Source organism: Saccharothrix sp. S26 (assembly GCF_021390395.1).
In the GTDB taxonomy this organism is placed as follows: Bacteria; Actinomycetota; Actinomycetes; order Mycobacteriales; family Pseudonocardiaceae; genus Actinosynnema.
Map to the genome: position 1 here is coordinate 1 of NZ_JAJUWT010000034.1, position 57,671 is coordinate 57,671.

Here is a 57,671-nt window from a genome sequence, read left to right on the forward strand (position 1 = left end):
GGGTGCAAGTCGGGGGTGCGGGTGCAGGTTGGGCGGGTTCGGGTTCGGGTTGGGCGCGGGCGCAGGTTGGAGGCGCGGGTGCAAGTCGGGGGTGCGGGCGGAGGTTGGGCGGGTTCAGGTCGGGCGCGGGCGCAGGCTGGGCGCGGGGCACAAGCTGAGGGCGCGCGTGCAGGTTGGGGGCGCGCGCAGGTCGAGGGTGCGGGCGCAGGTTGGGGGCGCGCAGGTCGAGGGTGCGGGCGCAGGTTGAAGAAGGCCGCTGCGGCGGGCGGTGTGGGCACGTGTGCCTTGGTGCTCGGGGGAGCGCGCAGTGGCGCGGGCCGCCTGGCGGTTCGGTGTGGCTGGGTGGTGGCGGGGCTGTCGAGCGGAGGTCGGGGTGTGGGCTCTGGGGTCTGCCGCCTCGGAGGTGTGGCGGGGTGGTCAGGGGTTGGGTGGGGTGGCCAGGTGGGTCAGCCATTCGGTCAGGAGGGCGAACTCGGCTGGGCTGAACTGGCCCGGTCGGTTGGAGCGCAGCAGCGCGCCCAGGGTGGTGGCGGCTTGGGCCACGGTCGGTGAGGTGGTGGTCGGGTCGATGTCGGGGTCTGGGGTCAGGATGCCCGGCAGGACGATCTCCCGGACTCGGGTCGACAGGTCGGGGTCCCGGTCGGTTTCCGGGCGGTTCAGCAGGGAGAGGGCGACGCCGGTGTTGGCGGCCATGACGATGTCGGCGGCGCGGTCCGGGTCGGCGGTCAGGCGGCCGATGCGGGCGATGCGTTCGAGGACACCGCGCAGCAGGTCGTGCGCCTCGCGGACGGCCCGCGGTGGCGAGGTCAGCCGAGGGGTGTACATCAGGCGGTAGACGTTGGGGTGGGCCAGGGCGAACGCCGTGTGGCCGTCCCAGCCCCGCCGCAGGTCGGCGACCGGGTCGTCGGTCGGCGTGGCGGCGCGCTTGGCCGCGAGGTACTGCGCGAAGCCGTGGTCGACGACGGCGGCGAGCAGGCTGTCCTTGTCGCCGAACAGGCGGTAGATCACCGGCTGCTGCACGCCGGCTCGCTCCCCGACGGCCCGCGTGGAGATGTCGCCGTTCGGCGAGGCCTCCAGCAGTTCGGCGGCTGCCGCCAGGATCGCTGATCTGTTGTCCATGTTAGCAACGATAACACAGGGATGGATCGGTGCCAACACTTTCCTGTTAGCGACGATACGCGAGCCACGTGCGCAGCGCCCACCAGTGCCGCAACGTGACCAGCACGGTCGGCGGGTCGGTAGCGCTGTCGTCCCACGGCGTGCCCGTGAGCTCGGCGAGCCGGTCGAGCCGGTACCGCACGGTGTTGGGGTGCACGTGCAGCGCGGCGGCGGCGTGGCCGAGGCGTTGGCCGTGGTCGAGGTAGACCAGGGCGGTGGCGACCAGTTCGCGGTGGAAGTCGTCGTCGTGGTCCAGGCCCGCGAGCGTGCCGCGCAGCAGGTCGGCGAGCACGGGTTGGGCGGCCAGCGCGACCTCGCCGGCCAGGTCGGTGAGGTCGCGCACGCCGCGCAGCCCCGCCCGCCCGGCGATCCGGAGCGCCGCCACGCACAACGGGTGGACGTCGCGCATCACCGCGAGCCCGGTCGCCGGTGCGACCACCAGCAGCACGTCCGGCGCGAGGTCGGGCGGGCGGCGCGCGGACAGCCCGGTCAGTCGCCCCTCGACCAGCCCGTACACGCCACCGGAGCCCAGCAGGCGTTGTTCCAGCACCCTCGCCTCGTCGGGTCGCGTCACGTCCGAGACGAGGCAGTGGTACCGCCGGTCGGGCGACAGGCCCGCGCGCCGCAGCTCGGCCGCCTCGGGTGGCGTGCCGTCGCCGTGCAGCAGCAACCGTCGCAGCAGGTGGGTGTTCGCGTCCCGGTTCGTGCGGGACAGCTCCAGCTCGGCCGTGTGGTAGCCGTTGATCACGTGCCGTTCCAGCGCGCCGGTGTAGCGGTCGAGGTCGACCAGTCCCGCGAGCAGCACCGCGTCGGGCACGCCCGCGGCCCGGCTGCGCGCGATGGCGATCGTCATCGCCTTGGTGCGCCCGGCCTGCACGCCGCGCAGCAGCCCGTCGATCGAGATGCCCTGGGCCGCGCGGTCCGCGCCCAACGCCTCGGCGGCCTGGAAGTCCTGCGCCTCGGGCTCGTCGGACCGCTCGAAGAAGTCGAGCCCGGTGGCCAGCAGGACCGCGATGTGCCGACGGTTCTCGGCCTCCGGCAGCCGTGCCACTTCCGGCGACTGCTCGCGCGCGGCCCGGACCAGCTCCTCCACGACACCGCGATCGGTCGCCATGCCCCGCAAGACCCGCCCGAGCAGGTGATCGCGCGCTGCCGGCACCGGCCCACCCTCCCGCCGCGACGTTGTGGCAGTGGCATAACGAGCAAGCGGCTCGTTGGGCATCGGCCCCTACCGCGGGCGCGCCGCGAGCCGGTATCCATTACCTACTGAACGGTAACAGTGCGGCGGTGCCCGCGGGTCACGGGTTCGCCGACACGGTCTGGACGAATCGAAACCCTGCACGGATGTGACAACCGCGCATCCGGTTTGGAGCTGTCGTGGACAACAATTCCGGGTCGAAAGGCCGCGCGCGCCCGCGGCTGCTCGGCGCGCTGGCCGCCTGCGTGCTGACCGCTGCCGCCGTACCTGCCACCGCCGCACCTGCCACCGCCGCCCCCTCTCCCGGCGGCACGGCGCTGCGCGAGGTGATGTTCGTCGGGAACAACTGGGACGGCACCGCCGACGTGATCGCTTCCCGCGGTGACTTCGCCCGGATCGGCCGGGTGAACATCATCCCCGACCGCCAGGAGCGGCTGTGGGAGATCTACCTCAACCCGATCAAGCTCGCGTTCTTCCTCGGCATCCGGTCCGGCCCGGGCGAAGGCCACGACCAGTTCGTCGATGACATGTACACCACTCCCGACGGCCGTGCGGTGGTCGCGTCACGGCCGAGCTTCGCCGACGTGGTGTCCATCGACCTGGCCACGGGCCGGGTCAACTGGCGGTTCCCGGTGTCGGGCTTCCGCTCCGACCACATGGCCGTCTCCCCGGACGGCCGCCGCGTCGCGGTGTCCGCCTCGACGTCCAACACCGTGCACGTGCTCGACATCGAGACCGGCCGCCAGGTCGGCTCGTTCGCCACGGGCGACAAGCCGCACGAGAACGTGTTCACCGCCGACGGCCGCCTGTGGAACATGTCGATCGGCGAGGTCAACACCGCCCTGGACGACCCGGCGTTCGACTTCACCAAGGGCGACCGGCGCATCACGGTGGTGGACGCGACGACGTTCCAGCAGGTCGAGGTGATCGACATGCGGCCGAGGCTGGACGCGTTCGGCCGTGCGGACCTGTCGGACTCGGTGCGCCCGGTGGCGTTCACGCCCGACGGGTCGAAGCTGTACTTCCAGGTGTCGTTCTTCAACGGCTTCCTCGAGTACGACGTCGCCACCGACCGCATCACGCGGTTGAAGGAGCTGCCCAAGAACCCGAACACCAGCGAGGACCGCACCACCTGGGTCAACGACTCCCGCCACCACGGCATGTCGATGAGCCCGGCGGGGGACAAGCTGTGCATCGCCGGGACCATGGACGACTACGCCGTGATCGTCGACCGGGCGACCCTGCGCGAGGGTGCGCTGGTGCCCGCGGCCAAGCCCTATTGGGCGACGGTGAGCGGTGACGGGCGCAGCTGCGTGATCTCGGAGAGCGGGGCCGACCAGGTGACCGCGATCGACTTCGCCACGGGCCGCAAGCTGGTCTCGGTGTCGGTGGGCGACCACCCGCAGCGGGTGCGCGTCGGGCACGTCCCGGCGGGCTGGACCGGTCCTTCCCAGCGCTGACGCGGTCGGTGCGGCGGTGGTCGGCGCCACGTCGGCCACCGCTTCCGCGCGTCCGGACCGCCGCGATAGGTTATAACCTATAAGCGAGGAGGTCTCGGGTGGCCGAACCGGTCGAGCCGTTCACGACGAAGAGCGACTACGCGTACACGACCGTGCGCGAGAAGATCCTGTCCGGGGAGTTCACGCCCGGGCAGGTGCTCAACCAGGCGACGTTGGCGCGCGCCATCGGCATCAGCACGACGCCGTTGCGCGAAGGGCTGCGCCGGCTCAAGTCCGAGGGGCTGGTGGAGCTCGACGCCCACCGCGACGCCCGCGTCACCGAGCTGACCGCCGAGGAGGCCCGCGACCTGCTGGAGCTGCGCGGGGCGCTGGACCCCCTCGCGGTCGCGCTGGCCGCGCGGCGGCGCACCGAGGACGACGTCCGGCACCTGCGCGCGGCCCTGCGCGGTCTGCGCCCGTTGCGGCGCGACCCCGGTGTGGAGGACCTGGTCGCCCACCGCCGGTTCCACGCCGCGCTCTACCGCGCCTCGCACAACGCCCTGCTCATCGCCACGCTGGACGGTCTGTGGGACAAGACCGACCGCTACCGCAGGTTCGGCCTGGAGGCCGGTCGGCCCGACGACGAGCGCGAGCGGACCGCCGCCGAGCACCGCGAGCTGGTGGAGCACGTCGTCGCCGGTGACGCCGACGCGGCGGCGGACGTCATGCGCCGGCACGTCTCCGGCAGCCTGGGTGCGAAGGCCGCGTCACGCCTCGGCGGTGTCGATCCCCGTGCTGAATAGGGCGGCGGTGGCGCTGCTGGTCCACACCGTCCTGGTCCAGCTCGTCACGTTCGTGCTGCGGCCCACCTCCACGTACCGCGCCCTGGAGCTGGGCGTGCCGACGGGCTGGCTCGGCGTCCTCTCGGCGGGCTTCGCGGTCGCGCCGCTGGTGCTGGCGATCCCGTCCGGGCAGGCCGTGGACCGGCTCGGCGAACGGCGGGTGATGGCGGCGGGCGCGGTCCTGATGTGCGCCGCCGCCGTGACGTTCGCGTTCGTCGGCGGCGGGGTGGCCGGGCTGGTGGTCGGCAGCGTGCTGCTCGGCACCGGGCACCTGTGCTCGGTGGTGGCGCAGCAGGCGATGGTGGCGAACACGACCGAGACCGCGCGGTACGACGCGGCGTTCGGGCACTACACGTTCGCCGCGTCGTTGGGGCAGGCGGTGGGGCCGGGCCTGATCCTGCTGGCCGGCGGCGATCGGACGATCCCGCGCACGGACACCGTGTTCCTGGTGGCGGTCGCGATCACGGTGGTGCTGATCGGCGTCACCCTGGCGGTGCGCGCGCCGGCTGCCCGCCGTGCGGCCACAGTGGACGGTGGGCCGGAGGGTGTGCGCGACCTGCTGCGCCGACCCGGCCTGGTGCGGACGTTGGCGGTCAGCTGCGTGGTCATCGCGGCGGTCGACATCACGCTGGTGTACCTGCCCGCGCTGGGTGCGGAGCGCGGCATCCCGTCCGGTGTGGTGGGTGTGCTGCTCGCGGTGCGCGCGGCGGCGTCGATGACGTCGCGGCTGTTCCTCGGCCGACTGGCCGCGTGGCTGGGTCGACATCGGCTGCTGCTGGGCAGCGTCGCGTTGGCGGCGGCGGGGCTCGCCGCGGCGGCCGTGCCGATGCCGGTGTGGTTGCTCGGCGCGGTCGTGCTCGTGGTGGGGCTCGGGCTGGGCGTCGGCCAGCCGTTGACCATGTCGTGGCTGGCGGAGGCGACGCCGCCGGGGCTGCGCGGGCGGGCGATGTCGTTGCGCCTCACCGGCAACCGCCTCGGCCAGGTGGTGGTTCCCAGCGCGGCGGGGCTGCTCGCGGCGGGCACGGGGGCCGCCGGCGTGCTGGTGCTGACCGCCGCGGGCCTGGCCGCCGCCGGCGTCACGGCCGGTCGACGCCCGCCGGCCTGACCGCCGTCACGGGTCGGCCAGGCCGGCCTCGTAGCCCGCGATCACCAACTGGGCCCGATCGCGGGCGGCCAGCTTCGCCATCAGGTGCCCGATGTGGGTCTTCACGGTGTGGCGGCTCAGGTGCAGGGCCTGCTGGATCTCGGTGTTCGACAGGCCGCGGGTGATCAGCTCCAGCACCTCCCGCTCCCGCGGGGTCACGCGGTCGAGCGGCCGTCGGGCGCGGCGCGGGGCGGGACCACCGAGGACCTCGGTGATGAGCCTGCGGGTGACGGTCGGCGCGAGCAGCGCCTCGCCCGCCGCGACGGTCCGGATGGCGTCCAGCAGCCGGTGCGGCGGCACGTCCTTGAGCAGGAACCCGCTCGCTCCCGCGCGCAGCGCGTCGTACACCACCGCGTCGAGGTCGAACGTGGTGAGGACGAGCACCTTCGGCGCGTCGGGCAGCGCGGTGATGGCCCGGGTGGCGGCGACACCGTCCAGGTCCGGCATCCGGACGTCGACCACGGCGACGTCCGGCCGGTGCCGCGCGGCCAGCTCGCACGCCTCCCGGCCGGTGCGCGCCCGGGCGACCACCTCCGCGCCGGGGTCGGCGTCCACCAGCAGCCCGACGGTGTCGAGGAACATCGGCTCGTCGTCGGCGAGCAGCACGCGGATCGGCTCAGCCGTCATGGCGGGCGGCGGTGTCGAAGGGGAGCGTGGCGCGGACCGCGAACCCGCCCCCTGGCAGCGGGCCCGCGTGCAGCGTGCCGCCGTGCAGCGCGACCCGTTCGCGCATGCCGAGCAGCCCTTGCCCATCACCGGACCCCGTCACCGTCGTGCCCTCGTCCACGACGGAGACCACCAGCCGGCCGGGCTCCACGGCCGTGACCAGGTGGCAGCGCGGCGGGTGGCCGTGCCGCCGCACGTTGGTCAACGCCTCCTGCACGATCCGGTACGCCGAGACCCGCACCGCCGCCGGTGTGCCGGCCAGGTCGGCCTGCTCGGTGGTCACCGCCACGCCGGCCGAGCGCGCGTCGGCCACCAACCGGTCCAGCCCGGCCGTGCTCGCCGGGTCGGCCGACGCCTCCCTCACCCCGCCCAGCACGGTCCGGACGTCCGCCAGGGCCGCGCGGCTGACCTGCTCGATGCCCCGCAGCGCCGCTTCCCGCTCGTCGGGGCGGGTGTCCGCGACGTGGTTGGCGACCGCAGCCCTCATCGCGATCAGGCTCAGGTTGTGCCCGACCACGTCGTGGATGTCGCGGGCGATGCGCAAGCGCTCTTCGGCCACCGCCCGCGCGGTGCGCGACTCGACCAGCTCGGCGTGGTGCCGCCTGCGGGTGCGCACGGTCGCCGCGACCGCCCAGGCGCCGATCAGGACCACCGCGCTGAACAGCGACGTCGTGACCGGGTGCGTGGCGAACGACTCCGCGCCCGCGCGCGGCGGGACGAGCGGCAGCCCCGGCACGGTCGCCACCGCGATGCCCGCCGCCAGCACGCACCCCAGCGCCGCCGCCGGCGCGTCCAGGCGGGGTGAGTCGAGCACGACCGGGTGGAGCGCGAGCACCACGGCCGCCAGCACGGACTCGTTGCCGACACCGACGACGATGGCCGTCGCACCCACCGACAGCACCGCGCACAACACCGCGACGGGCCGCCGCCTGCGGACCGCGAGCGGGGCACCCAGCGCCACGGCCAGGACGACGGCGGGCACGTCGACCGCGGGGGCACGCAGGACCGTCCACACCACGACCGCGGCCGCCGCCACCGCGTCCACCACCAGCAGCGCTCGCGGGCCGAGCCTCGCCTGAACCATGCGGGGCACGGTATCCGGCCGACGCCCGGCCGAACTCGGACCACGGTCCGATGGCAGGCGACCGCGGCGCTCCGAGACTGCCGGTGTGCTCACCCCGATCCTGCCCGCCCTGATCGTCTCCGCCGTCTCCCTCGGCCCCACCACCGCCGCGCCGCCCGTGGTCGACGCCGCCGCCGTCGACGCGGTCGTGCGCGAGTACCGGGAGCAGACCGCGCTGCCGGGCATCGCCGTGGCCGTCACCCGTGACACCACCGTCGTGCACACCGCCGGGTACGGCCACACCCCCGACGGCGAGCCCGTCACGGCGCGCACCGTGATGGCCGCGGCGTCGCTGAGCAAGTCGTTCACCGCGCTGGCGGTGCTGCGGCTCGTGGAGGACGGCCGGGTCCGGCTCGACGACCCGGTGCGCGCGCACCTGCCCGAGTTCACCCTGGCCGACCCCCGTGCCGCCGACATCACGGTGCGGCAGCTGCTCGACCAGACCTCGGGCCTGTCCGACACGACGAACCGGTCGTTCACCGGCCCGCCCGTGCACACCCTGGCGGAGGCCGTGGCGGCGATGCGCGAGTCACGCCTGGCCGCCGCCCCCGGCACCCGCTGGGCGTACCACAACCCGAACTTCCAGGTCGCCGCACGGCTGGTCGAGGTCGTCGGCGGCACGCCGTTCGCCGAGCACCTGCGCCGGGAGGTCTTCGAGCCGCTGGGCATGGACGACAGCCGCACCGCCGACACCGAACGCGACCTGCCGGCGAGCGCCCGGGGCCACATCAAGGTCCTCGGCGTGCCCGTGGCGCTGCCCGAACCGGCCGCCTTCGGCAACGGTTCCGGCGGCGTCCTCACCTCCGCGCACGACCTGGCGTCGTGGCTCGTCGCGCAGAACGACGAGGGCCGCGGGCCCGACGGCACGGCGGTCGCGAGCCCCGCGAGCATCGCCGCGACCCACACCCCGTCCGCCGTGTCGGGGTCGTACGGCCTGGGCTGGTTCGTCGGCGTCACCCCGTCCGGCGCGAGGTTGGTCGACCACGGCGGCGACCTGTTCACCTCGACCGCCTACCAGGCGCTGCTGCCCGACTCGGGATACGGCATCGCGGTCCTGGCCAACACGGGCTTGGCGCACGGTGACGCCCAGGCGCTCGGCGACCGCCTCGTCGCCCTGGTCGAGGGCAGGCGGCTCCCGCCCGTCGGCGACCCGTCCATCGCCGTGGACGCGGTGCTGCTCGCCCTCGCACCGGCCGTCGCGGCGGTGGCGGTCCGGGGCGTGCTGCGGTCGCGGCGGTGGGCCGACCGGCGGCGGTCGGCGGCACGCCTGGTCCCGCTGGTGCTGCCGCTGCTGCTCCTGGCCACCGTGCACCGGGTGGTCGGCCGGCTCTACCGGGGCCGCGACGTGGCGTGGCGACAAGTGCCGTACCTGTACCCGACGTTCACGGTGCTGCTGGCGGTGGCCGCGGTGGGCGGTGTCGCCGTCCTCGTGGCGCGGCTGGTCGCGATCTCCGCGCGCCGGGCGGACGCCGGGTGACGAGGTGTGACCCGGGCACGGTGGGCAGCGCCCGGGTCCACGTCGTCATCGGTCCCCGTCGTCCGGTTCGTCGTCCGGTTCGTCCCGCGGCTCGTCGTCGGGGGACCGGCCCACCCAGGCGATCGTGTCCGGCTCGGGCCACCACCCGGTGGGCACCGGCAGCTCCGGTACCGGGGTGTCAGCGCCCGGTTCGCACTCCACTCATCACCTCCCGACGTCGAGCACGTGCGCCCGACGCTAGGGACGAGCCGCGCCGCGCGCAGCGGTCGGCTCCGGCCAACGGCCGGTCCAGGCCACCGACCACCGCGCTGACCTATTGCGGACGGTGGCCGGACCCGCCACTGCCGCCGGCGGCCACCGGCCGCCAGGATTTGCCCATCGCCGGTCGGGGGACCCGCAGCCACCAGGAGGAGAACATGTCCAAGCGCATCGCGGCAGCCGTGCTCGCCGCGGTCCTCGCCGCCGCGACGGTCGGCGTCACGACCTTCGCCACCGCCGCGGCGAACACCGCCGCGGTGGCCTCGGGCGACCCGACCGACCCGCCCACCCCCTGCGGCGACCCCGAGCTGGAGTGCGGCGACGACGACTACGGCTGGACCCACCCGGGCACCTGACCGGTCAGTTCAACCACCCCAACCGGGTGGCCGCGTACACCGCGGCCACCCGGTTGTCGGCTTGCAGCGCCTCCAACAGCCCCGAGACGTAACGGCGCACCGTCCGCTCGCTGATCTTCATGTGCCGGGCGATCGCGCCGTCGGTCATGCCCGTCGCCAGGAGGTCCAGCACCTTGGCCTGGGTCGGCGTCAACCCGTTGCGCGAGCCGGCCTCCCGCGCGCCCACCGGCACCGCCTGGCTCCACACCAGCTCGAACAGCATCCGCAGGGCGGCGATGATCGTCGGCGTCCGCACCAGCAGCGCGCCCTCCATGCCGGTCGGGTCCAGCGGCACCAGCGCCGAGTGCCGGTCGGCGATCACCATCTTCATCGGCAGCTCCGGCACCGCGCGCATCTGCCAGCCCGCCTTGAGGTTGCCCTCGACCATGTCGCGCGAGCTCTCGAACTCCAGCACGGCCCGTTCGCACACGTTGCGCAGCACCACCCCGCGCTCGGCCACGACCGCGGGCAGCGTCATCACCGTCTGCGCGCTCGGCGCCTTGCGGAAGTGCCGGGTGGAGAACGTCACGAACTCCTCCCGCGCGGACAGGCACAGCTCGAACGAGACCTGGCCGATGCGCTGCGGGTCGGTGATGATCTCGATGTCCGCGGTGTCGCCCGAGGAGTTCGCCATCCGGTAGGCCGCCTGCAACGCGTCGAGCTGGTGCCGTGCCGCCACGATCGCCCGCTGCTGGTCGAGCACCTGCTGCTGCGCGACGAGGATGGCGTGGTCGACCGCGCGCACCGGCTCGACCGGCGCGATGGTCGGCTCGCCGCGGTAGTCGCGGCGCACGAACCCCTTCTCGAACAGCTCCGCCATGTCCGCGCTCTCGGCCCTCGGGTCGTCCACCGCGACCGGTCCGCTGCGCACCAACGAGTCGTACAGGGCTCCCGCGCCCATGGAAAGCAGCCCTTCGAGCATCGCCCACCCCCCCGGGTTCTCCCCAAACCGGTGACCCAGCGTACGGGCGTGTCCAGTGGCGGCCAATGGCCGATCTGCCCCCTACGTGACGTCCCGCCCCGGCCCCAGGCTCGTGGTCGAGGACGCCACGACGGGAAGGCACGACGATGAGACTCGACAAGCGAGCGGCCCGGTCACTGCTCTCGGCGGTGATCGCCGCGGCGGTGCTCGGTGGCGGCGTCGCCACCGCCGCGCCGTCGGCGGGCACGACCGGCCCGGGGCACCACGCCACCAGCCACCAAGCCGCCCCGGACACCCCGACCACCACCGTCACGTCGACCGACGGGTCCGGCGCGACCGTGACCGCCGAGGTCGCCACACCGGCCGTGACCAGGTCGGAGATCATCACCCGCGCCCGCACGTGGGTGACCGCCGCCGTGCCGTACAGCCAGACCGACTACTACGGCGGGTACCGCACCGACTGCTCCGGCTTCGTGTCGATGGCGTGGCGGCTCGGCGAGTCCCTGACCACCCGCAGCCTGGACCAGGTCGCGCACCGCATCGACAAGGACGACCTCAAGCCCGGCGACATCCTGCTCAGCTACGACAACCACGTCGTGATCTTCGAGAAGTGGGCCGACGCCGCCCGCACCGAGTACTACGAGTTCGAGCAGACCCCGCCCAAAGCCACCTACCGCAAGATCCCCTACCCGTACTACAGCGGCACCTACCTGCCCTACCGCTACGACCACGTCATCGAGGACGACGGCCAGACCACCTCGCTGCCCGGCCTGTCGACCATCTCCCGCTCGGCCGGCGACCTCGACGTCTTCGCCACCACCTCCGACGGCCACCTCAAGCACCGCAACATGAACGACGGCGTGTGGGGCTGCTGGGCGACCCTGCCGTACAACGCGAAGATCAAGGGTGATCCGGCCGCGATCTACGGCGAAGGCCGGATCGACGTGTTCGCGCAGGGGATCGACAACCGGCTGAAGAAGATCACCTGGACCTCCGGGTACGGCTGGTACCCGTGGGCCGACATGGGGGAGTACGTCGTCACGTCCTCCCCGGCCGTGACGAGCCGTCACGCGACGGGGATCGACGTGTTCGCCAAGAACGGCGAGAACAAGATCGTCTACCGGCACTACGACACCGTGCAGGGGTGGACCACCAACTGGTCCAACATCGGCCTGAACGCCTCGACCGTCACCGCCTCCGGTGCACCCGCGGCGGTCGCCAACGCGGACGGTTCGCGCATGAACGTCTTCGCCCGTGCGACGGACGGCAGTTTGTTGTCGTTGATGTGGACGCGTGACGCGGGGTGGTACAGCTGGGCCGACCGGGGCGGCAACTTCACCGGTCGTCCCACGGCGTCGACCCGTGGCGGTGACAGCGTGGACATCTTCCTCCGTGACCACGACAACAGCTTCATCCACCGCTACAGCCCCAACGGCGCGGACTGGACGACGTACCCGGCCAGCGACTTCGGCGGCTACATCCTCACCAGCCCGACCTCCGTCTCCATGAGCGCCCAGCGGATCGACGTGTTCACCCGCAACAGCAACGCCGACCTGATCCGCAAGACCTGGACCAGCGCGAACGGCTGGTACGAGTGGGCAGGGCACGGCGCGGTCGGCGCACCCGCCTGCTGAACCCGCGCGGGGCGGCCGGACCTGCACCGGCCGCCCCCACCTCCTCTCGGCCCCATCCCGCGGTACCGCCTTGCCTGAACCAGGAGCACCCCAGTGACACTCGCACCGAGCCGGACGCTGACCGCAGCCCTCGCCGCCGCGGCCCTGAGCACGGGCCTGACCGTGCTCGGCCCGATCGCGCCCGCGGCGACCGCCGACGACATCCGGGCCTGCGACCCCGGCGGCACGACCACGCAGGACGTCACGATCGGCCAACAGCTCAACGCGCAGCTCGACTCCGACATGAGAGGCAACATGGACGCCTACGAGACGTCCTGCGCACGGGTCGTCGTCCAGACGGTCAAGGCGCGCGGCCTGTCGTCGAGAGCCGCGGCGATCGCCATCGCGACCGTGATCGTCGAATCGCACCTGCGCAACGTCAACTACGGCGACCGCGACAGCCTGGGCCTCTACCAGCAGCGGGACGGCTGGGGCACGGCCGCCCAGCGCCTGCACCCGCCGACCGCGACCCACAGCTTCCTGGACGTGATGCAGCAGTTCTACCCCAACGGCTCGTGGGCGGCCGAACCGATCGGCGAGGTCGCGGCGGACGTGCAGCGGCCGGCCGCCGAGTACCGGTACCGGTACGGCGTGCAGGCCGCCGACGCCCAGCTGATCGTCGCCGCCCTGTGGGACGCGGCCCCGGGCACCTCGACCACGTTGCCCGGCCTGTCGACGATCTCGCGGGTCAACGGCGGGCTGGACGTGTTCGCCACGACGTCGGACGGCCACCTCAAGCACCGGAACATGTCCGCCGGCGTGTGGGGGTGTTGGGCGACCTTGCCGTACAACGCGAAGATCAAGGGTGACCCGGCGGCGATCTACACGGATGGTCGGATCGACGTGTTCGCGCAGGGGATCGACAACCGGCTGAAGAAGATCACGTGGGTGTCGGGGTACGGCTGGTACCCGTGGGCCGACATGGGGGAGTACGTGGTGACCTCGTCGCCCGCGGTGACGAGTCGTCACGCGACGGGGGTCGACGTGTTCGCCAAGAACGGCGAGAACAAGATCGTCTACCGGCACTACGACACCGTGCAGGGCTGGACCACCAACTGGTCCAACATCGGCCTGAACGCCTCGACCGTCACCGCCTCCGGTGCACCCGCGGCGGTCGCCAACGCGGACGGTTCGCGCATGAACGTCTTCGCCCGTGCGGCGGACGGCAGTTTGTTGTCGTTGATGTGGACGCGTGATGCGGGGTGGTACAGCTGGGCCGACCGGGGTGGCAACTTCACCGGTCGTCCGACTGCGTCGACCCGTGGTGGTGACAGCGTGGACATCTTCCTGCGCGATCACGACAACAGCTTCATCCACCGCTACAGCCCCAACGGCGCGGACTGGACGACGTACCCGGCCAGCGACTTCGGCGGCTACCTCCTCACCAGTCCCACGGCGGTGGCGATGAGCGGCCAGCGGATCGACGTGTTCAGCCGCAACAGCAACGCCGACCTGATCCGCAAGACCTGGACCAGCGCGAACGGTTGGTACGAGTGGGCAGGGCACGGCGCGGTCGGCGCACCCGCCTGCTAGCCGTCCGGCGCGCGAACCGGTCCCGTCCGCCACCCCGGCGGGCGGGACCACGCGCTGTGGCAGCCGGCGCCCCGGCACGCGAAGATCTTGGCGTGACGGAGAGCCTGTGGGACGTGACCCTGGCCGAGCTGCGCGCGCGGACCGCCGGGCCCGACCCGACGCCCGGCGGCGGGTCGGTGGCCGCGGTGACGGCTGCGCTCGGCTGCGCGCTGGTGCTCATGGCGCTGGAGATCACCGCGAAGCGCGACCCCTCGGTCGGTGACGCCATCGCGGCCGGCCAGGCGCTGCTCGACCGGCTCGGCCCGGCCGCCGACCGGGACGTCGAGCTGTTCCAGGACTACCTGCGGGCACGTCGGCTGCCCCGCTCCACCGAGGAGGAACGCGCCGCCCGGCAGGCCGCGGTGGCGGCGGCTTCGGTGGCGGCGACGGAAGGCCCGCTGGCCGCCGCGGCCGACGCCGTGCGGGCGCTGGAGTGGGCGTCGTCGGTGCTGCCCCTGGTCGCCGGCACGGTCGTGAGCGACGTCCGCGCGGGCGCGGACCTGCTGCTCGGGTCCGTGCTGGCCACCCTGCGCGGCGCCGAGGCCAACCTGGCACAGCCGGGCGACGGGGCGGCGGCCCTCACCGCACGGCTGGACGACGTGCGCCGCGCCGCCGTGGCCGCGCACGCCCGCATCGAGAGCACCCCGGAGGAGTCCCGATGACCGCCCGCACCATCGACCCGGCCGACCTCGCCGAGTCCATCCGCGCCGAGATCCGCGCCGACCTGGCCACGATCCCCGAACGGCTCACCGTCGTCGGCTTCCTGGTCGACGGCGACCGGCCCGCGCGGACCTACGCGGAGTACACCCGGCGGGCGTGCGCCGAGGTCGGCATCGACTTCGACCTGCGCACACCCCGCGCCGACGACATCGAGGACGCCGTCCGCGACGCCAGTGCCGACGACGGCGTGCACGGCGTGTTCGTCTACTACCCGGTCCGCGACCCCGAGCGCGACCGGTGGCTGCGAGAGCTGGTCGACCCGCGCAAGGACGTCGAGGGCCTGCACTCGTTCTGGAGCCGCTGCCTCTACGAGAACCGGCGGTTCATCGACGACGCGGGCACCCGGCGCGCCGTGCTGCCGTGCACGCCGCTGGCGGTGATGAAGCTGCTGGGCGAGGCGGGCGCGTTCCGCGGCGACGGCGAGACCCCGCTGGCGTCGGTGAAGGCGTGCGTGTTCAACCGCAGCGAGATCGTCGGACGCCCGCTGGCCGCCATGCTGGCCAACGACGGCGCGGAGGTGACGTCGTTCGACGTCACCGGCTCGCTGGTGTTCCGGCACGCGGCCGGCATCCAGGGCCACCACGTCGACGCCGCGGCCGTCGACCGCGCCACCGCGCTGGCCGAGGCCGACGTCGTCGTCACCGGCGTCCCGTCCCGCGACTTCCCGCTGGTGCGGGCCGAGGAGATCAAGCCCGGCGCGGTGTGCCTGAACTTCTCCACCATGAAGAACTTCGCCGACGACGTGCTGGACCGCGCCTCGGTCTTCGTGCCCCGCGTGGGCTCGATGACCGTCACCATGGCGATGCGCAACGCCGTGCGCCTCTACCGCAACGCCCGCTCGACCTGAGCGCTCGCCGCCGGCACCCAGAGCACCGGCCTGTTGGTGCTGTCCGTGCCGGTCGTGTGGCCGACGACCACGCCGTGGTCGTTGATCGCGATCGGCCGGCTGAAGTGGCCGGTCGGCGGGTCGAGGTAGGTGATCCGGCCGTCGCGCCACAGGAACCCGCGTGGTGACGACCACTCGTTGGCCGACGTCCACCCCACCACGTCGCCGCGTTCGTTGATCGCCACCGCCTCGGCGGGACCGGGCACGCCGAGGTCGACCTGCTTGCCGCCGGCGGGCCACAGCACCGCACGGCGCACACCGTCCGCGCCGGACGACCAGCCGACCGCGTCACCTCGTTCGTTGAGCGCCTGCGCGCCGTGCGCGACCCGGCCGTTCTCGGACAGCACCGTCGCCTCGTCGCCCTCCCAGCGCAACGCCACCGTGGCGCGGTTGCCGACGACGACGCCGGCCTCGTTGATCGCCTCCGGGATGTACGGTCCGTACCCGGGACCGGTGCCCAGCCGCGTGCACGCGCCGTCGACGCAGCGGACGGCGGCGAAGTCCTGGGTGGCGGAAACCGCGTAGCTGCCCGCCACCGCACCGGCTCCGTTGATCGCGTACACCCACAGGTCAGGGCCCGACAGCGACAGCTCGACGTGCCGACCGGCCTTCCAGACGGCCGCGCGGTTGTGCTCCTGGCGCATCAGGGACGTCGAGTAGTTCACCGGCACAACGGCGTCGTCGTTGAACGCCGGCGCGTACGCCCACGCCGCGTAGGCCTGCATCACCTGGGTCCGCGTGCCGCCGGACCAGATCCACGGCTTGTGCTGGTACGGCGGGGCGGCGGCGCGGATCTCCAACCCGAGCACCTGGCCGCGCTGGTTGATCCCCACCGCCAGGCCGGGACCGAGGTCGCTCGCGCCCCCGCGCGGGGACCACAGCACCGCGCGCGGCGGCACCCCGTCGCCCTGCGCGCTGCCGACCACCTGGCCCAGGTCGTTGATCCCGGTGACGTAGTGGCCGGGATAGCCGGGCAGGCGGCCCAGTTCGAGGACGGCCATCTCGGGCTCGGCGACCGCCGAGGGCGCGGCGACCAACGGCAGGGCGGTCGCCAGCGCCAGAGCGGCCAGCGACGCACGTAAATCGGGCATGATCGCTCCGTTGCGAGGATGTCCTGCTGGATCGATCAAACGGTAACGCCGCCCGACCCGGCCCGGCGTCGGCCGGACAGCGCAACCACCCGCGGAACCCGCGGACCGGAAAGGGGAACGCCTCGACTTCCCCGGTGAATCCCGCCGGCGAAGGCGGCCCGGCCGGAGGCGTTCGTGGTGTTCGTGGACTCGTTTCGCGGATCGGCGCACGGGTAAACCGGTGCCATGAGCGAACGAGAAGACGTGGTCGAGCTGCTTGTCCGCCAGCACGGTGAACTCCGCGAGCTGTTCACCGAGGTCGAGACCGCCAAGGGCAGTGAGCGGGTGGACGCGTTCCACCGGTTGGTGCGGTTGCTCGCGGTGCACGAAACCGCCGAGGAGGAAATCGTGCACCCGGCGGCGCGGCGCGGCGAAGGCGGTGACGCGATCGTGGACGCGCGGGTCGCCGAGGAGCGCCGGGCCAAGGAGCTCCTGGTCACCATGGACAAGATCGGCGTGGAGGCCGAGGGGTTCGACACCCTGCTCGCGCAGCTGCGCGACGACGTGCTGGCCCACGCCGAGCACGAGGAGCGCGACGAGTTCCCACGGCTGCGCGAGCAGTACGACGACGACCGCCTGCGCGCGATGGCGAAGGCCGTGCGGGCCGCGGAGGCCGTCGCGCCCACCCGTCCGCACCCCGGCATCGAGTCGCCCGGCGCGGCCATGCTGCTGGGCCCGCCGATCGCGTTGTTCGACCGGGCCCGCGACCTGGTCCGGGACGTGCTGCGGCGGTGAGGGTCAGCCGAACGTGGCGTTGACCCACGCGGTCAGCTCGGCGCGGGCGGCGGCCACCGACCCGGCCGCCGCGCCGTCGGCCACGAGGGCGAAGTGCACCCGAGAGTCCGAAGTGGACAGCAGGAGTCGGTGCACACCGGACGCTCCGGGTTCCGGCGCGACGGCCACCGGCTCGACGCCGGTGTAGGCCGGAAGCCCGGTGGTGGCACCGAGATCACTCACCACCGCGGTGGACGCGGGTGAGAACGACGACGGCAGGTGCAGTTCCGTCGGCGCGGCCACCCCGTTGCCCTGCCACACCAGCACGCCGAACCGGCCCGTGCCCACCAGGGCCCGCACGGCGGGCATCGTGTCCGGCACCCGGTTCCACGACAACACCGCGGCACCGTCCCGGGCGCGGTCCTCGTAGGTGAACGCCATCGTGCGGCCCGCCACGGCACGCGGGAACAGCCGGTCGACGACCCGGCCCTCCACCGTGAGCACCGGGTCGCCGCCGTCGTCAAGCCGCACGGCCGAGAAGTGCTCGTCGTTCATCGCGTCACCCTCGGTGCGGACCTTGTCCGGGTTGTCGTTCATCAGCTCGTGGTGGCGGCCGTAGTTGACGTCCCAGTGCCACTGGCTGCCCGACAGCACCGGCCCCGACCCCGCCGCGCCCGACCACCACCGCGCACCGGGCAGCCGCGAGTCCAGCGCCTGGTACATCGCCTTGAGCACGGACGGGTTCTTGTCCGAGGTGAAGCCCGCGACCGGGTGCCCGAATTCCGACACGATCGCCGCCGTGCCGAGCGCGCCCGCCCGGTCGCGGATCCGGTTGAAGTCCGCGGTGTACTCGCCGTCGCCCGCCTTGCCCGGCTTGAGCAACCCCGACTGCGCCTTGCCGTCGTAGAAGTGCGAGTTGAACACGTAACGGTCGCCGAGCGTCGGCACCGCCGGGAACCCGCCGGGCTCGGCGAAGAAATCGACGTTCTGGTTCCAGAACACCAGCGGTTCCACGAACGCCGGCTTGTCCGCCCAGCCCGCCTCGTCCATCCGCTGCCGGAACTGCCGGTAGAACGGCATCAGCAGATCACGTTCCCAGGCGACGCCGTCCTGGCCCTGGTCGTAACGGCCCGCGTAGGGCTCGTTGAGCGGGTTCACGCCCAGCACGAGCCGGAACGCCCGGGCCGACAGCGACGACTTCAGCCGCCGCATGGCCTCGCCCGCCTGCCACAGGAACTCGTCGCGGATCCGGATCGGCCCGGCGGAGGTGGCGACCTCGTGGTTGTGCCAGAAGTCGTGCACCGCGGCGGTGACCGCGACATTGTTCTTCATGTTCTGGCCCCAGTGCACGCAGAGCCCGCACGACTCCTTGGGGTAGCCGCCCGCGCGCACGACCCACTCCGGCGCGCCGTCGCCGGTGTACCAGCTGTCGCGGTTGAACAGGTACCGCGAGTACAGGTCCTGGTGGAAGTCCAGGTAGACCCGGATGCCCTGGTCGGTGAACGCGGTGACCTGCTCGGCGACCGCGTCCAGGTACCCCTGGTCGATCCGGCGCGGCTGCGGCTCCACCCACGCCCACGTGACCAGGAAGCGCACCGCGTTCGCGCCGGTCAGCCGCCGCATCGCCACGGCGGAGGCGCGCGCGTCCGCCGTGCTCGCGAACGGCAACCCCCGGTGTTCGGCCAGCTTGGCCGTGCCGGAGACGTTGAACCCGCGCAGCACCACCTCGCGGCCGTGCCGGTCGCGGAACGCGCCGTCGGCCACGGTGATCGTGGAGTCGTCGAACCACAGGCCGTCCGCCGCGGCTACGCCCGGCGTCGTCGACATGGCCAGCACCAGCACCAGCAGGAGCGCGATCCGCCGCACCGCGACCGCCCTTCACTCGACTGAAAATGAAGGCGTTTCACGTCTGAGGGTAGCGGATCGGCCGGGTCGCACAAGGGCGTCGACCCGGGGTTAGGCTCGGGCGGTGATCCCGCACGTCGACCCGCAGGCCCGTGAGCAGGAGACATCGGTCCGGCCGCAGTCGTTGATGCTCAGCTTCCTCGGCATCCACGTGCTCAACCGGGGCGTCGCGGTCTTCTCCGGCAGCGTCATCGACGTGTTCGCCCGGGTCGGCGTGTCCGAGGAGGCGGTGCGCTCGACGTTGACCCGCATGGTCAAGCGCGACCTGCTGGCACGGCACCGCGACGGCAGGCGCATGTACTTCGGGCTCACCGCGCGCTCGGCGGCCGTGCTGGAGGACGGCGAGCACCGCGTCTGGCGCAGCGGCGCGATCAACGACGACTGGGACGGCACCTGGACGATGGTGGGCTTCTCCCTGCCCGAGTCCTGGCGCAGCCAGCGGCACGACCTGCGCTCCCGCCTGATCTGGGGCGGGTTCGGGCCGTTGCAGAACGGCCTGTGGATCGCGCCCGGCGTGGTGGACGTGCCCGCCCTCGTCGAGGACCTCGACCTGACCGACTACCTGAAGGTGTTCACCGCGCACACGGCCAAGCCGACCGAGGCCGAGCAGATCGCCCACACGGCGTTCGACGTGCCCGCCATCGCCGAGCGCTACCAGGCGTTCCTGCGCCGCTGGGACCACGACCGGCCGCTCGCCGACGCGCCGGACGACCTGGCCAGGCAACTGCTGCTGCACACCGAGTGGCTGCAACTCGTCCGCCAGGACCCCCGGCTGCCCGCCGAGCACCTGCCCGACGACTGGCCCGCCATCCGCGCCGAGCAGGTCTTCCACACCCTCGCCGAGTCCTACGCCCGCCCGGCCCGAGCGATCGCCGCCTCCGTCCTGGACACCATCCCGGTCGACGGCCCGACCCCCGGCTAGACCGCGGTCGGCGACGCCCGGCGGTGGGATGTCCGAGACTGACGCGATCGTGCGATCAGTGGTCGGAACGGGTGCGCCCGCATTGACGTCCCGGAAATGAAGCCCTACCTTCGCGACAAGGATTCCCAGCACTTCCGAGAGCATGCCGCCAACCGCCGCCTCCGTTTGTCGGCAGCCGTCGCCCCACCGCGTGCGCACCGGCGTTCACCAGCGTGAACGCCTTCACCACCGTGAACGCCCGGGGTCGGCGGAATCGGGCGGACAACGCCCGGTCCAGCAGGGAGGCTCCCTTTGAGCAAGCACGGAAGATTAACGTCGCTCGCCGCCGTGGCGAGCGCTTTCCTGGTCGCGATGGCGGTTCTGCTGGTGCCCTCGGCATCGGCCGCCACGCTGTTCACCGAGGATTTCGAGGACGGCGACTCGACCGGTTGGAGCGCCAGCGGCGGCAGTTGGTCGGTGGTCGCCGACGGGTCGCGGGCGTGGCGGCAGTCGGGCACCAGCTCGGACGCCAGGGCCTCGGCGGGCACGACGTGGGCCGACCAGTCGGTGCAGGCCCGGGTCAGGCCGACCGGGTTCAACGGCTCGAACCGGCACGTCGCCGTCACGGCCCGGGTCCAGAACACCGGCAACTACTACTACCTCGCCCTGACCAACGCCGGGACCGCCGTGCTGGGCAAGCGGGTCGGCGGCGGGCACACCGCCCTGGCCACCGCGCCCGCCGCGGTGGCGGTCGGCTCCTGGCACACCGTGCGGCTGGAGGCGTTCGGCAGCTCGCTGCGCGGGTTCGTCGACGGCACGCAGGTCGTGACGGCGACCGACACCGCGTTCGGCGGCGGCCGGGTCGGCGTGGCCACCTACTACGCGTCGGCGTCGTTCGACGACGTGCTGGTGACCGACGTGGCGGGGCCCGGCGGGCCGACGAGCACCACCACGACGACCACCACCCCGCAGCAACCCGGCACCTGCGCCACCTCCGACCGGCCGATCGGGTTCGCCTCGGTCACCGCGTGGGGCCAGAGCGGCACGACCGGCGGCGCGGGCGGACCCACCGTCGAGGTCGACACGGCCGCGGAGTTCCTGACCGCCATCGGCCGGACCGGGCCGTTGACCATCTGCGTGCGCGGCATGATCGCCCTGCCCGGACCCATGCACGACGTCACGTCGGACAAGACGATCATCGGCATCGGGTCGGCCTCCGGGTTCACCGGCGGCGGGCTCAACATCGGCCTGCCGGTCTCCGCGATCACCTCGCCGCCCGCCGACGCGGTGCACAACGTCATCGTCCGCAACCTGGTGTTCCGCGACTGGGCCGACGACGCGATCAACGTGCAGATGTTCTCCCACCACGTGTGGATCGACCACAACGACCTGTCCCGCGGCTACGACGGCGCGATCGACATCAAGCGCGGCTCCAGCTACGTCACCGTCTCGTGGAACCACACCCACGACCACACCAAGAACATGTTGCTGGGCCACGACGACGGCAACGGCGCGCAGGACGTCGGCCGGCTCAAGGTGACCTACCACCACAACTGGTTCGACCGGACACCGCAGCGCAACCCGCGCGTCCGGTTCGGCGAGCCGGTGCACGTGTTCAACAACTACTACCTCTACAACACCGACGTCGGCGTGGCCTGCCAGGCCGACTCCGGCTGCGTCGTCGAGGGCAACTACTTCGAGGACGTCGAGGAGCCGGTGAGCAACAGCTACGCCGGTCCGGGCGGGCGGTGCGTGGCGCGTGACAACGTGTTCGTCGGCGAGTCGGGCCAACCCGACTGCGGCGGCAGCGTGCAGGAGCCGCGCGACTACTACGCCTACACGCTCGACGACCCGAACACCGTGAAGGCCACCGTGATGGCCGGGGCGGGCGTCGGCAAGGTCGGCTGACCCCTTCCGCGGCGTGGCCGGCCTCCGCGTCGGCCACGCCGTCCTTTTTGGTCGAACCCTTACTCAGCGTTGTCTTTCTCCTGGGCTGTTGCTTCCACGTGTCACACGAAAGTGGAACTCGACACCCGCACCACCCGCAGGAGATGACAATGAGCAACGTCGGACGTGTTCGTGCCGGAGCGATCGCCGCGGTGACCCTGGTCGTCGCGCTCACCGCGTGCGGCACCGCCGTCGGCACCGAGCAGTCGACCACCGCCACCACGACCGCGACGACCGGCACCACCGCCGTCGCCGAGCCGTCCGCGCAGGAGGTCCAGGCGTTGTTCGGCGACTGGAACCGGGCGCTGGCCACCGGCGACCCGGAGCGCGTCGCCGACCACTACGCCCCCGACGGCGTGCTGCTGCCGACGCTGTCGGACAACGTCCGCTCCGACCGCGCCGAGATCGTGGACTACTTCGAGCACTTCCTGGCCAACAAGCCGTCCGGCGAGATCCTCGAGTCCCACGTGGCCGTCCTCGGCCCGGACGCCGCCATCGACGCGGGCGTCTACCGCTTCACGTTCGCCGCCGACGGCACGCAGGTCGACGCCCGCTACACGTTCGCCTACGAGCGGGTCGACGGCAAGTGGCTGATCGTCAACCACCACTCGTCGGCCATGCCCGGCAAGCCGTGACCCTCACGCGGCCCGCAGCACGATCCGGACGCACAACCCGCCGTCCTCGTGCTCGTGCAGGCTCGCCGCACCGCCGTCGTCGGCCACGAGCTGCTTGACGATCGCGAGCCCCAGGCCCGAGCCGGAACGGCCCGTCAGCGCCGGACCGCGCCAGAACCGGTCGAACGCCCGCTGCCGGTCGGCGGCGGCCAGACCAGGACCCCGGTCGACCACCTCGACCACCGCCTTGCCGGCCTCGCGCCGGCTGCGCACGGTGATCGTGGCGTGGTCCGGCGACACGCCGAGCGCGTTGGACAGCACGTTGTCCAGCACCTGCTCCAGGTGCCCGTGCCCGGCCAGGGCGCGCAGGCCGGGATCCGCGGCGTCGTGCCGGAGCCGGATGCCACGCTCATCGGCCGCGGCCCGCCAGGCGTCGAACCGGTCGGCCACCACGTCGGCGACCCGCACCGGCTCCGGCGCGGCCACGGTCGACTCGGCCCTGGCGAGCACCAGCAGGCCGTTGACCAGCCTGCTCATCCGCACCACCTCGGCGGTGGCGTGGTCGACGTCCTCGCGCACGTACGGGTCGGCCACGCCGTCGGCGATGTTGTCCAACGACAGGCGCAGCGCGGTCAGCGGCGTGCGGAGCTGGTGGGAGGCGTCGCCGATGAACGCCCGCTGCGAGCCGACGAGCGTGCCGATGGTCTCCGTCGCGGTGTTGAGGGTGCCCGCCAGCGTCCGGGTCTCCGGCGGGCCCGTCTCCTCGACCCGCGCGGTGAGGTCGCCGTCGCGCAGCCTGCCCGCCATCCGGTTGAGCTCGCGCAGCGGGCGGGTCAGCCGCCGGGCCAGCAGCACGCCCACCACCGCCGCCGCGATCAGCACCGTGACCGCCAGGGCCGCGCGGAAACCCCAGATCTGCCACAGCCGGGTGCTCAGCGGCGCGGACGGGTAGCTGATCCGGACCGCGCCGACGACCGTGCCGTCCGGCGACCGCGCGGGCACGGCCAGTACCAGGCCGTCCGCGCCCAACGCCTCCGCGTGACCCCACCGCGTCGACTCGCGACCGTGCAACGCCTCGGTGAACGCCGGGTCGTCCACGGCGGCGGGCAGCGGCAGCGGGTCGACGGCGGTGCGCGCGGCGGACAGCACGTCCAACCGGCCCGGCGTCTGCTGCCGGTAGGCGTCCACCAGGCGGGCCAGCGCCTGGCGCGACGGCGCGTCGCCGGGTGACAGCAGCAGCGCGGCCGTCTCCGCCTCCCGGCGCGCGGAGTTCTCCGCGTCGCGGTAGAGCTGGTCGGTGAGCGTGAACGCCACCGGCACGGTGAACGCGGCGATCGCCACCAGCACCAGCAGCACGTAGCTCGCCACGAGCTGGCGGATCACGTCAGCGCCAACCGGAAGCCGACCCCGCGCACGGTCTCCACGGCGACCGCGTCACCGAGCTTGCGGCGCAACGCGCCGACGTGCACGTCCAGGGTCTTGGTCGGGCCGAACCAGTTGGCGTCCCACACCGCCTCCATGATCTGCTCGCGGGTGAACACCGCGCCCGGTGCCTCGGCCAGGAACGCCAGCAGGTCGTACTCCTTGGGGGTGAGCGTGACCTCGATGCCGTCGACGTGCACGCGCCGTGCCCGCCGGTCGATGGCGAGCCTGCTCGGCCGCACGCCGTCGGCGCGGGTGGCGTCGGGGTGGAGCAGCTCCGGCCGGACCCGCCGCAGCACCGCCCGCATCCGGGCGATCACCTCGCGCACGCCGAACGGCTTGGACACGTAGTCGTCCGCGCCGATCTCCAGGCCGACCACGCGGTCGGTCTCGTCGGCCCGCGCGCTGATCACGATGATCGGCACGTCACCGCGGGCGCGCAGCTCCCGGCACACGTCCAGGCCGTCCATGTCGGGCAGGCCGAGGTCGACCAGGACCATGTCGGTGGGCGCGGCGGCCAGCGCCTCGGCCCCGGTGCGCACCCACTCGACGTCGGAGCCGTACCTGCCCAACCCCCGCGTGAGGGATTCGGCGATCGGCTCGTCGTCCTCCACCAGCAGCACCCGCATACCGGCCAATCCTTCCACCCGCGCGTGTCCGACCCCCAGGCCCCGCGTGTCGTCCACTCAGGACCGCCGAGTTCCACGTTCGGGACGCCGGCCGGGCCGAGCGGGACGAACCCGAGCGCTCGACCCGCTCGGTGTCAGGAGAGGGAGGTGACGGCCGCGAGGACCTGGGCGGCCACCTCGGCCGGGCGGGAGAGGGCGATGGCGTGCGAGGCCTCGACCTCGACGGTGGTGGCGCCGAGGCGGCCGGCGGCGGCGCGCTGCGAGTCCGGGTTGATCGCGTTGTCCGCGGTCGCCACCACGAACCACGACGGCAGCGCCTTCCACGCGGGCTCCACGGACAGCGGCTCGGCCAGGGCACGGGCCGCGATCGGGCGCTGGCTCACCGCGGCGGTGGCGGTGACCTCGGCCGGCAGGTCCGCGGCGAACACGCTCGCGAACGCGTCACGGCGGATCGTGAACTCGGTGTCGGTGTCGTCGCCGTCCGGGAACCGCTGCGGCACCAGGGACGTGTTCAGCTCCACCGGCGGGAAGCCCTCCACCGAGCTCAACGCGCTCTGCCCCCGGTCCACGCCGAACGACGCCACGTACACGAGCGCCTTGACGTTCGCCGCCTTGGTGGCCGCGTGCGTGATCACGGGGCCGCCGTAGGAGTGCCCGACGAGCACCACCGGCCCGTCGACCTGCCCGGCCACGCTCGCCACGTAGTCGCCGTCGTGGGCGAGCCCGCGCAACGGGTTGCTCACCGCGACCGCGTCGACGCCCCGCTCCCGCAGCAGGTCGATCACCTTGGCCCAGCTCGAGCCGTCGGCGAACGCGCCGTGCACCAGGACGACGGTGGGGTTCTGGCTGGTCATCGTGCTCTCCTCGATCGTCGGTCTCGCTCGGTGCCACAAACCTAGGGCACGATTACATCGTGCACAAGGTAAATCGAACGTGACGGTCTTCACGGTGGCTCGTTGCACCCACTGCGCGCCCCCGCGCCCCGACCCACCGGAGGACCCGATGCGCCTCGTGATCGCCCTCGCCGTCGCGGCCGTCGCCGCGGCCCCACCCGCCGCCGCGAGCGCCGATCACCCCGCGCCGCAGCACGTCTGCGTCGCGAGCGTGCCGGAGACCGACCCGCTGGAGCCCGGACCGGTCGACATCTGCGTCAGCGTGTTCAAGCCCGCCGCCGCCTCACCCGACAACCGGGTGCCCGTGCTGCTGCACAGCCACGGCTGGGGCGGCAGCCGCACCACCGCGCCCGGCTCCTTCCAGCGCTACCTCGACGCGGGCTTCGGCGTGGTCAGCATCGACCAGCGCGGGTTCGGCCAGAGCGGCGGCAAGGCGCACGTGGAGGACCCCGCGTTCGAGGGCGAGGACGTCATCCGGGTGATCGACCACGTCGCCACGCTGGACTGGGTCCGCGAGAACGGCCCGGGCGACCCCGTCCTCGGCGCGATCGGCGGCTCCTACGGCGGCGGCTTCCAGTTCGCCGGCGCGTTCACCGAGGTCGTGAAGACCGGGCGCACCCGGTTCGACGCCCTCGCGCCCCAGATCACCTGGCACTCCCTCAACGACAGCCTCGCCCCGCGCGACGTCGTCCGCACCACCTGGGTCACCGCCCTGTACGCCGCCGCCCTCGACGCGCACACCTCGACGCTGCACGCCGGCTACGCCGAAGGGCTGCTCACCGGCGACTGGCCCGCCAAGATGGACGAGTTCTTCCGCGACAACGGCCCCGCGCACCACGCCGCCGCCGGCCGCCGGCTCGACATCCCGGTGCTGCTGCGCCAGGGCATCAGCGACAACCTGTTCCCGCTGGACCAGGCGATCGACAACTTCGACCGCGCGCTGACCCCGAAGGCCCGCGCGAACAGCCTGCTCATCGGCTACAACGGTGGCCACGCGCTGCCCAACGCCATCCCCGCCGGCCACGCCGTGGCGGGCGACGCGTGCTCCGCGCGGTTCGGCGGCTACGACGAGCTCGAACTGCGGTTCCTGGCCGAGAACCTCCAAGGCGCGCCGCGCACGATCACCGGGCACGGCCGCTACCACCTCATGACCGCCGAGGGCGGCTGCGTCACCACCGACTCCGTCGCACCCACCACCACCGCCGCGCTGCCGGACATCCTCACCACCGCCGGGATCGGCCTGCCCCAATCGATCAAGATCGCGGACGGTCCGCTCACCATCGCCGGCTCACCGACGCTGAGCGCCGTCGTCAGCACCCTGGGCCTGGACAGCCGCGCGTTCTTCGGCCTCGGCGTCGGCACCTCGCCCCTGGACGCCAAGGTCATCCAGAACAACGTCCTCCCGCACCGCGAGCAGGGCCTCAACCTCGGCACCCGGCGCACCGTCGAACTGCCCGCCGTCGCCGCCGCGGTGCCCGCCGGCCAATCGCTGTACCTCACCGTCACGCCGATCTCGGACATGTTCCTGCTGCACGGCAGCCGCACGCCCGGCGCGATGGTGCTGCGCGACGTCCAGGTGAACCTGCCCGTGCGCGGCTAGGTTCGAGGGCATGGACTTCGAGGAGATCGTGATCGAGACCGATCGGCTCGACTTCCCCGCGCTGGCGGCGGGCGAGGGGCCGGTGGTCGTGTGCTGGCACGGGTTCCCCGACCACCCCGCCACGTTCGGGCCGCTCGCCGAGCACCTGGTCGCCGCGGGCCGCCGGGTGGTGGCGCCGTTCCTGCGCGGCCACCACCCGACCACCGCGGACCGGATGCCCTACGCCGACGGCGTCACGCTCGCCGCCGACGCCGCCGCCGTCGCGCGGGCGCTGTCCCCGGACGCCGGGATCGACCTGATCGGGCACGACATCGGCGCGGGCATGGTGGGCCGGTTGGCGGCGGTGTGGCCGCAACGCGTGCGGCACGCCGTCACGATGGCCGTGCCGCCGCCGAAGGTCCTGCCGGCGGCGCTGCGCGATCCCGCCCAGCAGCAGCGGTTGTTCTACCTGTGGCTGTTCCAGGTCCCGGGCGTGGCGGAAGCGGTGCTGGAGGGCGACCGGAGGCTGGTCGACCACCTGTGGGCCACCTGGTCGCCCGGTCTGGACCCCGGCGAGCACCGCGCCCGCGTGCACGCGACCTACGGCGACCCGGCCGTGCTGCGCAACGTGCTGCGGATCTACCGAGGCAACTTCGACCGCTCGCTGCACGACCCCGACCTCGCGCACCTGGCCGCCAGGACCGAGGAGGCGGCGACCGTGCCGATGCTCGTGCTCGCGGGCGAGGACGACGGCTGCATCCCGCCCGAGCACTTCGCCGACGCCCGGACCGGCCTCGCCGACGGCTCCTCCGTGCGGGTCCTCGCCGACGCGGGCCACTTCCTGCACCTGGACCGTCCGGACGAGGTCGCCCGGCTCGTGCTCGACTGGTTCAGCCGCCCCGACCGCTGAACAACACCCCGCCGACGGTCGGGTCATCAGCGCTGGTCGGTCCCGGTTGTGACGATGTGTGAGCGTTAACAGGATCGATCACGAGTTACGAGAACAGGTGGTCAACTCCGGGAAAACAACCCCTTGAGCTGTGCCCGACGATGCTGTTAGCGTTAACACACTCCAGCGCGACCCGGCGCGCGGGCTCGGTTCGACACGCCGTGATCACCATTCGCTGACCCTGCTGCCCCCGCGGGTGGCCGGCGGCCCGTCTCCCGCCGCCGGCCACCACCCTGCGTGTGTCGGACCCACGGGGAGTCCACCTTTCACCTGAGGAGTGGTTGTGCTGTTCGCTCAACGTCGAGGAACCGCATGGCGGGCCTTGCCGCTCGTCGCCGCCGTCGTGGCCGGGCTGCTGCTGAGCCCGGTCGGCCAGGACCGGGCGTCGGCCGCGCCCGGCCCGTCGTTCACCAACCCCGCCGTCGGTGCGCCCAACAGCGCTGACCCGACGTTGGTGCAGTACAACGGCAACTACTACTACGTCGCCACCACGTGGTCGTCCGACGTGGTGATGCGCCGGTCGGCCACGATCGCCGGCCTGAGGAGCGCCCCTGAGCAGCTCGTGCTGCGCACCGGCGGCACGCAGATGTGGGCACCGCACCTGGAGATGGTCGGCAACCGCTGGTACCTGTACTACTCCGTGGAGATGTCCGGCGCGCCGCGGCGGACGCACGTCGCCGAGAGCGCCGGGACCGACCCGATGGGCCCGTACACCTACCGCGGTGTGGTCAACCTGATGCCCAACAACGGGTGGGCGATCGACGCAAGCCTGCTCAAGCTCAACGGCGCGCTGTACATGACGTTCTCGGCGTTCCACGCCGACGGCCTCCAGTCGCTCTACATCGCGCCGATGGCGAGCCCGGTGCAGACCGCCGCGTTCGGCTCGCGCATCTCCGCGCCCACGCTGGCCTGGGAACGCCAGGACGGCGCGGTCAACGAGGGGTCGTTCCCGTTGCAGCGGGGCGGCCGCACGTTCCTGACCTACTCCGCCAGCCACTGCAACGGTCCCAACTACAAGCTGGGCATGCTGGAGTACCGGGGCGGCGACCCGCTGGCGCAGAGCTCGTGGTCGAAGTTCGCCAACCCGATCTTCCAGCGCAACGACGCCAACGGCGTCTACGGCCCAGGCCACCACTCGTTCTTCACCTCCCCGGACGGCACGGAGACGTGGATCGCCTACCACGCCAACTCCTCGGCCACCCAGGGCTGCGGCACCACCCGCACCACCCGCGTGCAGAAGATCTCCTGGAACGCCGACGGCACGCCCAACCTCGGCGTGCCCGTGTCGACCTCGACCGTGCTGCCCGGCCCGTCCGGCGAGACCGGCGGCCCGTCCCGGGTCAAGCTCCGCAACCGGCACAGCGGCCTCTGCCTGGACGACTACAACTTCGGCACCGCGCCCGGCGCGGAGGTCCGCCAGTGGACGTGCAACGACCTGGCGGTGCAGGACTGGTACCTCCAGCCGGTCGGCGACGGCTACTACCAGATCAGCAACGGCCACAGCGGGCTGTGCCTGGACAACAAGGACTGGGCCACCGCGGCCGGGTCGGTGGTCCAGCAGTGGACGTGCAACGGGCTGGCCGTCCAGCAGTGGCGCGTCACCGCCGCGGGCGGCGGCTACTCCACCCTGGTCAACCGGCACAGCGGCCTGTGCCTGGACAACTACAACTTCGGCACCGCGCCGGGCGCCGAGGTCAGGCAGTGGACGTGCAGCGGCAACAACGCCCAGCTGTGGAGCACCACCTGACCAGGTTGTGACGCGGTCACCGCCGGCGATCACGATCACGGGGTGACAGGACGTTCTCCCGCCCGTGCCCGCTCGCGGGCGCGGGCGGGAGGCCGCCCCGAGCATCCGTGACGTGGCGGCGGCCGCGGGCGCGTCCCACCAGACCGTGTCGCGGGTGCTCGACGAGTCGCCCGACGTCGACCCCGACACCCGGCGGCAGGTGCTCGACGTGATCGAACGGCTGGGGTCCCGACCCAACCGGGCCGCGGTCACGGCGGTCTCGCCGACACACCACGCTGTACGGCTGCGCGGCTGAAAGGGCTCGCGGCTGGGGTCAAGGTGGTCGAGTCCGACGACCCGGCGGACGTCCGGCACGCGGACGAGTACGTGAGCGACCCCGACGCGCACGGCGTCGTCGTGATCGCCTTCGACACCGCCGGCGCGGGGTGCCGCGGGCGCTGCGCGCGGACGTGCCCGCCGTGCCCGCGGTCGAGGTGGGAGGTCTGGCCGGCACCGGTCGGGCCGTGGTGTGCCTCGACGAACGGCAAGCCGCCGACGCGACGGCCCACCTGCTCGCCCTGGGCCACCGCGCGGTGTGCACGTGGCGATCCCGTTGGAAACAGGCACCAGTGCACGGCAGGCGGGGTGGCGCGACGCGCTGCGGGCGCGCCGGTCCCGCCGGTCGTGACCGTCGAGTGGGACGTGCGCTCGGCCTGCCCGGTCGGGCGGCGGCCGACCCGGACGTCACCGCGGTGCTGTGCGGCAACGACGACACCGCGATGGCGGTCCACCGCGCCCTGCACGAGGCCGGTCGGGACGTGCCCGGGCGATGTCGGCATCGTCGGGTTCGACGACGTGCCCGGCGCGGCCTGCTGGACGCCCGCGCTCACCACGATCCGGATGGACTTCGCCGGCCAGGCCGCGCGTGCCTCGCGACGCTCGTGGCCCAGGTGACGGGCGGCCCGCGACCCGTCGTCGACCGAACCGCCGACCCTGGTGGTCCGCTGGTCGACCGCGCCGTCCCGCGCCCGTTGAGCGCCGCAACGTCGGTAACAACAAGGCAACGCGGCCTTCTCGCCCGATCATGAAACCGGGCACACTCGGCGTAATGTGACCGGTCACAGCAATGGGCTCCTCCGGCTCACCGCCGGCCCGGCCCGGGGACCGGTCACCCCAGCCGCGGCAGGATCCGCCTCGCCTGCGCCGTGGCCCGGCAGCACCAACGAGGCCGTCGAGTGAGAACGGGAGCACCGATGCCACACCGACCCCTGCCGGCGCGGTCGCCGGGTGCCGAGACGCTGCACGTCGATCTCACCGCACCCACGGGCGCTGTCCACGGCGGCGCGACCGGCATCCTCTACGGCCTCGGCGACCCCGGCGTGCCGTCGCACGACCTGATCGCCGGGATGCGCCCGCGCACGGTGTCCCAGAAGGCCCCCGACGGCGAGCAGCACCCCAACGGCGACGCGCTGGAGGTCGCCGACGGCTTCTTCGCCGCCGGTGGCGAGGAGATGCACGTCTACGCGCAGGACGTTTACAGCGCGTGGCCGTACCAAGACCTCGGCATCGACGACTACATCGCACGACTGCGGCCGCAGTTGGCGAAGGTCGCCGCGCGAGCCGACCGCGACCGGTTCGTCTGGACGATCTTCAACGAGCCGGACTGGATCTGGTACGACGACTGGGCGGCGAAGAAGGAGAAGTTCCTCGCCGACTGGACCACGCTGCACCGGCTGGTGAAGTCCGTGCTGCCCGACGCCCGCATCGCCGGCCCCGGCGAGACGCGGTACCGGTCCGACCACCTGCGCGACCTCCTCGCCCACGCCAAGGCCCACGACGTGCTGCCCGACATCGTCACCTGGCACGAGCTGGGCCCGGACTCCTTGACCACCTACCGCGAGCACTTCGCGGACTACCGCGCGCTGGAACGGGAGCTGGGCGTCGAACCCCGGCCCATCGCCGTCAACGAGTACTCCAACCGGCGCGACACCTCCGTGCCAGGGCAGCTCGTGCAGTGGATCGCCATGCTGGAGGAGACCAAGGTCGACGGCCAGTTGGCGTTCTGGACCATGGCGGGCAACCTCAGCGACCACGCCGTGCGCACCGGCAGCGCGAACGGCGGCTGGTGGCTGACGAAGTGGTACGCCGACCTGTCCGGCGAGACGGTCCGCGTCACGCCACCGCGGCCCGGCACCCGGGACACGCTGCAAGGCCTGGCCGCGCTCGACCGGGACGACGCCAAGGCGACCGTCCTGCTCGGCGGCACCGCCGAGGCGGTGGACGTCGCGGTGACGGGCCTGGACCGGGGGCTGGTCGGCGACCACGTCGACGTGCGGGTGGCCAAGACCACCTGGTCTGGTTACGAGGGTGACGCCGGTCAGCCGCCCGTGGTCGCGGCGGGCCGGGTCCGGGTGGTCGACGGCGCGGCGACGATCGCGGTGCCCGGCGGCGACCCGCTGGCCGCCTACCAGGTCGTGATCACCCGTGCGGGCCTGAGCGGGCCGCCCGCGGTCGACGCGCCGTGGCAGGCGAGCTACGAGGCCGAGGCAGGCGAGGTGGAGCACGCCGTCGTCGTCACGCAGGACGACGGTTCGGGCTCGGACGACATGGCGCAGCGGTACACGACCTCCGGCGCCAAGGACGTCGGGTCCATGACGGAGCCCGGCTCCCGCGTCACGGTCGAGGTGGACGTGCCGCGTGCGGGCGCCTACTGGCTGGGCGTCTTCTACGGCACCGAGGGGTTCGTGGGCCGGCAGGCGTTGTACGTCGACGACGTGCACGTGACCGACCTGACCTTCCCGGCCACGTTGAACCGGGCCTACCGAGGCCGGCTCGACACCCCGGTCACGCTCACCGCGGGCCGGCACCGCGTCTCGTTGCGCACCAGCGGTCCCGGCGGTTTCCTGGGAGCGCCGTCGGACGTCGCGCTGGACCGGTTCGACCTGACCGAGATCACCGGCCCGGAGCGCACGGTGTACCCGCTCACCGAGTCACGGCGGACCGGCGGCACGGTCGACCGGGGCGAACGCGCGCGTCGACTCGGCGCGCCGGGCGCGATCGTGCTGGGTCCCGGTGACGCGGTGACCACGTACGTGTCCGCCGCCGAGGACGGCTACCACGAGCTGTCGACCACGTGGTCCGGCGGCACGCTCGGGCAGGCCCTGTCCGGCCGCCGGGTGGGCGAGCTGACCGCCGACCCGGACGGCGCGTGCACGGGCAGCGTGACCGCGCACCTCAAGGCCGGCGTCACCGCGGTCGTCCTGGCGAACCGGGGCCGCGCACCGGTGGTGCTCGGCACGATGACCGTCGTGCGTGACGCGGCGTCGGACCGGCACGCCGTGCGCGTGGAAGCCGAGGCGGGTCGGCTCGCCGGGGGAGCGGTGGTCGTGTCCGGGCAGTGGGCCTCCGGCGGCGCGTACGTCGGTCGGCTCGGCGGCACCGGCACGCTGACCGTCGCGCGCCCGGCCGGGTTCGGCCCCGGCCGGTACGACCTCACCGTGGCCTACGCCCAGGCGGAGAAGAACACCGGACACCCGTACAACACCGACACCGTCACCCGGACGCTCGTCGTGACCGAGGAAGGCGGCCACGCGACCAGTGCGCCGTACCGCCACAACTACACGTGGGACGGCTTCTGGCCGCGGACCTCGCCGCTCGACCTGGTCACCGAAGACGGCGCGCTCACGTTCGGCAACCCCGCCGGCCCGGGTCCGAACGTCGACTGGGTCCGGCTCGCCCCGCTCGTCGTGGCGACCTCGGTGACGCCGCTGCGCTGAGGTCACCCCAGGACGACCGCGATCCCGGTGAGGACCGGCACGGACAGGACGGTGGTCAGCAGCACGGCGTCCCGGGCGAGTGCCGCGCCCTGGTCGTAGGCGGTGGCGTAGACGAACACGTTCTGCGCGGTGGGCAGCGCCGAGGCGATGGTGACGGCGAGCAGCGCCGGGTCGTCCAGGTGCACGACCCAGCGGCCGACGGCGTAGGCCGCGGCGGGCTGCGCCACCGTCTTCAGGGCCACCACCAGCCAGACCCGGCCGGCCGTGGCCCCGGACGCCGGGCGCGGCGCGCCGTGCAGGCTCGCGCCGTAGGCCAGCAGCGCGGCCGGGACGGCGAGGTCGGCGAGGAGCTCGACCGGCCGCAGCACCGGCGCGGGAGGCGTCCAGTCGAAGGCGGCCAGCGCGAGCCCCGACGCGCAGCCGATCACCAGCGGTGTGCGCAGCGGTTGCGTCAGCAGTCGTGCGCGGGTCGGCGCGTCCTGGCCCGGCCCGCGTGACGCGGCCAGCACGGTCAGCCCGATCGGTGCCAGGACCAGCACCTGGAACAGCAGGACCGGCGCGACGAGCGAGGCGTCGCCGAGCACGTAGACGGCGATGGCGACGCCGAGGTTGCCCGCGTTGACGTAGCACGAGGCGAGCGCGCCGGTGGCGAGGTCGCCGGCACGCGGCCGCCAGCGCCACCGGGCGATCACGACGTAGAGCACCGCGCACAGCACCGCGCTGCCCGCCGTGGCGACCAACGGGGTGGACAGCAGCGCGGCCGGGTCCGCCTCGGCGAGGGTGAGCAGCAGCAGCGCCGGTGTGGCGATGAAGTACGACAGCCGGGACAGCACGCCGGCCGCGCCCTCGCCGAGCACGCGGGCGCGGCCCGCGACCCAGCCGACCGCGATCACCGCGACGAGGGTGGCGAAACCGGCCAGGACCGCGTTCACCGGGCGGCCGAGCGCACGTCCCGGCGCGTCACCGCGGCGCGTCGACCGAGGCGGTCTCGACGGTCCAGGCGCGGGCCTGCTCGCTGAGCGTGACGCCCAGTCCGGGCCGGTCGGACAGGTGCATCCGGCCGTCGCGGATGTCGAGGCGCTCGTCGAACAGCGGGTGCAGCCAGTCGAAGTGCTCGACCCACGGTTCACGCGGGTAGGCCGCGGCCAGGTGGACGTGGATCTCCATGGCGAAGTGGGGCGCGAGCTGGAGGTGGTGGTGGTCGGCGAGCGTGGCGAGCTTGAGGAACTGGGTGATGCCGCCGACCCGGGGCGCGTCCGGTTGCAGGACGTCCACCGCGCCGGCGCGGATCAGCTCGTAGTGCTCGGCGACGCTGGTCAGCATCTCGCCGGAGGCCACCGCGGTGGTCAGCGCCCGGGCCAGCTCGGCGTGGCCCGGCACGTCGTAGGCGTCCAGCGGCTCCTCGATCCACACCAGGTCGAACTCCTCCAGCGCCCGGCCGACCCGCATGGCGGTGGGGCGGTCCCACTGCTGGTTGGCGTCGACCATGAGCGGCACGCCGTCGCCCAGGTGCTCGCGCACGGCGGCGACCCGGCGCAGGTCCTCGGCCGAGTCGGGCAACCCCACCTTGATCTTGATGCCGCCGACGCCGGACTCCAGCGTGCGGGTGGCGTTGTCCTTGATCTGCCCGATCGACTCGTGCAGGAACCCGCCGGAGGTGTTGTAGCAGCGCACGGAGTCGCGGTGCGCGCCGAGCAGCTTGGCCAGCGGCAGGTTCGCGCGCTTGGCCTTGAGGTCCCACAACGCGATGTCGAACGCGGCCAGCGCCTGCGTGGCCGCGCCGCTGCGCCCGACCGACGCGCCCGCCCAGACCAGCTTGGTCCACAGCCTGCCGATGTCGTTGGGGTCCTCGCCGATCAGGTCCGGCGCGACCTCGCGGGCGTGGGCGAACTGCGCCGGCCCGCCCGCGCGCTTGGAGTAGGAGAAGCCGACGCCCTCCAGCCCGGCCTCGGTGCGCACCTCGGCGAACAGCACCGCGACCTCGCTCATCGGCCGCTGCCTGCCGGTGAACACCTTGGCGTCGCTGATCGGCGCCGGCAGCGGCAGGGTCGCCGACGACACCGTCACCGAGCTGATCCGGTCGGAACTGGCGGACATCGGGCTCCTTCGCGTCAGGCGAGCTGCTGGACCAGGGCGGTGAGCCGGGCGCGCTCGTCGTCGGTCAGGTCGGTCAGCGGCGGGCGCACCGGCCCGCCGTCCCGGCCCACGGCGGTCAGCCCGGCCTTCACGATCGACACCGCGTAGCCGCGCGCCCGGTCGCGGATGTCGAGGTAGGGGATGACGAAGTCGCGCAGCATCCCGTACACGGCGACGCGGTCCTGCGCGCGGACGGCGGCGTAGAACTTGAGCGCGAACTCGGGCACGAAGTTGAACAGCGCCGACGAGTACGTGGTCACGCCGAGCTGCAACAGCGGCAGGGCGAACGTCTCCGCGGTCGGCAGGCCGCCGATGTACATCAGCCGGTCGCCGACGCGGGCGTAGGTGCGGGTCAGCTGCTCGACGTCGCCGATGCCGTCCTTGAGCCCGATGAGGTTCGGGTTGCGGTCGGCCAGCTCGGCGACGGTCGCGTCGGTCAGCACCGCGTTGGCGCGGCTGTAGACGATCACGCCGAGCCCGGTGGCCCGGCACACCGCCGAGACGTGCTCGACCAGGCCGCGCTGGCTCGCCTCGGTGAGGTAGGGCGGGAACAGCAGCACGCCGGCCGCGCCCGCGGCCTCGGCGGCGCGGGCCTGCGCCACCGACACGGCGGTCGCCCCGGTCGCCGGCGCGATCACCGGCACCTTGCCACCCACCTCGGTCACGGCCGCGCGCACCACCCGGTCGACCTCGTCGGGCGTCAGCGAGAACCCCTCGCCCGTGCCGCCCGCGGCGAACAGGCCGGCCACGTCGAAGCTCGCCTGCCAGGCCAAGTGCTCGCGGTAGCGGGCCTCGTCGAACCGCAGGTCGGCGTCGAAGTGGGTGACCGGGAAGGAGAGCAACCCGGAAGCGAGTCGGTCGGCGAGAGCGGCTGGGTGCGTCACACGACCACCGTATGGAGCAGCGGTGATGCTTGTCCAAGAGTTCTTCGGCATTCTGCGATACCCACGCGGCATCACTCGAACGGCGTGCGGTCCTCCAGCACGCTCAACGTCCGCCACACCGCCGGGTTCGCGCAGGCCCGCAGCCACAGCAGGTGCAGTTCCACCGGCTCGGCCACCGCGGTCTCCAGCCGGACGAACTCGACCCCCTCGATGCGCAGCCGCACCGCCGACTCGGGGACGAACGCGACACCCCGCCCGGCCGCGACCAGCCACAGCATGGTGAGCACCTGGCCGACCGTGTGCACGGTGTTCTCCGGCGCTATCGGCACCGTGCGCACGACCAGGTCGTAGAAGTAGCGCGCGTCGGTGGGGGAGTGCATGATCACGCGCTCGCGCACCACGTCGTCGGCCGTCGCGGCACGCCCCAGCGCGGCCAGCGGGTGCCCGCCGGGCACGGCCACCAGCAGCCCTTCCCGGCGCAGCAGCCGTGAGCCGAACGTGGAGTCGTCGAACGGCGGCCGGCCCAACCCCAGGTCGATCTCCTCGTTGACCAGCGCGGCGACCTGCTCGCGGGTCACCAGCTCGGCCAGCTCCACGTCCACGTCGGGCAGGTGCGCGGCCAGCTCGTCCAGCAGCCGGCCGAGCACGCCGTAGGTCGCAGCGGCGGTGAACCCGACCCGCACCACGCCGCTGGACCCCGACGACACCCGCCGGGCCAGCTCCGGCGCGGTCTCGGCCAGCGAGAGCAGCCGCCGCGCCTCCACCAGGAACACCTCGCCCGCCGCGGTCAGCGTGACCCGCCGGTTGTCCCGGATCAGCAACCGCGCGCCGATAGCGCGTTCCAGCTTCTGGATCTGCCTGCTTAACGGCGGCTGCGTCATCGCCAGCCGGGCGGCGGCACGGCTGAAGTGCAGCTCCTCGGCCACGGCCACGAAACCCCGCAGCTGCTCCAGCGTGAACGCCATGCGGGCAAGGTATCAATCCTGGTCAGGGGCGGTCGGACAGGCGCGGCCGCACCCGGTGTTCGTGGTCACCTGCCTCGTTCGGCGAGCGCCTCGCGCAGCACGCGCACGGCCTTCGGGCCGACGCCGTGCAGGGCCAGCAGCTCGGCGTCGGTCAGCTCGGCGACTTGGGCCATGGTCGTCACGCCGGCGGCGGCCAGCGCGTGCGTGGCGGGGCGTCCGATACCCTTGGGCAGGTCGCCCGCCCGGTCGGTGACGGTCGCCGCGGTGGCCTGGGCGGCGAGGCGCTTGGGCGCGCGACCGAGCCACGCCTGCCGCACCCAGTGGTCGAGCCGCTGCCCGTCGAGGTCGCCGAGCGGAACCCGCGCCCCGACCGTCGTCGCACCGCGGGTCAGGCGTTCGGCGGTGGGGTGCGCGGCGAGGAACTCGTCCACCTGCGCGGCGGGGAGGTGGAGCTGGACGCGGTCGTCCTCGTCCACGGAGGCGAACCGCTTGCCCCGCACGGTGAACACGAGGTCGTCCCGCTCGGCTTCGGGCAGGGACAACGCGGTCTTGCGCAGGCGGGCGATCGTCGTCACGCCGTGATTGCACCACGCGGACGCAGGTGGTGTGGCGAGCGGGACTATTGCCACATAGTTGCAACAATGACGACGAGCCCGATCTTCTCCGGCACGAGCCTCACCGACCTGGTCCGCCGGTGGGAGCGTGGCTGGAGCGTGTGCCGGGGCTGGCCCCGGCCACGGGAAGCCGGTGGCGCGCTGCACCTCCTGCAACAGCGCCCGGGGCGGCACCGCGAGATCGTCGCCCTGCACCCGGACGACGTGACCGGGCCGCGGGCGCTGGCCGACGAGACCGCCTCGGCCGAAGAACCCACCTGGCTGACCGTGCCCACGACTCGCCCCGAGGAGGCCGAAGGGACTCTCCGGAACGCCGGCCTCCACCTCAAGGCCACCCGCGAGTGGCTGATGACCCGACCCCTGGCCGACCACCCGCGACGCGCGGTCCCGGCGGACTACCGGATCGCCGCCACCGCGACGGAAGTCCTGGCGGTCGAGGTCCGGCACCGGTCCGACGAGCCGGCCGCGAGCGGTCAGGCGGCCGTGACCGGGCGGGACGCCGTCTTCGACCGGATCGAGACCGCGCCGCCCCACCGCCGTCGGGGCCTGGGCGGCGTCGTCATGGCGGCCCTCGCCGAAGAGGCGGTGGCCCGCGGCGCTCGGCACGGCATCCTGATCGCCAGCCCCGAAGGCCGGGCGCTCTACACGTCGCTGGGCTGGGTGACGCGGGCCGCGGTGGTGATCGCCGTCAACCGGCCCGCGTGATGGCCAGTTGAGACCCGAAACTTCCGCGAAACGTCTGGTAGGCGGGTTGATCCCGAGCTGATAGTGGTCAGCGCTCGTCCGACGGAAGGGATCCCGCGATGCGGTGGAGAACGGTGTTGTTGACCACTGGCCTGGTGCTCGGCCTGAGCGCGGGGCAGGCGAGCGCCGCCGAACCGGTGATCGTCGACTCCACCAAGCACGGTGGCCGCACGGTCGCCTTCACCTTCGACGACGGCCCGAACCCGGCCGACACGCCGCGCCTGCTCGACGTGCTGCGCCGCCACCACGTCAAGGCCGTGTTCTGCCTGTGGGGCGACTACGTCGAGGCCAACCCGCGGCTGGTGCGCGAGATCGTCGCCGGCGGCCACACCCTGTGCAACCACAGCATGCACCACGACAACATGGGCGAGTGGACGCCCGAGCAGATCGAGGCCGACCTGCGGCAGACCAGCGCGGCCATCCACCGCGCCGCGCCGGGTGCGCCGATCCGCTACTTCCGCGCGCCCTACGGCAGCTGGGGGCAGACCCCGCAGGTCGCGGCGAAGCTGGGCATGACGCCGTTGGGCTGGAAGCTCGCCATCGGCGACTGGGAGCCGCCGGGCGTGGACGAGCTGGTGCGCCGGGTCAAGGACGGGCTCACCGAGGGTGCCGTCGTGCTGATGCACGACGGGCCGAACGAGCGCGGCCAGACCGTGGACGCGGTCGCCCGGCTCATCCCCGAACTGCGCGCCGACGGCTGGCGCTTCGAGCGTCCCGCCCGCCGGTGAGGGGGCCGACCGTGAAGCGCACCACGACGGCGGCGTTGGCCGCCCTGCTGCTCCTGCTGCCGGTCGGGGCGTCGGCGTCACCGCGGTCCACCTGGGTGGGCGCGTGGGCGACCGCGCCCACCACCGTGCCCGCCTCCGACACCACGGCGTTCGAGGACCAGACGCTGCGCCAGGTCGTGCACCTGAGCGTGGGCGGCGGCACGGTCCGCGTGCGGCTGTCCAACGAGTTCGGCACGCGGCCGCTGGTGATCGGCGAGGCGCACGTGGCCCGGCGGGCGGGCACGGGTTCGGCGATCGAGCCCGGCAGCGACCGGCGGCTGAGCTTCGGCGGCCGCCCGTCCGCGACCGTGCCGCCCGGCGCGCCGCTGCTCAGCGACCCCGTGGCGCTGCCCGTCACGGCCGACTCGGACCTCGTGATCAGCATCCACCTGCCGCAGCGCACGCCGGGCGACACCGTGCACGCGTTCCCCCACCAGGACGGGTGGGTCGCGGCGGGCAACGTCACGGGTCGCGCCGAGATCACCCCGACCGCCGTGCTGGGCAAGTGGCACTTCCTCACCGGCGTGAGCGTCACCGGCGGCAAGCGCGGCTCGACCGTGGTGGCGTTCGGCGACTCCATCACCGACGGCGCGGAGACCACGCGCGGCGCGAACCGGCGCTGGCCCGACGTCCTGGCCCGGCGCTTCCAGGACGACCGCGGCCTGCGGCACCTGGGCGTGGTCAACGAGGGCATCAGCGGCAACCGGCTGCTGCACGACCCCAACCCGCCCGCCGGGCACCCGGCGGAGGGCTACGCGGCGTACTTCGGGCAGGCGGCGCTGCGCCGCTTCGACCGGGACGTGCTGGCCCAGCCCGGCGTCGGCCACGTCGTCGTGCTGCTGGGCGTGAACGACCTCGGCCACCCCGGCACGAGCGCGCCGCTGTCGGAGAAGGTGACCGCGCAGGACATCATCGGCGCGCACCGGCAGCTCATCGGCCGTGCGCACGCGGCGGGCCTGCGCATCCACGGCGGCACCATCACGCCGTTCCGCGACGACACGTTCGGCTTCTTCAGCCCGGAGAACGAGGCCGCGCGCCAAACCGTCAACCACTGGATCCGCACCAGCGGCGAGTACGACGGCGTGATCGACTTCGACCGCGCCGTCCGCGACCCGAAGCAACCCGACCGGCTGCTGCCCGCCTACGACAGCGGCGACCACCTCCACCCGAACGACGCGGGCATGGCCGCCATGGCCGCCGCCGTGCCACTGCGCCTGTTCCGGTGACAGCTCGCGGGGCCGCCTCCGACACCGGGCGGCCCCGCACCCCTCGCCACGCCCGGCGTTCGACGGCCTGCTTGCCGGGGTGGGGGTCGGCTGGCTGCCGGTTCCGATGATGGTCGCCTGCCGGGTCTGATCGTGGCCCGCCTGTCGGGGCGGAGGGCGGCGTGCCGGGTCAGGCGTCGGGCCGCCTGTCGGGGCGGAGGGCGGCGTGCCGGGTCAGGCATCGGGCCGCCTGTCGGGGCGGAGGGCGGCGTGCCGGGTCAGAGGTCAGCCCGCCCGACGGGGCCGACGTCGGACTGCCTGCCGGGGCGGAGAGCGGCGTGCCGCTGACCCGGACCGGGTCCGTGTCGCGCGGCCAGCGCGTCGGCCACCGCCCCGGTCGCGAAGGCGTACACGGTCTTGTGCAGCAGGTCGACCACCAGTTCGGACCTCGGCCACGTCTGCGGCGGCGCGCCGACCCCGGTGGCGTTCTCCAGGACCTGGTCGTTGCTCAGCCGCACGACCGCGAACATCGCCGAGGCCACCGGACCGCGCAGGCCGGCGTTGGCCATCAGCGACCGCACCACCCCCAGCACCGCACCCTGGCCGAAGTGCATGCCCAGGTTGAGGGCGCGCGAGGGGCGGCCCGATCGTTCCGGCAACCGGGCCAACCTGGTCAGCACCGCTCCCGGCACGTGGGAGTCGGGCCGTCCGGTCACCCGTTGTTCGATCTTCTCGCCCACGGTCATCACGACCGCGCCGGCGAAGCCCGCGACCAGGCCCTGGCGCACCGCGCGTGTCAGCATGCGCGCCGAGTACCCGGTAACCCGCTGTTCATGTCACGGCCCACCGCTGGTGGTTGCGGTGTTTCTCCGTCGTGGCTGAGTTCGGTTGCAAGTTTCGTCTGAGCTCGGACCGGACAACGGCGCCACCTGGGCGTCACCGGTGAACATGGCCGACACGCTCAAGCCCCGCACGCCGGCCGACGGTCCCAGTCGGAACTGGGACGCGGTCGGTCCCGGCGTCGGCATCCAGACCACCCACCGCAACCCTGTCCGGCGGGTGATCCCCGCGCACGACCGCCGACGCGGCGATGGAGCGGACCGGCGAGTCCACCGTGCTGGAGCCGGCGAGCTGTACCGCAACAACCGGCCGACGTCGGCGACCGCCGCGATCCAGCAGCGGCGCTGGGTCACCCGCGGCGCGATCGGGAGCGGCTTCCGGCCGTTCGCGGGGGCGAGCTGCCTGCTCGACCACGCGCTCCAACGCCGACGCGCCCGCCCGGCTGGCGTTCGTGAACTGCGCCGGCACCGAGACCCGGACCAAGAGGCGCATCCGGATGAGCGAGGACGAGGGCCGCACCTGGGCCTACAGCCGCCCGTCCGCCGACGCGCCGCTGCCGGCGAGGGCGGCAGCTACCGCGAGGGCGGCTACTCCAGCATCGTCGAGACCGCCGACCACACCGCTCGATCGCGTTCCGCAAGGTGAACCTGCCGTGGACCCAGGGCGGCGTGCGCGACGAGGGCTGTGACGGCGGCCTGTCCTGACCCCTGGGCGAACAACAGCGCAATCTGCGAGAGGTCTGCCGCCGGGCTCGGCTGTTGGGCTCGCTTCCGTACCCCCGGGGGGTTTGGAAGCGGAGGGAGTAACCTCATGCCCGACAGCAACGACGCGCTCTCCGACGAAGCGCCGCAGGCCGGGCTCGACTTCGTGGTCAAGGGCATGACCTGCGAGGGGTGCGCGGCCAGGGTGACCAACGCGGCCCGCCGCGTGCCCGGTGCCACCCGGGTCAAGCTCGACCTCGACGCCGCCACGCTGCGCGTCCTGGGCTCCACCGACGCGGCCGCGATCACCGCGGCGGTGAAGGACGCGGGCTACGTCCTCGAGCGCGGGTGAGGTCCCCGCTAGACCGACATGGAGGGCACGAGCGGACGGCGGGTGGACTCGGCTCCGTAGGCGCGCCACGCGGTGGCGAGGGCGGCGACGGCGGCGCTGATCACCGGCGGTGAGGCGGTGAACGGCACCCGCAGCCGGTCGGCGCTGCCGCCGGTGGGGTCCAGCGAGCCGCCGGGCAGCACGGCCACCCCGTGCCGCAACGCCACCTGGGCGTACGAAGCGGCGTCCGCGCCCGGCAGCCGTGCCCACAGCGTCTGACCGCCCTCGGCGGGCGTGAACTCCCACTCGGGCAGCTCCTCGCGCAGCCGTACGCACAGGTGGTCGTGCTGTCGGCGCAACGCCGTGACGCGCTCCGACCGCACGGCGGCGAAGTCGGCCAGCAGCTCCACCGCCGCCAGTTGGTCCAGCACCGCGCTGCCCAGGTCGTGCACCGCCTTGAACCGGGCCAGCCGCGCGACGAGCGCCGCGTCGGCCCGCACCCAGCCGACCCGCAGCCCGCCCCAGACGACCTTGCTCAACGACCCCACCGTGATCGCCTCGGCCGTCGGCGGTGACGGTGGCGCGCCGGTCAGGTCCAGCTCGGCCAGCGCCTCGTCGAACACCAGCGGCACGTCACCCGCCGCCCGCGCCAGGCGCGCGCGCTCCAACGGGCTCAGCGACGAGCCGGTGGGGTTGCGGAACGCGGGCATCGCGTAGACGAGCGCCGGCCTGCACCGGCCCACCGCGGCCGCCAGGTCACCCGTCGCGCGCACCACCGCGCCCACCTCCCGGAACAGGTCCAGCGCGCCGGGATAGGTCGGTGCCTCGACCAGCACCTCGTCACCCGGCCGCACGAGCGCGCGCGTGAGCAGCGCCAACGCCTGCTGCGCCCCGGTCGTGACCAGGACCTGGTCCGCCGTGGTCGGCACCCCGCGATCGCGGTAGCGGGCGGCGAGCGCGGCGCGCAGCGCCGGGTGCCCGGACGGGTGGTAGCCCAGGTCGTCGCCCGCGAGCCGCTCCACCGCACGCCGTTGGGCCTCGACCAGCCGCGCGGGCGGGGCCATCGGCCCGGCGCAGGCGAACTGGAGCACGCCGTCGGGCGGTTCGAGCAGGTTGACGAACATCGGGTTCGCGGTCTCCGCGCGGGCCGCCGCCGCCCGCCCGCCGGGTGACACCCACGTGCCGCTGCCGCGCCTCCGGGTCAGCCTGCCCTCCTCGCGCAGCAGGTCGTACGCGGCGATCACGGTGGTGCGCCCGACCGCCAGCCCGGTGGCCAGCGACCGGTCCGGCGGCAGGGCCGTGCCCGCGGGCAGCGACCCCTCGTCGATCAGCTCGCGCAGCCGCGCGGCCAACAGCAGGTACAGCCAGCCTCGACCGGCCGACCAGCGCCCGAGCCGTCCCGCCAGGTCGTCCACGGAGATTGGCTTCATGATGAGACCAATCTAGGCGAATTGGCTCTCAAGGCAGACCACTTGATGAACGATGCTCGCCTCATGCAGCCGGAAACCCGCCTCACCCGCACCGAAGTCCCCGTGTTGACCAGCACGCCCCTGTCCGTGCCGCTGTACCAGACCTCGGGCTTCGCCTTCGCCGACCTCGACGCCTTCGCCGACGGCATGACCAGGCCGGACGGCGCGTTCGTCTACACCCGGTTCGGCAACCCGACGGTCCGCGCGCTGGAGGACGCCGTGGCCTCGCTCGAAGGCGGCACGAACGCGTTGGCCACCGCGTCCGGCATGGGCGCGATCAACGCGGTGCTGCTGGCGACCCTCGGCTCTGGCGACCACGTGATCGCCCAGCGCGCGCTCTACGGCGGCACCCTCGCCTTGTTGCGGGACCTGGCGGAACGCTGGGGCGTCGAGGTGACCTACGTCGACGGCCACGACCCGGACGAGGTGCGCGCGGCGCTGCGGCCGCGGACCAAGGTGCTCTACCTGGAGACCATCGCCAACCCCACCGGCCACGTCAGCGACCTGCCCGCGCTGAGCGCCGCCGTGCGCGACGACGTGCTCGTGGTCGTGGACAACACGTTCGCCTCGCCGCTGCTGTGCCGCCCGATGGAGCACGGCGCGGACGTGGTCGTGCACTCCACCACCAAGTACCTCGGCGGGCACAGCGACGTGACCGGCGGCGTGGCCGTGTTCGCCGAAGAGGACCGTTACCGCGCGGTCTGGCGGCACTCGGTCGAACTGGGCGTCACCCCCGACCCGTTCGCGGCCTGGCTGACCATCCGCGGCCTGCGCACCCTGGCGCTGCGGGTCCGCAAGCACGAGGAGAACGCCGCGGTCCTGGCCCGGCGGCTGGCCTCCCACCCGGCCGTGCGGGTGGTGCACTGGCCGGGCCTGGACACCCACCCCAGCCACGCCGTGGCGACCCGGTTCCTCGACGGCTTCGGCAGCGCGTTCTCGTTCGACCTGGCGGACGCCGACGCGGGCCGCCGGTTCGTGACCGGTGTGGAGCTGGTCCGGCTCGCGCCGTCACTGGGCGGCACGGAGACGCTGGTCCTGCACCCCGCCAGCACCTCGCACCGGCAACTGGACGAGGAGCAGCTGACCGCGAGCGGCATCACCGGCGGCACGATCCGGCTGTCGGTGGGCATCGAGGACGTCGACGACCTGTGGCAGGACATCGACCGGGCCCTGCGACGCTGAACGGGGTGGCCGCCACCTCGGCGGCCACCCCCTCGGTCACCTGATCAGCAGGCGCCCTCGTCCCGCCACACGGCCCACGAGCCGGCCGCACCGGGCTCCGCGCCGGTGGAGTACCAGGTCGACGTCCACCTGTGCGCGTTGTGCGACACCACGTCGTTCGGGACGTACGCCTGACTCGCGCTCCACGCGGCCACGCCGCCGCAGCCGCCCGGTGTGCCCTGCCCGACGGTCAGCGTGAACGTGGCCGAGTGCGACGCCGTCGAGCCCGTGCCCGTGACCGTGACGCGGTACGTGCCCGCCGGGGTGCTCGCGGACGTGGTGATCGTCAGCCGTGCCGACTCACCCGACGCGACCGTGGGCGGGTCGAACGCCGCCGTCGCGCCCGACGGCAGCCCGGACGCGGACAGGACCACCTTCTGCGACGCGCCCGCCGTGGTGGTGGCGACGGTGGAGGTCGCCGTGCCGCCGGGTTGCACCTCGGCCTCGGCCGGGTCGAGGGCGAGGGCGAAGTCATCCGCCGGCGGTGTGCCGCCGACGGTCAGGGTGTAGGTCACGGTGTGGCTGGTCGACCCCGCGCCCCGCACCGTGATCGGGTACGTGCCGGGCGCGACGTCCGACGTGGTGGACACGGTCATGGCCGCGGAACCGCCCGAGGTCACCGACGACGGGCTGAACTGCACCGTCACGCCGGCCGGCTGGCCGGAGGCGCTGAGCGCCACGGTCTGCGGGTTGCCGGACGTGGTGGTCGTGCGGACGGTCGACTGCGCCTTCCCGCCCGGCTCCACCGTGCCCGACGCGGGGTCGAGCGCGAGGGTGAAGTCGTCGTCCGGCGTGCCCGCGCACGTCGGCTCGCCCGGCTGGGCGGGCAGGTTGATCGCGTTCCACGCGGCCTTCACCGCGGCGTGCTGGCGGCACGTCGGGTCGAGGTTCTTCGCCGCGGTGAGGGTGGCGACGCGGTAGCGGAAGTGCGTCATGCCGGAGGTCTTGAGCAGCATGGCGTTGTAGAACACCCGGCCCGCGGCCTGGATGCCGATGCCGGTCACGGTCGAGCCGTCGCACGTCGGGCTCGCCTTCGACCCCTCCGCCAGCAGGTGGAACCAGTGGTTGAGCGGACCGGCCGCGGCGTGCACCTCCGTGCCGGGGATCGCGCTGGACCAGCAGTTCGGGTGACCGCTGACCGCCGACGGGTTGGCCATGTTCCGGATCGGGCCGCGCCCGACCAGGTTGACCGACTCGCCGACCAGGTAGTCCGGCGTGTCGAACGGCGCGGGCTCGTTGGCGTAGGCCTCGGTCAGCGCGCCGAAGATGTCGCCGGTGGCCTCGCCCAGACCGGCCTCGCGCCCCGCGCCGCCGGGCGTGTACTGGTCGATGGCGTGCCCGTGCTCGTGCGCGACCACGTCCATCGACGCGATCCACTGGTTGGCGTTGTTGCGGCCGATCTCGATGTGCTGGCCGGTCCAGTAGGCGTTGACCGCGTTGAGGCCGACCTTCACCGTGACGCCGCGGCCGTTGCCGTCGATCCCGTTGCGGCCCAACCAGGACTTCATCATCTCCCACTGCTTCTGGGTGGACCAGAGCACGTCGGCGCAGCCGGTCTCCTTGCTGGTCGCGTTGCCGTTGCCGAAGGAGTTGGTGGCCTTGGTGAACGGCGCGTTGGTCGCGTAGTCCACGCAGCGCAGGCCGGGTCGCGTGTCGTCGACCGTGCTGTTGTTGCTGGTGTCGATGGGCAGCGGGTTCGGGCCGTTCCACTGGCTCGTGCCGGTGCCCGCCCGCGCGTCGTCCTGGCTGCCCTCGACCGCGCCGGTGCGCGCGTTGACGTAGACGTGCAGCCGGCTCGGCGCGCCGTCCTTGCGCCCGGCCACGACGGTCTCGTAGACCAGCGTGCCGTGCCCGCCGGCGAGCACGGACAGCGTGGTGCGCTCCACAGCGTCCACTGAGGACAGTTGGGCCCTGGCGACGGACGCGGCTCGACCGGGTGTGATCGTCGGTTTCGGGTCGACCGCGAGGCCGCTCAGGGGAGCGGCGACGGTGTCCAGGACGTTGCCGGCGGCGTCGGTGGCCACCACGGCGTCGCCGCCGATCACCGGCAGGCCCTCGTAGGTGCGGTCGTAGGAGACGTAGAACAGGTCCTTCCGGCCGGGGACGCCGCCCTGGTAGACCGCCCGCCGCTGGAACCGCTCCCGCGGGCCCTTGGCCAGCGCGTCCAACCCGGACGCGGCGGCCTGGTCGGCGGACCGCACGGCGAGCGCGACGGGGCTCTCCGGCGTCGGTGGGGCCGCTTGCGCGGTGGCCGCCTGGACGGACAGCGCCGTCAGGCACAAAGCGAGGTATATGCCGATTCTGCGTTTCACGCCAGCTCCTCAGGCATGCAGGGAAATCCCGAGTGGCGGCCTCGATGGACAACTGAGTGTCTAGCGCCTCGACGACCCTTCCATCGAGGCTTGACCGTTGCCAGAAGAAATATCCGGAAATTCTGCGGGCCATAACGCCGGCATCATCGCTTTTTCGTTATGCCGCCGTTCGCGCGGTGAATTTCGGCGGCCGGTCCCGCGATGTCGTGGTCGATGGGTGGCGCGGTGCTCTCACGCACCACGAGCGTGGTCGTCAGTTCGACCCGAGGTTGGTCGGGTGCGCCGCCGCCGGCCAGGGTGAGGAGCATCCGGGCCGCGGTGGCACCCATTTCCGCCAACGGCTGCCGCACGGTCGTCATCGGCGGGCAGCACCAGCGGGTGTTGTCGATGTCGTCGAAGCCGACCACGCTCACGTCCTGCGGGATGCGCAGGCCGAGTTGCCACGACGCCGCGTAGACGCCGAGCGCCTGCAGGTCGTTGCCGCACAGCACGGCGGTCGGCCGGTCGGGTCGGTCCAGCAAGTCGCGCCCCAGCTCGCGGCCCTGCTCGAAGGTGAACGCGCCGGTGCGCACGAGCCGGTCCTCCAGCGGCGTGCCGGCGCCGTCCATCGCGGCGCGACAGCCCTCCAGCCGGGCCCGTGCGCCGAGCGAGTCGGGCGGTCCGCCGACCACGCCGATCCGCCGGTGGCCGAGGTCGAGCAGGTGCCGTGCCGCCGTGATGCCGCCGCTCCAGTTCGTCGCGCCGACCGACGGGATGGCGTGCAGCGGCTCCCCGGACGGGTCCAGCGCGACGAGCGGGATCGCGCTCGCCGCCAGCAGCGCGTGCTGCTCGGGTGTGAACGCCGAGTACACCGCGATCACGCCGACCGGGTGGCGGGCCAGCAGCTGCTCGGCCCACGACCGGCCGGTCGCGGTCGGGTCGAGCACCTCGGTGAACGCGACGGCCAGCTCGTGCTCGCGCGCCACCGGCTCGACCCCGCGCATGATCTCGACCGCCATGTGGCTCTCGAGCCCGTAGAACACGACTTCGAGCATCGCCGAGGGCGCGACGGCGTCCGGCCGGCGGTAGCCGTGCTCGCGCAACAGCGCCTCGACCCGCTGCCGGGTCTCGGACGCCACCCCGGCCCGGCCGTTGAGCACCTTCGACACGGTGGGCTTGGAGACCCCGGCGAGCCGGGCGATAGTGCCGACCGTCAGCTCACCCCGCCGCCGCCCCCGCCGCCCGTCCGCGATGCCCCCGGTCACGGCCGCAGTGTACGGAGCCCGGTGATCACGCCCGCCGGGTCGCGCGGTCGGTTGCGGCGAAGCCACGTCGTGACCATCAGCCGTGCCCCAGCTCTCGGACCGCCGCGACGATGTCCTCGTGGGCACGGGCCTTGCGCAGCAGGTCCCGGGCCACCGCGCCGGCCTCGCTCGGAGGGCCCGTCCGGCGCAGCACGACGAAGAGCAGGAACTGCGTCTCCAACGTCTGCCGGTGCCGCGGACCGGCCGTGCGCCTGCTGACCGCCAACAGGTCGCGTGCGGCGGTTCTCGCCGAGTCCAGGTCACCGCGCAGGAACGCTTGCAGGGCCAGGAAGTGGCGAGCGGTCCGGGCGATCTCGGACTCGGCGAGGTCAAGCCGCTCCATCGCGGTCAGCACCGACGTGAACAACCGCTCCGCGCCGGCGACGTCGCCGGTCCGGTGCCGGACCTGGCCCAGCCGCAGCCGCAGGCGCACCGCGTCCAGGTGGGTGTCGCCCATGCGCGCCTCGACCACGGGTAGCACGGCGCGCAGCACCTGTTCGGCCTCGGCGAGCTCGTCCGCGTCCATCGCGGCGGCGGCCAGGTTGTGCCGGGCGAGCAGCATCTCCGGGTGGTCGAGGTGACCTGCCTGCTCGGCGGCGCGCACCACCTCGCGCAGCTCGACCAACGCTTCGCGCACCGCGCCCGACGCGTGCAGCGCGGCGGCCTGGTTGGCGCGGTCGACCAGCGTGGCCGGGTGGTCGGGGTAGGACTCCCGCATCAGCCGCGCGCCGCCCTCCGGGTCACCCGCCGCGATGAGCAGCTCCGCCAGCCGGGTCGTCGCCCGTTCCGTCTCCGGGTGGTCCGGGCCGAGCGACGTGCGCGCGGTGTCGTGGGCGGTGCGGCACTCGGTCAGCGCGCCTGCGAGATCCCCGCGCAACGCGAGGCAGGAGGCGAGGGCCAGGCGCACCGTGACCTCCGCCGACCCGGTCGCGCCGGACCGGGCGCGTTCGGCGAGGATCTCGCGGAACGCGCGCTCGGCCGTCTCGTGGTCGCCGCGCTTGAGCCGGGTGTTGGCCAGGCCGAACCGGGTCCGCCATCCCGCGCCGCCCGGCCCGCGCGCCCGTGACTCGGCGTCGACCAGCGCGCGGTACTCGGCCTCCGCCGCGACGACGTGCCCGGCGTCCTCGTACGCGACCGCCAGCGTCCGCCGCAGTTCGAAGACCAGGGGGTGGTCGTCGCCCTTGGTCTTCGTCACCACGGCCAGCATGGCGCGGAACTCGGCCTCGGCGGCCGCCAGGTCCCCCTTGACGGCCAACGCGGCGGCGGCCTGGGCGCGCAGGACGAGCGTGCTCTCGTGGTCCGCGCCGACCAGGGCGGTCGAGGCGGCGGTCGCGGTGGCGACCAGCGAGGCGGCCTGCGTGGTGCGGCCGGACTCGCGCAGCAGGTCGGCGAGTGCGGTCATCAGCATGATGGTGTGCTGGTGGTCGTCGCCCAGTTCGCGGCGCGCCCGGGTCAGCTCTTCCCGGAGGATGGCCTCGGCCTCGGCGGGACGTCCGCGTTCGTGCAGGACGAGGGCCAGGGCGTAGTGGGGTTGGCGGTTGCCGGACGAGGGCGAGGCGTCGACGATGCGCGCGATCGCGCGGAACTCGTCCTCGGCCGCGGCGAGATCGCCGTTGCGGCGCAGGATGTCCGCCAACGCGGACCGGGTCAGCAGCGTCTCCTCGTGCTCGGCCCCGTGGACGACCAGCTCCACGGCGAGCACTTCGCGGTAGGCGTCGGCGGCCTCGACCAGCCTGCCCACCTTGGCCAGCACGAAAGCCATGTTGTGCTTGGTGGCCAACGTCGGTCCCGCGTCGGGGCCGAGCAGCTCCGCGCGGCACGTCAGCGCGACGCCGTTCAACTCCAGCGCCCGGCGGTCCAGACCCGCGCGGTCGCAGAACAACGCGATCTCGTGGCACAGGGTCGCCGCCGCGGCGCGGGCCACGCCGGGCGCGGTCCGGTCGGACGCCGTGTCGACGGCCGGATCGACGTGGTCCAGCAGCAGTCGCCACACGGGCCAGTCGCGGACTTCGGTGGGGTCGACGCGCTCCCTGACGTGCCAGAGCAGGGTCAGGGCGGCGTGCCGGTGCAGGTCGTCCGCGCCGGCCTGGTGCCGGTTCACGTCACGCACCACCGGGTGCATCCCGATCGTGGACACCCGGTCCGACCGGTCGGTCTCGACCAGCCCGACCTCGGCCAGCGCCCGAAGGGTCCCGTTGAGCACCGCCGCGGTGATCCCGGGGAACAGCGGTGACGTGGCCAGCACGGCGGCGTCGAGCAGCTCCGTCGGCACGGGGCCGCGCCCCAGGCACGCCAGCGTGCGCAGCAGCGGTCTGGCCAGGGGACGACCCCGGCGCTCGAGCAGGTCCAGGGACAGTTCCCAGGTCAGGCGGGGCAGTTCGCGCTCGCGGGCGGGCCCGGTGTCCCAGGACGGCTCGCTCAGCTCGGCGGAGCGCTCCTCCCACATGTGGCGGTACTCCGCGAACGTGGTCGGCGCGACCAGGCCGGGGAGCGCGGGGAAGTCGCGTGCGGCGGCGAGGTGGGAACCCGCCAGCCGCAGTGCGAGCGGGAGCCCGCCGAGCCTGGTCGCCAACGCCTCGGCGTCGGCGTCGGACCCCGCGTCCGGCGCGAGGTCGCGCAGCACGGCCGCGCCGTCGTCACGGGACAGCGGACCGACGTGGAAGAGCGCGGCCTCGCCCCACGCGTTCGCCGACCGGGTGGTCACCAGGACCGCGCCGTGCCCGCCGGGTGCGCGCAGCCAGCCCCGGCGCTCGTGCGGGTGTCCCTGGCCCGCGGTGAGCAGGTCCGGGTCGTCGGCGTTGTCCAGCACGAGCAGCCAGTCGGACGTGCGGGCGTTCAGCGCCTCCCACAACAACTCCGGGGCCGCACCGACACCCCGGGTCCACGCCTCCCGCACCCGGTCGAGGTCGGCCCCCGCCGCGACGGCCACCGCGTGCAGCCCGGCCACCAGCGACGACCCGGTGCCCGCGTCGACCCACCACACGTCCCGCCCGCCGACCCCGGAGGCCACGTCGACCGCCACCGTCGTCTTGCCCGAGCCGCCCACGCCGTGCAGCACCACGACCCCGCCCGCGCGGATCGCCTCGACCGCGGCGGTCACCAGCGCGGCCCGCCCGCGCGTGCGGTGCCCCGGCCGGACCGCGGGCACGGCCAGCGAGGCGAGCACCGGCGCGGGGGCTTGCGTCGACCAGACGTTGGTCGTCTGGAAGACGGATCCGTGCACGGCGCCCGCCTGCACGAGCGGGCCGTGCACCACACCCGAGACGGAGTTCTCCGTGTTCCCGCGCTCCGGCACTCACGCCCCCGATGGCCACCGACATCCGGCGATTCACCAAGCCGATCACACGATACGCGCCGGCGGTGGGCGCGGAAATCGGCGAATTCCTCGCCGGGTGAACAGGTGTCGGCAATGCGCCAGGCGTGGGTGACTGCTCCGAATGGCCGCATTTGGTGGCGCGGTCACACCTTGACGCCGCGTTGTCCGTTAGGGGGCATGGGTTGATTCCAACCCGACTGGTGTTGGATATGGTCGCAGCGAATCGCTCACTGATCGTGCTGGGAGGTAGACGTCCGGTGATCGGGCATCCCGACGAGCGGGACCTGGAGCGGTGGGCGACCGCGGACCTGGCCGCCCTGCGTGACGACCTCGATCACGTGCTCAACGCCGACACCGGGTCGTCGGCGGGATCGGCGGGGTTGCCGCCCTCTGCCCGACCGCCGTCGGACGCCGAGCTGATCGAAGCCGTGCGGGGCGGTGAGATCCAGGCGTACGGGCAGTTGTTCGAACGGCACGTGCGCGCGGCCCGCAACCTGGCCCGGCACCTGGCCTGGTCCAACGCGGAGGCCGACGACCTGGTGTCGGACGCGTTCGCCAAGGTGCTCGACACGTTGCGCGCGGGCGGTGGGCCGGAGTCGGCGTTCCGCGCGTACCTGCTGACCGCGTTGCGCCACACCGCCTACGACAAGACGCGCCGGGACAAGAAGCTCAAGCTCGCCGACGACGTCGAGGCCGTGTCCGGGGTGGAGAAGGTCACCACGGTGCCGTTCCACGACCCGGCGGTGGCGACGCTGGAGCGGTCGCTGGCCACGAGGGCGTTCGCCAGCCTGCCCGAGCGGTGGCAGACGGTGTTGTGGCAGACCGAGATCGAGGGCCAGTCGGCGTCGGAGCTGGCGAAGCTGATGGGGCTGACCGCCAACGGCGCGTCGGCCTTGGCCTACCGGGCGCGCGAAGGGCTCAAGACCGCTTACCTCCAAGCGCACCTGGCCGGCAACGCCACCAACCGCTGCCGCGCCACCGTGGCCAAGCTGGCCGCGTGGACCCGGGGCGGCCTTACCAAGAGGGAGACCGCCCAGGTCGAGGCGCACCTGGACGAGTGCGGGACGTGCCGCGCGATGGCCGCCGAACTGGCCGACGTCAACGGCACCCTGCGCGCCGTCGTGGCGCCGCTGGTGCTCGGCGCGGGCGCGTCGGGCTACCTGGCCGTGACCGCGGGCACGGCGAAGGCGGGCGCGGCGGCGGCGGGCGCGGGGGCGGCGGCGGGCTCCGCGACCACGGCGGCGCAGTGGCTCGGCGTGACGGCGTCCGCCACGGCGGTGGTCGCGGCCGTGGTGCTGGGCGCGACCACCGCGCAGCAGGCGGCGGTGCCGACGGTCGACGCGCGGCCGTCCGCGACGACGGCGGACCCGGGGAGGTCGGTGGTCTCCGGGACGTCGTCCGCTCCGGTGCCGGGTTCCGACGCGCCGTCGGTTACCACCGCCGCGACCGCCGGCCCGACCGACCCGACGTCCACCTCGGTGGGCCCCGACGCGACCCCGACGACGACCGTCGCCGAACCGACGGCGCAGCCGTTGACCCCGGAGGTGCCGGACGACGTGGCCCTGTCCACCGGCGGACCGCCCTTCGACCTGCCGGTCATCGTCCACAACACCGGGTCGACGCCCCTCGCGCCCGCCTCGCTCGTGCTGTCCCTGCCCGACGGCGTGCAGGTCGTGGGGAAGGGCAACAACCTCCGGGGCAAGCCCCTGGTCGGCTTCGACGGCGCGGCGCAGCAGACCGTCGGCTGCCCGGCGGGCAAGGGCACGGTGACGTGCGCGGCCGAGGCGGAGCTGCCGCCCGGCGGGTCCGTGAGGTTCGTGCTGCGGCTGCTGGCCGGCCCCAAGGCGGTCGGCGGCGTGATCACCGGCACGGTCACGACCGGCCCCGGGCAGTCCGTGCCGATCCGGCTCCCGCTCACGGTCACGCCGAAGTAATCCTCACGGGGTAGCGGTTTAACCCGTTGGGACGACGGGTACCGGGTTTGTGCACGGCTGAGAACTCGGGACACCGGAGGGCGAACCATGTGCGCTGTCGGATTACCCCGCAACGGTGACGGACGGAACTGAATCGTTGCCGTAGTGCTGCGCACCCGGTCGGTTCATCGCCACCACCGCGGAGCCGGTGCTCACCGTTTGCGGCCGTGGCTCGGGGGAACCCACCGACCACGCCCTGGGCCCGAAGTCGTGGAGGGAACCGCCGATTGTCGGAAGGCTCGTGTTGTGGACGTCGTCGAACGGTCCGTTGACCACGTCGACTTCGATTTGGAGGACACCGTTCCACCGGTGCGCCGCGCGCGGAGGTGGATAATCGAGAACGTCCCGGAAGTGGACCAGTCGACGTTGCTCGACCTGCTGCTGATCGCCGACGCGCTGCTGACCAACGCGTTCGAGCACGCCCGCGCGCCACGCCGGCTGCGCCTGAGCCACCACGACGGGCGCGTGGTGCGGGTGGAAGTGCACGACGCCAGCCCCGAACTGCTGCCGGTGCTCGGCAAACCGGGCGGGCGCGGGGTGCGCCACCGGGGGCTGCTGCTGGTCAACCGGTTGGCTTCGCGGTGGGGCGTGGACCCCCGGACCGGGCACAAGGTGGTGTGGGGCGAGGTTCTCGTCTGACGGGTCAGCCTTCGCCGCTCTTGCCGCCACCGCGTTTCCGGTCCTCCTTCTTGTCGTCCTCCTCGTGGTCTTTTTCGCCTGGGTGGCCTTTGTCGAGGCGTTGCGAGGACAGGACTTCGTCGGCGTCGATCAACGGCGTCCCACCTCGCACGACCAGCCGCAGCCGGTGCGTTTCGCGCACCCGCTTGCCCTGCGGCCCGGAGAAGTCGATGCCGATGGTCACCGTGTCGGGTCCGGCGGCCGCCGGCGGTGAGCTGACGACGAGGTCCTTGACTTCCCGCCAGGACTTCTCGAACTGCTGGCGGCCCTGCGCTTGCAGCCCGGGGCCGAGCCGCTCCCACGCCTGGGCGAGGTTCTTCGGCACCAACGCGTAGTACTCGGCCACCGCCTGCTCGAGCTGCGCGGGGGACGGCGTGCTGCCGGCCGGCGGCGTGGACGTCACCGCGCCGGTCGCGGTGGTGGCGGTCCTGCTCCCGTTCGACACCACCAGGACCGTCACGACCAACCCGACCACGGCCGCCGCCGCCACCGCGAGGAGCCCCGCGCGTCCCCGGCGGGCCGGGTGCGCGCCCAAGGCGGTCGGATGTGGCGCGACGGCGGTGGGGGCCGCTCGTCCCTGGAGGGGAAGCCGCGGCGCCGGGGTCGGCGGTCCGGCCGGGGGCGGGTTCGTCGGGGGAGGGCCGGTCGGTGGCACGTCCACCGGGTGCGGGCCGGTCGGTGGTGGCAGGTCGGCGGGGTTCAGGTCGAGCCTGGTGGCCGCCGGGATCGCGGTGGACGGCGCGCGCAGGCGTTCGGCCGCCTGCGCCATGGTCGGCCGGGTGGCCGGGTCCGTGCGCAGCAGGTCCACCAGCACGGCGGTCAGCGGACCGGCCCGCGTCGGCGGCGGGAACCGGCCGGCGGCCACGGCGTGCAGCAGGGCGATGGCGTTGTCCCCCTCGCCGAACGGCGGCCGCCCCTCCACCGCCGCGTACAGCGTGGCCCCGAGGGCGAAAACGTCGGAGGCGGGTCCGGGCTCGCCTCCGCGCGCCACCTCCGGCGAGAGGTACGCGGGCGTGCCCGCGAGCAACCCGGTCCTGGTCACGGTGACGTCACCGACCGCGCGGGCGATGCCGAAGTCGGTGATCTTCGCCGTGCCGTCCTCGGTCAGCAGCACGTTGCCCGGCTTCACGTCCCGGTGCACGATGCCCGCCGCGTGCGCCGCCGCCAGCGCGCTCGCCACCTGCGCCCCGATCCCGGTCACCTGCTCGGCGGGCAGCGGGCCCCGCGCGATCCGGTCGGCGAGGGTCCGCGCGGCCAGGTACTCCATGACCAGCACCGGCCTGCCGTCGTCCTCCACGACGTCGTGCACGGTCACCGCGTTCGGGTGCCGCAACCGGGCCGCGATGCGCGCCTCCCGCGCCGCCCGGCCCACCGCCGCGACCGGGTCGGACCCCTCGGGCACCACGAGCTGCTTGAGCGCCACCACGCGGTCCAGCCGCTCGTCCAGCGCCTGCCACACCACGCCCATCGCGCCCGCACCCACGCGCCCGCGCAGCCGGTACCGCCCGGCCACCAAGCGCCCCACGTCCATCACCCGCACACCCCGCTCTTCCCGGCGCCGACCGGACAACCTTACGTACCCGCGATGCCGGTTCGGGCCGCCGGCGGGCGGAAGCCGACCGCGTCAGCCGGCCGTCCTCGCCAGGTAGACCGTGGCGGTCGCCTCGCGTTGCTGCAACGGGTTGGGGAAGCGGACGACCTCCGCGCGCACGTCGGTGAACCGGTCGGCGAGCGCGGCGGTGTAGTCGTCGTCCGGCGGTTCGTTGGACCACAGGGCGAACACGCCGCCGGGGTGCAGCCGGTCGGCCAGCAGGCGCAGGCCCTCGGGCGCGTAGAAGTCGGCGTTGCCGGGGTGCAGCAGGTGGCGGGGCGAGTGGTCGATGTCGACGATGACCGCGTGGAACCGCCGTCCGGGCTCGGCCGGGTCGAGCCCGTCAGCGGACCGCGCGAGGGCGAAGAAGTCGTCGTGGAGCAGTCGGCAGCGCGGGTCGGCGGCCAACTCCCGACCGCCCGGCAGCAGGCCGCGCCGGTGCCAGTCGATGACCTCGCCGAGCGCGTCGACGACGAGCATCGACCGCACGGCCGGGTGCTCCAGCACCGTCCGCGCGGTGTAGCCGAGGCCGAGGCCGCCCACGACGACGTCCAGGGGCCCGGGCAGGTCGGCCAGCGCCAGGCGCGCCAGCTCCACTTCGGACACCGTGAACAGGCTCGACATCAGGAACTCGTCGTTGAGCTTGATCTCGTGCACCTCGCGGTCGAACACCGGGTCCCACCGACGGCGCAGGACGAGTTCGCCCAGCGGTGTCCGACACCAGTCCAGCTCCTGGAAGCGTGCGCTCATCCGGGCAATCTACGCGGGCGGCCCGTCGAGCAGCTCGGCGAGCAGGGCGCGGACGCGGCGGTCGATGTCGTCGCGGATGGGGCGGACGGCGTCGAGGCCCTGCCCGGCCGGGTCGTCGAGCTCCCAGTCGAGGTAGCGCTTCCCGGGGAACACCGGGCACGTGTCGCCGCAGCCCATCGTGATGACGACGTCGGAGGTCTCGACGTCGTCGGTGGTCAGCTTGGTCGGCACTT

General features: G+C 73.4%; 49 protein-coding genes (1 of these 49 running past the window's edge). 26 read left to right on the forward strand and 23 right to left on the reverse strand.

The genetic code is table 11. The annotated features are described in order from the left end of the window. Window positions 1-417: 417 nt before the first annotated feature. Both LZG04_RS38765 and LZG04_RS38770 read right to left on the reverse strand, forming a co-directional pair. A complete protein-coding gene (locus LZG04_RS38765) occupies window positions 418-1,119 on the reverse strand; it encodes a TetR/AcrR family transcriptional regulator (RefSeq protein ID WP_233826813.1) in 702 nt (233 codons plus the stop codon). A gap of 46 nt (window positions 1,120-1,165) precedes the next feature. Continuing rightward, window positions 1,166-2,317: a CdaR family transcriptional regulator gene (locus tag LZG04_RS38770; protein WP_233826815.1), complete on the reverse strand. Its 1,152-nt coding sequence runs from the start codon at window positions 2,315-2,317 to the stop codon at window positions 1,166-1,168. A gap of 218 nt (window positions 2,318-2,535) precedes the next feature. Here LZG04_RS38770 and LZG04_RS38775 point away from each other — a divergent pair, with 218 nt between their 5' ends. The 3 genes from LZG04_RS38775 to LZG04_RS38785 all read left to right on the forward strand — a co-directional run bounded on the left by LZG04_RS38775 (window position 2,536) and on the right by LZG04_RS38785 (window position 5,742). Continuing rightward, the gene (locus LZG04_RS38775) at window positions 2,536-3,816 is read left to right on the forward strand and encodes a YncE family protein (RefSeq protein WP_233826818.1); all 1,281 of its coding nucleotides are present in this window, start codon (window positions 2,536-2,538) and stop codon (window positions 3,814-3,816) included. A 98-nt stretch (window positions 3,817-3,914) separates the two neighbouring features. Beyond that, window positions 3,915-4,598 (forward strand): GntR family transcriptional regulator, encoded by a 684-nt coding sequence (locus LZG04_RS42870; RefSeq protein WP_233826820.1) that lies wholly within the window; start codon window positions 3,915-3,917, stop codon window positions 4,596-4,598. Then, a complete protein-coding gene (locus LZG04_RS38785) occupies window positions 4,588-5,742 on the forward strand; it encodes an MFS transporter (protein ID WP_233826822.1) in 1,155 nt (384 codons plus the stop codon). The genes LZG04_RS42870 and LZG04_RS38785 overlap by 11 nt, the downstream gene beginning before the upstream one ends. A 6-nt stretch (window positions 5,743-5,748) precedes the next feature. Here the strand turns inward: LZG04_RS38785 and LZG04_RS38790 are convergent, their stop codons facing one another. Both LZG04_RS38790 and LZG04_RS38795 read right to left on the reverse strand, forming a co-directional pair. Next, window positions 5,749-6,408, reverse strand: a complete 660-nt coding sequence (locus tag LZG04_RS38790) for a response regulator transcription factor (protein ID WP_233826824.1) — start codon at window positions 6,406-6,408, stop codon at window positions 5,749-5,751. Beyond that, the gene (locus tag LZG04_RS38795; RefSeq protein WP_233826826.1) at window positions 6,398-7,531 is read right to left on the reverse strand and encodes a sensor histidine kinase; all 1,134 of its coding nucleotides are present in this window, start codon (window positions 7,529-7,531) and stop codon (window positions 6,398-6,400) included. The genes LZG04_RS38790 and LZG04_RS38795 overlap by 11 nt, the downstream gene beginning before the upstream one ends. An 85-nt stretch (window positions 7,532-7,616) precedes the next feature. Between LZG04_RS38795 and LZG04_RS38800 the strand changes: the two genes are divergently transcribed. Together LZG04_RS38800 and LZG04_RS38805 are read left to right on the forward strand one after the other, a co-directional pair. Further along, a complete protein-coding gene (locus LZG04_RS38800; RefSeq protein ID WP_233826828.1) occupies window positions 7,617-9,047 on the forward strand; it encodes a serine hydrolase in 1,431 nt (476 codons plus the stop codon). Window positions 9,048-9,463: 416 nt separating this feature from the next. After that, window positions 9,464-9,661, forward strand: coding sequence for a hypothetical protein (locus LZG04_RS38805; protein ID WP_233826830.1), 198 nt, complete (start codon window positions 9,464-9,466; stop codon window positions 9,659-9,661). A gap of 4 nt (window positions 9,662-9,665) precedes the next feature. Here the strand turns inward: LZG04_RS38805 and LZG04_RS38810 are convergent, their stop codons facing one another. After that, on the reverse strand, window positions 9,666-10,622 hold the full coding sequence (locus LZG04_RS38810) for a LuxR C-terminal-related transcriptional regulator (RefSeq protein WP_233826833.1): 957 nt from the start codon (window positions 10,620-10,622) through the stop codon (window positions 9,666-9,668). A gap of 146 nt (window positions 10,623-10,768) precedes the next feature. Here LZG04_RS38810 and LZG04_RS38815 point away from each other — a divergent pair, with 146 nt between their 5' ends. The 4 genes from LZG04_RS38815 (at window position 10,769) to LZG04_RS38830 (ending at window position 15,434) form a co-directional block, all read left to right on the forward strand. Continuing rightward, entirely contained in the window at window positions 10,769-12,256 is a 1,488-nt protein-coding gene (locus tag LZG04_RS38815; RefSeq protein ID WP_233826962.1) for a hypothetical protein, read from the forward strand. A 93-nt stretch (window positions 12,257-12,349) separates the two neighbouring features. Continuing rightward, window positions 12,350-13,828, forward strand: coding sequence for a hypothetical protein (locus tag LZG04_RS38820; RefSeq protein WP_233826964.1), 1,479 nt, complete (start codon window positions 12,350-12,352; stop codon window positions 13,826-13,828). 92 nt (window positions 13,829-13,920) lie between these two features. Continuing rightward, a complete protein-coding gene (locus tag LZG04_RS38825) occupies window positions 13,921-14,529 on the forward strand; it encodes a cyclodeaminase/cyclohydrolase family protein (protein WP_233826835.1) in 609 nt (202 codons plus the stop codon). Beyond that, window positions 14,526-15,434 carry a bifunctional methylenetetrahydrofolate dehydrogenase/methenyltetrahydrofolate cyclohydrolase gene (locus tag LZG04_RS38830; protein WP_233826837.1) on the forward strand — a complete coding sequence of 303 codons (909 nt, stop codon included), beginning with the start codon at window positions 14,526-14,528 and terminating at the stop codon, window positions 15,432-15,434. The genes LZG04_RS38825 and LZG04_RS38830 overlap by 4 nt, the downstream gene beginning before the upstream one ends. Here LZG04_RS38830 and LZG04_RS38835 read toward each other — a convergent pair. After that, a complete protein-coding gene (locus LZG04_RS38835; protein ID WP_233826839.1) occupies window positions 15,410-16,564 on the reverse strand; it encodes a hypothetical protein in 1,155 nt (384 codons plus the stop codon). The two genes, LZG04_RS38830 and LZG04_RS38835, sit on opposite strands and share 25 nt — an antisense overlap. A 225-nt stretch (window positions 16,565-16,789) precedes the next feature. Here LZG04_RS38835 and LZG04_RS38840 point away from each other — a divergent pair, with 225 nt between their 5' ends. Beyond that, window positions 16,790-17,338: a hemerythrin domain-containing protein gene (locus LZG04_RS38840; protein WP_233826842.1), complete on the forward strand. Its 549-nt coding sequence runs from the start codon at window positions 16,790-16,792 to the stop codon at window positions 17,336-17,338. Window positions 17,339-17,341: 3 nt separating this feature from the next. Here LZG04_RS38840 and LZG04_RS38845 read toward each other — a convergent pair whose 3' ends face one another. Then, window positions 17,342-19,183 (reverse strand): cellulase family glycosylhydrolase, encoded by a 1,842-nt coding sequence (locus LZG04_RS38845; protein WP_233826844.1) that lies wholly within the window; start codon window positions 19,181-19,183, stop codon window positions 17,342-17,344. Between the two features lie 103 nt (window positions 19,184-19,286). Between LZG04_RS38845 and LZG04_RS38850 the strand changes: the two genes are divergently transcribed. The 3 genes from LZG04_RS38850 to LZG04_RS38860 all read left to right on the forward strand — a co-directional run bounded on the left by LZG04_RS38850 (window position 19,287) and on the right by LZG04_RS38860 (window position 22,705). Further along, complete coding sequence (locus LZG04_RS38850; protein WP_233826846.1) at window positions 19,287-20,144, forward strand: PaaX family transcriptional regulator C-terminal domain-containing protein; 858 nt, start codon at window positions 19,287-19,289, stop codon at window positions 20,142-20,144. Window positions 20,145-20,435: 291 nt separating this feature from the next. Further along, a complete protein-coding gene (locus LZG04_RS38855; RefSeq protein ID WP_233826848.1) occupies window positions 20,436-22,031 on the forward strand; it encodes a polysaccharide lyase family 1 protein in 1,596 nt (531 codons plus the stop codon). A gap of 149 nt (window positions 22,032-22,180) precedes the next feature. After that, window positions 22,181-22,705, forward strand: a complete 525-nt coding sequence (locus tag LZG04_RS38860) for an SgcJ/EcaC family oxidoreductase (protein WP_233826850.1) — start codon at window positions 22,181-22,183, stop codon at window positions 22,703-22,705. A gap of 3 nt (window positions 22,706-22,708) precedes the next feature. Here LZG04_RS38860 and LZG04_RS38865 read toward each other — a convergent pair whose 3' ends face one another. From LZG04_RS38865 to LZG04_RS38875, 3 genes are all read right to left on the reverse strand, one after another. Beyond that, the gene (locus tag LZG04_RS38865) at window positions 22,709-24,067 is read right to left on the reverse strand and encodes a sensor histidine kinase (protein WP_233826852.1); all 1,359 of its coding nucleotides are present in this window, start codon (window positions 24,065-24,067) and stop codon (window positions 22,709-22,711) included. Then, entirely contained in the window at window positions 24,064-24,735 is a 672-nt protein-coding gene (locus LZG04_RS38870) for a response regulator transcription factor (RefSeq protein ID WP_233826854.1), read from the reverse strand. The genes LZG04_RS38865 and LZG04_RS38870 overlap by 4 nt, the downstream gene beginning before the upstream one ends. 134 nt (window positions 24,736-24,869) lie before the next feature. Next, window positions 24,870-25,589 (reverse strand): alpha/beta fold hydrolase, encoded by a 720-nt coding sequence (locus tag LZG04_RS38875; protein WP_233826856.1) that lies wholly within the window; start codon window positions 25,587-25,589, stop codon window positions 24,870-24,872. A 148-nt stretch (window positions 25,590-25,737) separates the two neighbouring features. Here LZG04_RS38875 and LZG04_RS38880 point away from each other — a divergent pair, with 148 nt between their 5' ends. The 5 genes from LZG04_RS38880 (at window position 25,738) to LZG04_RS38900 (ending at window position 33,658) form a co-directional block, all read left to right on the forward strand. Beyond that, window positions 25,738-27,228, forward strand: a complete 1,491-nt coding sequence (locus LZG04_RS38880) for an alpha/beta fold hydrolase (RefSeq protein WP_233826858.1) — start codon at window positions 25,738-25,740, stop codon at window positions 27,226-27,228. Between the two features lie 10 nt (window positions 27,229-27,238). Continuing rightward, complete coding sequence (locus tag LZG04_RS38885; RefSeq protein WP_233826859.1) at window positions 27,239-28,117, forward strand: alpha/beta fold hydrolase; 879 nt, start codon at window positions 27,239-27,241, stop codon at window positions 28,115-28,117. Window positions 28,118-28,478: 361 nt separating this feature from the next. Continuing rightward, window positions 28,479-29,903 (forward strand): family 43 glycosylhydrolase, encoded by a 1,425-nt coding sequence (locus tag LZG04_RS38890; RefSeq protein WP_233826861.1) that lies wholly within the window; start codon window positions 28,479-28,481, stop codon window positions 29,901-29,903. Between the two features lie 64 nt (window positions 29,904-29,967). Then, on the forward strand, window positions 29,968-30,198 hold the full coding sequence (locus tag LZG04_RS38895) for a LacI family DNA-binding transcriptional regulator (RefSeq protein ID WP_233826863.1): 231 nt from the start codon (window positions 29,968-29,970) through the stop codon (window positions 30,196-30,198). Between the two features lie 937 nt (window positions 30,199-31,135). Then, entirely contained in the window at window positions 31,136-33,658 is a 2,523-nt protein-coding gene (locus LZG04_RS38900) for a hypothetical protein (RefSeq protein ID WP_233826864.1), read from the forward strand. A gap of 2 nt (window positions 33,659-33,660) precedes the next feature. On the opposite strand, the gene LZG04_RS38905 is transcribed toward LZG04_RS38900, so the two are convergent. The 5 genes from LZG04_RS38905 to LZG04_RS38925 all read right to left on the reverse strand — a co-directional run bounded on the left by LZG04_RS38905 (window position 33,661) and on the right by LZG04_RS38925 (window position 38,218). After that, a complete protein-coding gene (locus LZG04_RS38905; protein WP_233826868.1) occupies window positions 33,661-34,590 on the reverse strand; it encodes an AEC family transporter in 930 nt (309 codons plus the stop codon). Between the two features lie 28 nt (window positions 34,591-34,618). Then, the gene (locus LZG04_RS38910) at window positions 34,619-35,755 is read right to left on the reverse strand and encodes a mandelate racemase/muconate lactonizing enzyme family protein (protein ID WP_233826870.1); all 1,137 of its coding nucleotides are present in this window, start codon (window positions 35,753-35,755) and stop codon (window positions 34,619-34,621) included. A gap of 14 nt (window positions 35,756-35,769) precedes the next feature. Further along, window positions 35,770-36,678, reverse strand: a complete 909-nt coding sequence (gene kdgD / locus LZG04_RS38915; RefSeq protein ID WP_233826872.1) for a 5-dehydro-4-deoxyglucarate dehydratase — start codon at window positions 36,676-36,678, stop codon at window positions 35,770-35,772. A 71-nt stretch (window positions 36,679-36,749) separates the two neighbouring features. Beyond that, complete coding sequence (locus LZG04_RS38920; RefSeq protein ID WP_233826874.1) at window positions 36,750-37,643, reverse strand: LysR family transcriptional regulator; 894 nt, start codon at window positions 37,641-37,643, stop codon at window positions 36,750-36,752. 65 nt (window positions 37,644-37,708) lie between these two features. Continuing rightward, on the reverse strand, window positions 37,709-38,218 hold the full coding sequence (locus tag LZG04_RS38925) for a hypothetical protein (protein ID WP_233826876.1): 510 nt from the start codon (window positions 38,216-38,218) through the stop codon (window positions 37,709-37,711). A gap of 66 nt (window positions 38,219-38,284) precedes the next feature. On the opposite strand from LZG04_RS38925, the gene LZG04_RS38930 reads away from it, so the two are divergent. The 3 genes from LZG04_RS38930 (at window position 38,285) to LZG04_RS38940 (ending at window position 40,994) form a co-directional block, all read left to right on the forward strand. After that, complete coding sequence (locus LZG04_RS38930) at window positions 38,285-38,962, forward strand: GNAT family N-acetyltransferase (RefSeq protein WP_233826878.1); 678 nt, start codon at window positions 38,285-38,287, stop codon at window positions 38,960-38,962. Between the two features lie 98 nt (window positions 38,963-39,060). Next, window positions 39,061-39,729 (forward strand): polysaccharide deacetylase family protein, encoded by a 669-nt coding sequence (locus LZG04_RS38935; protein WP_233826880.1) that lies wholly within the window; start codon window positions 39,061-39,063, stop codon window positions 39,727-39,729. A gap of 11 nt (window positions 39,730-39,740) precedes the next feature. Then, window positions 39,741-40,994, forward strand: coding sequence for an SGNH/GDSL hydrolase family protein (locus LZG04_RS38940; RefSeq protein ID WP_233826882.1), 1,254 nt, complete (start codon window positions 39,741-39,743; stop codon window positions 40,992-40,994). Window positions 40,995-41,251: 257 nt separating this feature from the next. Here the strand turns inward: LZG04_RS38940 and LZG04_RS38945 are convergent, their stop codons facing one another. Next, complete coding sequence (locus tag LZG04_RS38945) at window positions 41,252-41,776, reverse strand: hypothetical protein (RefSeq protein WP_233826884.1); 525 nt, start codon at window positions 41,774-41,776, stop codon at window positions 41,252-41,254. Between the two features lie 145 nt (window positions 41,777-41,921). On the opposite strand from LZG04_RS38945, the gene LZG04_RS38950 reads away from it, so the two are divergent. Further along, window positions 41,922-42,458, forward strand: a complete 537-nt coding sequence (locus LZG04_RS38950) for a hypothetical protein (RefSeq protein WP_233826886.1) — start codon at window positions 41,922-41,924, stop codon at window positions 42,456-42,458. Window positions 42,459-42,623: 165 nt separating this feature from the next. Continuing rightward, window positions 42,624-42,866 (forward strand): heavy-metal-associated domain-containing protein, encoded by a 243-nt coding sequence (locus LZG04_RS38955; protein ID WP_233826888.1) that lies wholly within the window; start codon window positions 42,624-42,626, stop codon window positions 42,864-42,866. Window positions 42,867-42,874: 8 nt separating this feature from the next. On the opposite strand, the gene LZG04_RS38960 is transcribed toward LZG04_RS38955, so the two are convergent. After that, the gene (locus LZG04_RS38960) at window positions 42,875-44,275 is read right to left on the reverse strand and encodes a PLP-dependent aminotransferase family protein (RefSeq protein ID WP_233826890.1); all 1,401 of its coding nucleotides are present in this window, start codon (window positions 44,273-44,275) and stop codon (window positions 42,875-42,877) included. Between the two features lie 45 nt (window positions 44,276-44,320). Between LZG04_RS38960 and LZG04_RS38965 the strand changes: the two genes are divergently transcribed. Next, entirely contained in the window at window positions 44,321-45,496 is a 1,176-nt protein-coding gene (locus LZG04_RS38965; protein WP_233826892.1) for a PLP-dependent aspartate aminotransferase family protein, read from the forward strand. A gap of 44 nt (window positions 45,497-45,540) precedes the next feature. On the opposite strand, the gene LZG04_RS38970 is transcribed toward LZG04_RS38965, so the two are convergent. From LZG04_RS38970 to LZG04_RS42875, 3 genes are all read right to left on the reverse strand, one after another. Beyond that, entirely contained in the window at window positions 45,541-47,847 is a 2,307-nt protein-coding gene (locus LZG04_RS38970; protein ID WP_233826894.1) for a M4 family metallopeptidase, read from the reverse strand. Between the two features lie 143 nt (window positions 47,848-47,990). Then, window positions 47,991-49,091 carry a LacI family DNA-binding transcriptional regulator gene (locus LZG04_RS38975; protein ID WP_233826896.1) on the reverse strand — a complete coding sequence of 367 codons (1,101 nt, stop codon included), beginning with the start codon at window positions 49,089-49,091 and terminating at the stop codon, window positions 47,991-47,993. A 76-nt stretch (window positions 49,092-49,167) separates the two neighbouring features. Continuing rightward, window positions 49,168-52,425 carry a tetratricopeptide repeat protein gene (locus tag LZG04_RS42875; protein WP_233826898.1) on the reverse strand — a complete coding sequence of 1,086 codons (3,258 nt, stop codon included), beginning with the start codon at window positions 52,423-52,425 and terminating at the stop codon, window positions 49,168-49,170. Between the two features lie 278 nt (window positions 52,426-52,703). Between LZG04_RS42875 and LZG04_RS38985 the strand changes: the two genes are divergently transcribed. Together LZG04_RS38985 and LZG04_RS38990 are read left to right on the forward strand one after the other, a co-directional pair. Beyond that, window positions 52,704-54,380 carry a sigma-70 family RNA polymerase sigma factor gene (locus tag LZG04_RS38985; protein ID WP_233826900.1) on the forward strand — a complete coding sequence of 559 codons (1,677 nt, stop codon included), beginning with the start codon at window positions 52,704-52,706 and terminating at the stop codon, window positions 54,378-54,380. Window positions 54,381-54,728: 348 nt separating this feature from the next. Continuing rightward, window positions 54,729-55,058 carry an ATP-binding protein gene (locus tag LZG04_RS38990; protein ID WP_374202977.1) on the forward strand — a complete coding sequence of 110 codons (330 nt, stop codon included), beginning with the start codon at window positions 54,729-54,731 and terminating at the stop codon, window positions 55,056-55,058. Window positions 55,059-55,062: 4 nt separating this feature from the next. Here the strand turns inward: LZG04_RS38990 and LZG04_RS38995 are convergent, their stop codons facing one another. The 3 genes from LZG04_RS38995 to LZG04_RS39005 form a co-directional block, all read right to left on the reverse strand. Then, complete coding sequence (locus tag LZG04_RS38995; protein WP_233826904.1) at window positions 55,063-56,628, reverse strand: serine/threonine-protein kinase; 1,566 nt, start codon at window positions 56,626-56,628, stop codon at window positions 55,063-55,065. Between the two features lie 93 nt (window positions 56,629-56,721). Then, window positions 56,722-57,438, reverse strand: a complete 717-nt coding sequence (locus LZG04_RS39000) for a spermidine synthase (RefSeq protein ID WP_233826906.1) — start codon at window positions 57,436-57,438, stop codon at window positions 56,722-56,724. 9 nt (window positions 57,439-57,447) lie between these two features. After that, window positions 57,448-57,671, reverse strand: the 3' portion of a protein-coding gene (locus tag LZG04_RS39005; protein WP_267938940.1) for an arsenate reductase ArsC. Its footprint extends 193 nt past the window's final position; 224 of the gene's 417 nt are visible here — the last part of the coding sequence; its start codon lies beyond the right edge, outside the window; the stop codon is at window positions 57,448-57,450.

Excerpts from the sequence above, each read along its gene's own strand:
- LZG04_RS38765 (WP_233826813.1), bottom strand. The coding sequence starts at position 1,119 with ATGGACAACAGATCAGCGATCCTGGCGGCAGCCGCCGAACTGCTGGAG.
- LZG04_RS38790 (WP_233826824.1), bottom strand. The coding sequence starts at position 6,408 with ATGACGGCTGAGCCGATCCGCGTGCTGCTCGCCGACGACGAGCCGATG.
- LZG04_RS38795 (WP_233826826.1), bottom strand. The coding sequence starts at position 7,531 with ATGGTTCAGGCGAGGCTCGGCCCGCGAGCGCTGCTGGTGGTGGACGCG.
- LZG04_RS38805 (WP_233826830.1), top strand. The coding sequence starts at position 9,464 with ATGTCCAAGCGCATCGCGGCAGCCGTGCTCGCCGCGGTCCTCGCCGCC.
- LZG04_RS38810 (WP_233826833.1), bottom strand. The coding sequence starts at position 10,622 with ATGCTCGAAGGGCTGCTTTCCATGGGCGCGGGAGCCCTGTACGACTCG.
- LZG04_RS38815 (WP_233826962.1), top strand. The coding sequence starts at position 10,769 with ATGAGACTCGACAAGCGAGCGGCCCGGTCACTGCTCTCGGCGGTGATC.
- LZG04_RS38830 (WP_233826837.1), top strand. The coding sequence starts at position 14,526 with ATGACCGCCCGCACCATCGACCCGGCCGACCTCGCCGAGTCCATCCGC.
- LZG04_RS38835 (WP_233826839.1), bottom strand. The coding sequence starts at position 16,564 with ATGCCCGATTTACGTGCGTCGCTGGCCGCTCTGGCGCTGGCGACCGCC.
- LZG04_RS38840 (WP_233826842.1), top strand. The coding sequence starts at position 16,790 with ATGAGCGAACGAGAAGACGTGGTCGAGCTGCTTGTCCGCCAGCACGGT.
- LZG04_RS38860 (WP_233826850.1), top strand. The coding sequence starts at position 22,181 with ATGAGCAACGTCGGACGTGTTCGTGCCGGAGCGATCGCCGCGGTGACC.
- LZG04_RS38870 (WP_233826854.1), bottom strand. The coding sequence starts at position 24,735 with ATGCGGGTGCTGCTGGTGGAGGACGACGAGCCGATCGCCGAATCCCTC.
- LZG04_RS38875 (WP_233826856.1), bottom strand. The coding sequence starts at position 25,589 with ATGACCAGCCAGAACCCCACCGTCGTCCTGGTGCACGGCGCGTTCGCC.
- LZG04_RS38880 (WP_233826858.1), top strand. The coding sequence starts at position 25,738 with ATGCGCCTCGTGATCGCCCTCGCCGTCGCGGCCGTCGCCGCGGCCCCA.
- LZG04_RS38885 (WP_233826859.1), top strand. The coding sequence starts at position 27,239 with ATGGACTTCGAGGAGATCGTGATCGAGACCGATCGGCTCGACTTCCCC.
- LZG04_RS38900 (WP_233826864.1), top strand. The coding sequence starts at position 31,136 with ATGCCACACCGACCCCTGCCGGCGCGGTCGCCGGGTGCCGAGACGCTG.
- LZG04_RS38910 (WP_233826870.1), bottom strand. The coding sequence starts at position 35,755 with ATGTCCGCCAGTTCCGACCGGATCAGCTCGGTGACGGTGTCGTCGGCG.
- LZG04_RS38920 (WP_233826874.1), bottom strand. The coding sequence starts at position 37,643 with ATGGCGTTCACGCTGGAGCAGCTGCGGGGTTTCGTGGCCGTGGCCGAG.
- LZG04_RS38930 (WP_233826878.1), top strand. The coding sequence starts at position 38,285 with ATGACGACGAGCCCGATCTTCTCCGGCACGAGCCTCACCGACCTGGTC.
- LZG04_RS38935 (WP_233826880.1), top strand. The coding sequence starts at position 39,061 with ATGCGGTGGAGAACGGTGTTGTTGACCACTGGCCTGGTGCTCGGCCTG.
- LZG04_RS38945 (WP_233826884.1), bottom strand. The coding sequence starts at position 41,776 with ATGCTGACACGCGCGGTGCGCCAGGGCCTGGTCGCGGGCTTCGCCGGC.
- LZG04_RS38950 (WP_233826886.1), top strand. The coding sequence starts at position 41,922 with ATGGCCGACACGCTCAAGCCCCGCACGCCGGCCGACGGTCCCAGTCGG.
- LZG04_RS38955 (WP_233826888.1), top strand. The coding sequence starts at position 42,624 with ATGCCCGACAGCAACGACGCGCTCTCCGACGAAGCGCCGCAGGCCGGG.
- LZG04_RS38960 (WP_233826890.1), bottom strand. The coding sequence starts at position 44,275 with ATGAAGCCAATCTCCGTGGACGACCTGGCGGGACGGCTCGGGCGCTGG.
- LZG04_RS38965 (WP_233826892.1), top strand. The coding sequence starts at position 44,321 with ATGAACGATGCTCGCCTCATGCAGCCGGAAACCCGCCTCACCCGCACC.
- LZG04_RS38995 (WP_233826904.1), bottom strand. The coding sequence starts at position 56,628 with ATGGACGTGGGGCGCTTGGTGGCCGGGCGGTACCGGCTGCGCGGGCGC.
- LZG04_RS39000 (WP_233826906.1), bottom strand. The coding sequence starts at position 57,438 with ATGAGCGCACGCTTCCAGGAGCTGGACTGGTGTCGGACACCGCTGGGC.